General features: G+C 71.6%; 44 protein-coding genes. 14 read left to right on the forward strand and 30 right to left on the reverse strand.

The features are described 5' to 3' along the window. The 3 genes from CCL05_RS20450 to CCL05_RS20460 all read left to right on the forward strand — a co-directional run. On the forward strand, positions 1-1,178 hold a 1,178-nt coding region (locus CCL05_RS20450), incomplete at its 5' end, for an ADP-ribosylglycohydrolase family protein (RefSeq protein WP_107400489.1). Continuing rightward, on the forward strand, positions 1,175-2,362 hold the full coding sequence (locus tag CCL05_RS20455; RefSeq protein ID WP_086561935.1) for a CaiB/BaiF CoA transferase family protein: 1,188 nt from the start codon (positions 1,175-1,177) through the stop codon (positions 2,360-2,362). The genes CCL05_RS20450 and CCL05_RS20455, both read left to right, overlap by 4 nt. Then, positions 2,359-3,180, forward strand: coding sequence for an HpcH/HpaI aldolase/citrate lyase family protein (locus CCL05_RS20460; RefSeq protein WP_086561936.1), 822 nt, complete (start codon positions 2,359-2,361; stop codon positions 3,178-3,180). Before CCL05_RS20455 ends, CCL05_RS20460 begins: the two co-directional genes overlap by 4 nt. A gap of 56 nt (positions 3,181-3,236) precedes the next feature. On the opposite strand, the gene lgt is transcribed toward CCL05_RS20460, so the two are convergent. The 11 genes from lgt to hisI form a co-directional block, all read right to left on the reverse strand. Then, a complete protein-coding gene (lgt, locus tag CCL05_RS20465) occupies positions 3,237-4,175 on the reverse strand; it encodes a prolipoprotein diacylglyceryl transferase (RefSeq protein ID WP_086561937.1) in 939 nt (312 codons plus the stop codon). An 84-nt stretch (positions 4,176-4,259) separates the two neighbouring features. Next, complete coding sequence (locus CCL05_RS20470; protein ID WP_086561938.1) at positions 4,260-5,036, reverse strand: DsbA family protein; 777 nt, start codon at positions 5,034-5,036, stop codon at positions 4,260-4,262. An 86-nt stretch (positions 5,037-5,122) separates the two neighbouring features. Then, positions 5,123-5,941 (reverse strand): tryptophan synthase subunit alpha, encoded by an 819-nt coding sequence (gene trpA / locus CCL05_RS20475; RefSeq protein WP_086561939.1) that lies wholly within the window; start codon positions 5,939-5,941, stop codon positions 5,123-5,125. Further along, complete coding sequence (gene trpB / locus CCL05_RS20480) at positions 5,938-7,224, reverse strand: tryptophan synthase subunit beta (RefSeq protein ID WP_086561940.1); 1,287 nt, start codon at positions 7,222-7,224, stop codon at positions 5,938-5,940. The genes trpA and trpB overlap by 4 nt, the downstream gene beginning before the upstream one ends. A gap of 116 nt (positions 7,225-7,340) precedes the next feature. Further along, positions 7,341-7,529, reverse strand: coding sequence for a tryptophan biosynthesis modulator TrpM (trpM, locus tag CCL05_RS20485; RefSeq protein ID WP_086561941.1), 189 nt, complete (start codon positions 7,527-7,529; stop codon positions 7,341-7,343). A gap of 22 nt (positions 7,530-7,551) precedes the next feature. Beyond that, positions 7,552-8,361 (reverse strand): indole-3-glycerol phosphate synthase TrpC, encoded by an 810-nt coding sequence (gene trpC / locus CCL05_RS20490; RefSeq protein ID WP_086561942.1) that lies wholly within the window; start codon positions 8,359-8,361, stop codon positions 7,552-7,554. A 139-nt stretch (positions 8,362-8,500) separates the two neighbouring features. Then, positions 8,501-8,935: a DUF2752 domain-containing protein gene (locus tag CCL05_RS20495; protein WP_086561943.1), complete on the reverse strand. Its 435-nt coding sequence runs from the start codon at positions 8,933-8,935 to the stop codon at positions 8,501-8,503. A gap of 83 nt (positions 8,936-9,018) precedes the next feature. Then, positions 9,019-9,270, reverse strand: coding sequence for an HGxxPAAW family protein (locus CCL05_RS20500; RefSeq protein ID WP_086561944.1), 252 nt, complete (start codon positions 9,268-9,270; stop codon positions 9,019-9,021). Between the two features lie 119 nt (positions 9,271-9,389). Continuing rightward, complete coding sequence (locus tag CCL05_RS20505; protein ID WP_086561945.1) at positions 9,390-10,031, reverse strand: TIGR02234 family membrane protein; 642 nt, start codon at positions 10,029-10,031, stop codon at positions 9,390-9,392. Positions 10,032-10,072: 41 nt separating this feature from the next. Further along, a complete protein-coding gene (locus CCL05_RS20510; RefSeq protein ID WP_086561946.1) occupies positions 10,073-11,554 on the reverse strand; it encodes an anthranilate synthase component I in 1,482 nt (493 codons plus the stop codon). Between the two features lie 11 nt (positions 11,555-11,565). Continuing rightward, positions 11,566-11,961, reverse strand: a complete 396-nt coding sequence (gene hisI / locus CCL05_RS20515; RefSeq protein WP_086561971.1) for a phosphoribosyl-AMP cyclohydrolase — start codon at positions 11,959-11,961, stop codon at positions 11,566-11,568. A gap of 84 nt (positions 11,962-12,045) precedes the next feature. On the opposite strand from hisI, the gene CCL05_RS20520 reads away from it, so the two are divergent. Beyond that, positions 12,046-12,681 (forward strand): TIGR03085 family metal-binding protein, encoded by a 636-nt coding sequence (locus tag CCL05_RS20520; RefSeq protein ID WP_086561947.1) that lies wholly within the window; start codon positions 12,046-12,048, stop codon positions 12,679-12,681. Between the two features lie 25 nt (positions 12,682-12,706). Here CCL05_RS20520 and hisF read toward each other — a convergent pair whose 3' ends face one another. Genes hisF through hisD form a run of 8 tightly spaced genes read right to left on the reverse strand, consistent with a single transcriptional unit; the run spans position 12,707 to position 18,399 of the window. Continuing rightward, positions 12,707-13,462 carry an imidazole glycerol phosphate synthase subunit HisF gene (hisF, locus tag CCL05_RS20525; protein WP_086561948.1) on the reverse strand — a complete coding sequence of 252 codons (756 nt, stop codon included), beginning with the start codon at positions 13,460-13,462 and terminating at the stop codon, positions 12,707-12,709. After that, positions 13,459-13,860 (reverse strand): RidA family protein, encoded by a 402-nt coding sequence (locus CCL05_RS20530; RefSeq protein WP_086561949.1) that lies wholly within the window; start codon positions 13,858-13,860, stop codon positions 13,459-13,461. The genes hisF and CCL05_RS20530 overlap by 4 nt, the downstream gene beginning before the upstream one ends. Beyond that, positions 13,857-14,582 carry a bifunctional 1-(5-phosphoribosyl)-5-((5-phosphoribosylamino)methylideneamino)imidazole-4-carboxamide isomerase/phosphoribosylanthranilate isomerase PriA gene (gene priA / locus CCL05_RS20535; protein ID WP_086561950.1) on the reverse strand — a complete coding sequence of 242 codons (726 nt, stop codon included), beginning with the start codon at positions 14,580-14,582 and terminating at the stop codon, positions 13,857-13,859. Before priA ends, CCL05_RS20530 begins: the two co-directional genes overlap by 4 nt. Beyond that, the gene (hisH, locus tag CCL05_RS20540) at positions 14,579-15,223 is read right to left on the reverse strand and encodes an imidazole glycerol phosphate synthase subunit HisH (protein WP_425275931.1); all 645 of its coding nucleotides are present in this window, start codon (positions 15,221-15,223) and stop codon (positions 14,579-14,581) included. The genes priA and hisH overlap by 4 nt, the downstream gene beginning before the upstream one ends. Beyond that, on the reverse strand, positions 15,220-15,384 hold the full coding sequence (locus tag CCL05_RS45255; protein ID WP_010039417.1) for a hypothetical protein: 165 nt from the start codon (positions 15,382-15,384) through the stop codon (positions 15,220-15,222). Before CCL05_RS45255 ends, hisH begins: the two co-directional genes overlap by 4 nt. After that, positions 15,381-15,974, reverse strand: a complete 594-nt coding sequence (gene hisB / locus CCL05_RS20545) for an imidazoleglycerol-phosphate dehydratase HisB (protein WP_003989586.1) — start codon at positions 15,972-15,974, stop codon at positions 15,381-15,383. The genes CCL05_RS45255 and hisB overlap by 4 nt, the downstream gene beginning before the upstream one ends. After that, the gene (locus CCL05_RS20550; RefSeq protein ID WP_086561952.1) at positions 15,971-17,077 is read right to left on the reverse strand and encodes a histidinol-phosphate transaminase; all 1,107 of its coding nucleotides are present in this window, start codon (positions 17,075-17,077) and stop codon (positions 15,971-15,973) included. The genes hisB and CCL05_RS20550 overlap by 4 nt, the downstream gene beginning before the upstream one ends. Next, a complete protein-coding gene (gene hisD / locus CCL05_RS20555) occupies positions 17,074-18,399 on the reverse strand; it encodes a histidinol dehydrogenase (RefSeq protein WP_086561953.1) in 1,326 nt (441 codons plus the stop codon). The genes CCL05_RS20550 and hisD overlap by 4 nt, the downstream gene beginning before the upstream one ends. Positions 18,400-18,577: 178 nt before the next feature. Between hisD and CCL05_RS20560 the strand changes: the two genes are divergently transcribed. The 4 genes from CCL05_RS20560 to ybaK all read left to right on the forward strand — a co-directional run bounded on the left by CCL05_RS20560 (position 18,578) and on the right by ybaK (position 22,575). Beyond that, positions 18,578-20,155 (forward strand): oxidoreductase, encoded by a 1,578-nt coding sequence (locus tag CCL05_RS20560; RefSeq protein ID WP_086561954.1) that lies wholly within the window; start codon positions 18,578-18,580, stop codon positions 20,153-20,155. Between the two features lie 121 nt (positions 20,156-20,276). After that, on the forward strand, positions 20,277-21,308 hold the full coding sequence (locus CCL05_RS20565) for a hypothetical protein (RefSeq protein WP_208641577.1): 1,032 nt from the start codon (positions 20,277-20,279) through the stop codon (positions 21,306-21,308). An 11-nt stretch (positions 21,309-21,319) separates the two neighbouring features. Further along, positions 21,320-22,060, forward strand: a complete 741-nt coding sequence (locus CCL05_RS20570; protein ID WP_086561955.1) for an LON peptidase substrate-binding domain-containing protein — start codon at positions 21,320-21,322, stop codon at positions 22,058-22,060. 11 nt (positions 22,061-22,071) lie between these two features. Further along, complete coding sequence (gene ybaK, locus CCL05_RS20575; RefSeq protein ID WP_086561956.1) at positions 22,072-22,575, forward strand: Cys-tRNA(Pro) deacylase; 504 nt, start codon at positions 22,072-22,074, stop codon at positions 22,573-22,575. A gap of 176 nt (positions 22,576-22,751) precedes the next feature. Here ybaK and CCL05_RS20580 read toward each other — a convergent pair whose 3' ends face one another. The 4 genes from CCL05_RS20580 to CCL05_RS20595 all read right to left on the reverse strand — a co-directional run bounded on the left by CCL05_RS20580 (position 22,752) and on the right by CCL05_RS20595 (position 26,789). Next, a complete protein-coding gene (locus tag CCL05_RS20580; protein WP_086561957.1) occupies positions 22,752-23,465 on the reverse strand; it encodes an AAA family ATPase in 714 nt (237 codons plus the stop codon). A 56-nt stretch (positions 23,466-23,521) separates the two neighbouring features. Then, positions 23,522-24,343, reverse strand: coding sequence for an ABC transporter permease (locus CCL05_RS20585; protein WP_086561958.1), 822 nt, complete (start codon positions 24,341-24,343; stop codon positions 23,522-23,524). Between the two features lie 136 nt (positions 24,344-24,479). After that, entirely contained in the window at positions 24,480-25,454 is a 975-nt protein-coding gene (locus CCL05_RS20590; RefSeq protein ID WP_086561959.1) for an ABC transporter ATP-binding protein, read from the reverse strand. A 123-nt stretch (positions 25,455-25,577) separates the two neighbouring features. Next, positions 25,578-26,789, reverse strand: coding sequence for an NYN domain-containing protein (locus CCL05_RS20595; protein ID WP_086561960.1), 1,212 nt, complete (start codon positions 26,787-26,789; stop codon positions 25,578-25,580). A 222-nt stretch (positions 26,790-27,011) separates the two neighbouring features. Between CCL05_RS20595 and CCL05_RS45260 the strand changes: the two genes are divergently transcribed. Further along, on the forward strand, positions 27,012-27,176 hold the full coding sequence (locus tag CCL05_RS45260; RefSeq protein ID WP_020277572.1) for a hypothetical protein: 165 nt from the start codon (positions 27,012-27,014) through the stop codon (positions 27,174-27,176). 94 nt (positions 27,177-27,270) lie between these two features. On the opposite strand, the gene dnaE is transcribed toward CCL05_RS45260, so the two are convergent. Continuing rightward, a complete protein-coding gene (gene dnaE / locus CCL05_RS20600) occupies positions 27,271-30,810 on the reverse strand; it encodes a DNA polymerase III subunit alpha (RefSeq protein ID WP_086561961.1) in 3,540 nt (1,179 codons plus the stop codon). Positions 30,811-31,025: 215 nt separating this feature from the next. Here dnaE and CCL05_RS20605 point away from each other — a divergent pair, with 215 nt between their 5' ends. The 4 genes from CCL05_RS20605 to CCL05_RS20620 all read left to right on the forward strand — a co-directional run bounded on the left by CCL05_RS20605 (position 31,026) and on the right by CCL05_RS20620 (position 35,739). Continuing rightward, entirely contained in the window at positions 31,026-32,351 is a 1,326-nt protein-coding gene (locus CCL05_RS20605; protein WP_086561962.1) for a DUF2252 domain-containing protein, read from the forward strand. A gap of 14 nt (positions 32,352-32,365) precedes the next feature. Further along, a complete protein-coding gene (locus tag CCL05_RS20610) occupies positions 32,366-33,061 on the forward strand; it encodes a hypothetical protein (protein ID WP_086561963.1) in 696 nt (231 codons plus the stop codon). A gap of 77 nt (positions 33,062-33,138) precedes the next feature. Then, entirely contained in the window at positions 33,139-33,957 is an 819-nt protein-coding gene (locus CCL05_RS20615; protein ID WP_086561964.1) for a thioredoxin domain-containing protein, read from the forward strand. A gap of 111 nt (positions 33,958-34,068) precedes the next feature. Next, complete coding sequence (locus tag CCL05_RS20620) at positions 34,069-35,739, forward strand: alkaline phosphatase D family protein (RefSeq protein WP_086561965.1); 1,671 nt, start codon at positions 34,069-34,071, stop codon at positions 35,737-35,739. 18 nt (positions 35,740-35,757) lie between these two features. Here CCL05_RS20620 and CCL05_RS20625 read toward each other — a convergent pair whose 3' ends face one another. Next, complete coding sequence (locus CCL05_RS20625; protein WP_086561966.1) at positions 35,758-36,327, reverse strand: dienelactone hydrolase family protein; 570 nt, start codon at positions 36,325-36,327, stop codon at positions 35,758-35,760. A gap of 107 nt (positions 36,328-36,434) precedes the next feature. Between CCL05_RS20625 and CCL05_RS20630 the strand changes: the two genes are divergently transcribed. Beyond that, entirely contained in the window at positions 36,435-37,559 is a 1,125-nt protein-coding gene (locus CCL05_RS20630; protein ID WP_086561967.1) for a mechanosensitive ion channel family protein, read from the forward strand. Between the two features lie 40 nt (positions 37,560-37,599). Here CCL05_RS20630 and CCL05_RS20635 read toward each other — a convergent pair whose 3' ends face one another. The 5 genes from CCL05_RS20635 to CCL05_RS20655 form a co-directional block, all read right to left on the reverse strand. Further along, positions 37,600-39,186, reverse strand: a complete 1,587-nt coding sequence (locus CCL05_RS20635; RefSeq protein ID WP_086561968.1) for a Na+/H+ antiporter — start codon at positions 39,184-39,186, stop codon at positions 37,600-37,602. A gap of 95 nt (positions 39,187-39,281) precedes the next feature. Next, a complete protein-coding gene (locus tag CCL05_RS20640) occupies positions 39,282-39,752 on the reverse strand; it encodes a GNAT family N-acetyltransferase (protein WP_086561969.1) in 471 nt (156 codons plus the stop codon). Next, positions 39,749-40,693, reverse strand: a complete 945-nt coding sequence (locus tag CCL05_RS20645; protein ID WP_020277562.1) for an RluA family pseudouridine synthase — start codon at positions 40,691-40,693, stop codon at positions 39,749-39,751. The genes CCL05_RS20640 and CCL05_RS20645 overlap by 4 nt, the downstream gene beginning before the upstream one ends. 64 nt (positions 40,694-40,757) lie before the next feature. After that, positions 40,758-41,378: a signal peptidase II gene (lspA, locus tag CCL05_RS20650; protein WP_086561970.1), complete on the reverse strand. Its 621-nt coding sequence runs from the start codon at positions 41,376-41,378 to the stop codon at positions 40,758-40,760. A gap of 89 nt (positions 41,379-41,467) precedes the next feature. Next, positions 41,468-42,616, reverse strand: coding sequence for a TraR/DksA family transcriptional regulator (locus tag CCL05_RS20655; RefSeq protein WP_208641578.1), 1,149 nt, complete (start codon positions 42,614-42,616; stop codon positions 41,468-41,470). Positions 42,617-42,896: the final 280 nt, after the last annotated feature.

The following is a 42,896-nucleotide window of genomic DNA, read 5'->3' on the forward strand; positions in this document are numbered from 1 at the left end:
GCAGTCGTGCCGCTGGGGCGATGGGGGTCCCCCCGCTCGAGCGAAGCCGAGAGTGGGGGAGGGTGGGCGCGGACGGCACCCCGTCAGCGCCGGGTTGCGCGCCCCACCCGCATCCAGCCACCACACAGCCGCACCTGGAATCCGCCTGGCTGGGCCGAGCCGCCGGCTGCCTCCTGGGCAAACCAGTCGAGAAACTCCCCCTCGAAGCCATCCGCCAACTGGCCAAGTCCACCGGCAATTGGCCCCTCACCACCTACTTCACAGCCCGAGGCGTCCCGGAAGACCTCCTCCAGAAACACCCCTGGAACCGCCGCTCGGCATGCACCTCCCTCGCCGAGAACATCGACGGCATGCCCGAGGACGACGACCTCAACTACCCCCTCCTCAACCTCATCCTCCTGCAACGCCACGGCACGTCCTTCACCACCACGGACGTGGCCCGCACCTGGCTCGACGAACTCCCCGCCGGCCGCACCTTCACCGCCGAACGCATCGCCTACCGCAACCTCCTCACCGGCCTGGAACCCCCGCACACCGCCCGCCACCGCAACCCGTTCCGCGAATGGATCGGCGCCCTGATCCGCGCCGACATGCACGGCTGGACCAACCCCGGCGATCCGGCCACCGCCGCAGAACAGGCCCACCGCGACGCCACCCTCACCCACACCGCCAACGGCGTCTACGCGGCGATGTTCACGGCCGCCACCATCGCGCAGGCCGCGACGGGCGAACACGACGTCCACGCCTGCCTGCGCACCGGCCTCACCGTCGTCCCGCCCCGCTCCCGCCTCGCCCGAGCCGTCCACCACGCCATTGAACTCGCCGGGGAACACGACGACTTCGACACCGTCGTCGACCAACTGCACGCCACCCACGCCGCCACCCACCACTGGGTGCACGCCGTCCCCAACACCGCCCTCGTCGCCGCCGCCCTCACCCACGCCGACGGCGACTTCTCCGGCTCGATCTGCCGCGCCGTGAGCGGCGGCTGGGACACCGACTCGGGCGGCGCGACCGTCGGCAGCATCGCCGGACTGCTGGCAGGGGACCCCGCGGCGCTCCCCGACCGCTGGACGGCCCCGCTGAAGAACCGCTTGTCCACCTCCGTCGGCGACTTCAACGGCATCGGCTTCGACACCCTCGCCCATCTCACCCACCGGGAGACCCACCGCTCATGACCGCGCCCCTCTCCGGCCTCCGCGTCCTGGACCTCGCCACCCTCTTCGCCGGTCCGCTCGCCGCCACCCTGCTCGGCGACTTCGGCGCGGAGGTCGTCAAGATCGAGCACCCGGCGAAACCGGACCCGTCCCGCGGCCACGGCCCGTCGAAGGACGGCGTCGGCCTGTGGTGGAAGATGCTCGGCCGCAACAAGCGCACCATCACCCTCGACCTGTCCAAGCCCGGCGGCCGCACCACTCTCCTGCGCCTCGCCGCCACCACCGACGTGATCATCGAGAACTTCCGCCCCGGCACCCTGGAGAAGTGGGACCTGGGCTGGCCGGAGCTGTCGGCCGCCAACCCCGGCCTGGTCCTGGCCCGCGTCACCGGCTTCGGCCAGTTCGGCCCCTACGCCCACCGCCCCGGCTTCGGCACCCTCGCCGAGGCGATGAGCGGCTTCGCCGCGATCACCGGCGAACCGGACGCCCCGCCGACGCTCCCGCCGTTCGGCCTGGCCGACTCCATCGCCGGCCTGACGACGGCGTACGCGGTGATGACGGCGCTCGCCGCCCGGGACAGGACCGGCGAGGGCCAGGTCGTCGACATGGCCCTGATCGAGCCGATCCTGGCCGCCCTCGGCCCCCAGCCCCTCTGGTACGACCAGCTCGGCCACGTCCAGCCCCGCACCGGCAACCGCTCCCCCAACAACGCCCCGCGCGGCGTCTACCGCACCGCGGACGGCACCTGGGTCGCCGTCTCGACGTCGGCCCAGTCGGTCGCGGAGCGCGTGATGCACCTGGTGGGCCGCCCGGAACTGATCGACGAGCCGTGGTTCGCCACGGGCGCCGACCGCGCCCGCCACGCCGACGTCCTGGACGAGGCGGTCGGCTCCTGGATCGCCGCACGCACCCGCACGGACGTCCTGGCCGCCTTCGAGAAGGCCGAGGCGGCCGTGGCCCCGGTCCAGGACGTCCGGGACGTGATGGCGGACCCGCAGTACCAGGCCCTGAACACCATCACCACCGTCGACGACCCGGAGCTGGGCCCCCTGCGCATGCAGAACGTCCTCTTCCGGCTCTCCGCCACGCCCGGCGCGATCCGCTGGGCCGGCCGCCCCCACGGCGCGGACACGGACGAGGTCCTCACCGAACTGGGCCTGTCCCCGGCCGACCTCACGGCACTGCGCGCGGAGGGCGCGCTATGACGGCGTTCCCGCTCACCTGGCTCTACGCCCCGGGCGACCGCCCCCACGTGGTCGCCAAGGCCCTCACCTCCGGCGCCGACATCGTCGTCGTCGACCTGGAGGACGCCGTCGCCCCCGACCGGAAGGCGTACGCCCGTGCCGCCACCGCCGAGCTGCTCGCCGGGCTGCCGCCGGTCCCGGTCCACGTCCGCGTCAACGCCCTGGACAGCCCCTGGGCCGGGCCGGACCTCGCCGCCGTCGCCTCCGCTCCGGGCCTCTGCGCCCTGCGGCTCCCCAAGATCGGCTCCGCCGCCGAGGTCGTCCGGATCGCCCAGCACGCCGTCCCCGCCGGAATGCCCCTGTACGCCCTCCTGGAGACGGCCCTCGGCGTGGAACAGGCGTACGCCGTCGCCACGGCCCACCCGTCCCTGCGGGGCATCGCGCTCGGGGAGGCGGATCTCCGGGCCGACCTGGGCGGATGTGACGACGAGGGGCTCGACTGGTCCCGCTCCCGGGTGATCGTGGCCGCCCGGGCCGCGGGCCTGCCGCCGCCGGCCCAGTCGGTCCACCCGGACGTCCGCGACCTGGAAGGGCTGGCCGCCTCCTGCGCCCATGGCCGCGCTCTGGGCTTCCTGGGCCGGGCCGCGATCCACCCCCGCCAGCTCCCGGTCATCGAGCGGGCCTTCCTCCCCACCGAGGAGGAGATCGAGCAAGCGGAGACGATCGTCAAGGCGGCGACGGCGGAACAGGGCGCCCAGGCCCTCCCGGACGGCCGCTTCATCGACACGGCCGTGGTGACGGCGGCCCAGCGCACCCTGTCCCTGGCACGCCGCCGTTAGACGCACCGAGGGGGCCCGGACAGCTCCGGGCCCCCTCGATGTCGTGCGGCTGATCGTCAGGTTTTCTTCGCCGACCCGGCCTCGTCATTGGCCTCGTCGGCCTTGGCCTCGTCTTCCTTGTCCCCGTCTTCCTTGCCCTCACCGACGGATGTGTCGTCACCGTCGGCTTCACCGCCGGAGGCGCCGGGCTCCACCACGGCCTCACGGCCCGGCCGCTTCCTCGACGACAGCACGAGGTACGTGACCGCGAGCAGGAACACCAGGAACGCGGTCCAGACGTTCAGCCGGAGACCCAGGATGTGGTGGGCGTCGTCGACCCGCATGTACTCGATCCACGCCCGGCCCGTGCAGTACGCGGCGACGTAGAGCGCGAACGCCCGGCCGTGTCCCAGCCGGAAGCGGCGGTCGGCCCAGATCACCAGGACTGCGACGCCGATGCACCACAGCGACTCGTACAGGAACGTCGGGTGGTAGGTGCCCGGCACCCGGCCGTCCGCGGAGGACGTGATCTCCAGGGCCCACGGCAGGTCGGTGCGCTTGCCGTACAGCTCCTGGTTGAACCAGTTGCCCCAGCGGCCGATCGCCTGGGCGAGGGCGATGCCCGGCGCGACGGCGTCGGCGTACGCCGGCATCGGGATGCCACGGCGTCGGCAGCCGATCCAGGCACCCAGCCCGCCCAGCGCGATCGCGCCCCAGATGCCGAGGCCGCCCTCCCAGATCTTGAAGGCGTCCACCCAGTCACGGCCCTCGCTGAAGTACAGCTCGTAGTCCGTGATCACGTGGTAGAGCCGGCCGCCCACGAGGCCGAAGGGCACGGCCCAGACCGCGATGTCGGCCACCGTGCCGGCCCGCCCGCCCCGGGCGATCCAGCGCTTGTTGCCGAGCCAGACGGCAACGAAGACGCCGATGATGATGCAGAACGCGTAGCCGCGCAGCGGAATGGGGCCGAGGTACAGCACCCCGCGTGACGGGCTGGGAATGAAGGCAAGTTCCATGGCAAGGTCGACGCTACCGTGCCGGACCCGGGCCGCGGCAGGCAGCCCGGCTACGGGTCCATAACGGGCACGTGAGAAAAGCCTTCACCCCTTGTTCTTCTCCCGCACCATCTGCTTCAGCTTCGCCGGGGTCATCGTCCGGTCCTGGTAGATGTTCTTGCCGTCGAGCAGGACGGTCGGCGTGCCCGAGAAGCCGCCCTTGTTGAACGCCTGGTGGGACTTGGCGACCCAGGCGTTGTGCGTGCCGTCCTCGACGCACTTGCGGAAGGCGGGGGTGTCCAGACCGTCGACCTTGCCGGCCAGCTCGATCAGCTTGGCGTTCTTGGCGTAGGCGTCGTCGACCTCCGGGGGCTGGTTGTCGAAGAGCACGTCGTGGTACGCGGGGAACTTCCCGGCGTCCTGGGCGCAGGCCGCGGCGTTGGCCGCGTTGCCGGAGCCGGTGCCGCGCATGTTGCCGTCGATGAGGGTGACCAGGTGATACTCGGCCTTCAGCCGGCCGGCGTTCGTCAGCTCGTGGATCACTGGCCGGTACGTCGTCTCGAAGGATCTGCAGGCCGGGCAGCGGAAGTCCTCCCACACCGTGAGCGTGGACTTGGCGCTGTCCTTGCCGACCGGGATGGCCAGGCCGTCCTTGCCCTGGGCTCCCGAGGGCGCCACGACCGGGCCCGCTGCCTCGCTGTCGTCGTCCTTCCCGGCGTTGGCGGCGACGACGCCGATCACCGCCGCGAGTCCCAGGACGGCCACGACGGCACCGCCCACGATCAGCGCGCGCCTGCGCTTCTCCGAGGCCTTCTGCTTCTCGCGCTCCACCGCCAGCTTCTCCCGGGCGGTGCGCTTCCCCTCACGGTTCTTCTCGCTCACACCCCGGAAACGAACCGGGGAGGCGCACCGCGCCTCCCCGGCCCCAGGTCCACCCGTACGAGGGACCTGTATGACTACCCGGTTTCTTACGCCTGTCCGCGCACGCCCCGCGCCAGGCCGGCCGCCAGGCTGCGGACGGCTTCGACACCGGCCGCGTCGTCCGGCGCGTCCAGCATGGCCTTGACGAAGGCCGAGCCGACGATCACGCCGTCGGCGAAGCCGGCGACCTCGGCGGCCTGGGTGGCGTTGGAGACGCCGAGGCCGACGCAGACCGGCAGGTCCGTGCCGGTGGCCCGGGTGCGTGCCACCAGGTCCTCGGCCTGCGAGCTGACCGACGCGCGGGTGCCGGTGACGCCCATGAGGGAGGCGGCGTAGACGAAGCCGCTGCCCGCCGCGGTGATCTGCGCGAGCCGCTGGTCCTTGCTGCTGGGCGCGACGACGAAGACGGTGGCGAGGCCGTGCTTCTCCGCGTGCTCCCTCCACAGCGCCGACTCCTGGACGGGCAGGTCGGGCAGGATGCACCCGGCGCCGCCCGCCTCGGCGAGCTCGGCGGTGAACCGCTCGACGCCGTAGCGGTCGATGGGGTTCCAGTACGTCATGACGAGGACCGGCTTGCCGGTGGCCGCGTGGGCCTCGCGGACCGTGCGCATCACGTCGGCGATCTTCACGCCGCCGCGCAGGGCGATGTCGTCGGCGGTCTGGATGACGGGCCCGTCGAGGACGGGGTCGCTGTGCGGCAGACCGACCTCGACGACGTCGGCACCGCCGTCCAGGGCGGCCTTGATCGCCTCGATGCCGCCGTCCACGGTCGGGAACCCGGCCGGGAGATAGGCGATGAGCGCGGACCGCCCCTCGGACTTCGCCGCGGCGAGGGTGTCGCTCAACAGCTCGATGTTGCCGCTCACTTGGCGTCCCCCTCGATCTCGGCGGTGTCGGTGTCCGCGTCGGCGGCGACCTCGGCGTCGGTGTCGTACAGGCCGAAGTAGCGGGCGGCGGTGTCCATGTCCTTGTCGCCGCGGCCGGACAGGTTGACCACGATCAGCCCGTCCTTGCCCAGCTCCTTGCCGACCTCCAGGGCACCGGCCAGCGCGTGGGCGCTCTCGATGGCCGGGATGATGCCCTCGGTGCGGGACAGCAGGTGCAGGGCCTGCATGGCCGCGTCGTCCGTGACCGCGCGGTACTCACCGCGGCCGGAGTCCTTGAGGTAGGAGTGCTCGGGGCCGATGCCCGGGTAGTCCAGACCGGCCGAGATCGAGTACGGCTCGGTGATCTGGCCCTCGTCGTCCTGGAGGACGTAACTGCGGGAGCCGTGCAGGATGCCGGGTTCGCCGGCGGTCAGGGTCGCCGCGTGCTCGCCGGTGTCGACGCCGTGGCCGGCCGGCTCGCAGCCGATGAGGCGGACGGACTCGTCCGGGATGAAGGCGTGGAAGAGGCCGATGGCGTTGGAGCCGCCGCCGACGCAGGCGACGGCCGCGTCGGGGAGCCGGCCCGCGCGCTCCAGGAGCTGGCGGCGGGTCTCGACGCCGATGACGCGGTGGAAGTCGCGGACCATGGCCGGGAAGGGGTGGGGTCCGGCGACCGTGCCGAAGAGGTAATGCGTGTGGTCGACGTTGGCGACCCAGTCGCGGAACGCCTCGTTGATCGCGTCCTTCAGCGTGCGGCTGCCGGACTTCACGGCGATGACCTCGGCGCCGAGCATGCGCATGCGGGCGACGTTGAGGGCCTGGCGCTGGGTGTCGATCTCGCCCATGTAGATCGTGCACTCGAGGCCGAAGAGGGCACAGGCCGTGGCGGTGGCGACGCCGTGCTGGCCGGCGCCCGTCTCGGCGATGACCCGGGTCTTGCCCATGCGCTTGGTGAGCAGGGCCTGCCCGAGGACGTTGTTGATCTTGTGGGAGCCGGTGTGGTTGAGGTCCTCGCGCTTGAGGAAGACGCGGGCGCCTCCGGCGTGCTCGGCGAACCGGGGCACCTCCGTGAGCGCCGACGGGCGGCCGGTGTAGTTGACCAGGAGGTCGTCGAGTTCCTTGGCGAACTCGGGGTCGTGCTTGGCCTTGTCGTACTCGACGGCCACTTCGTCGACTGCCGCGACTAGGGCCTCGGGGATGAACTTGCCGCCGAATGTCCCGAAGTAGCCTTCGGTGTTGGGCGTTTGGCCCTCGGGGTCGGGGATGAAGAACTGGCTGGGCATGCGGAAACCTTCACGGTGAGTGTGTGTGGGATGCACTAATCGCCGTGGGGGCGGGGATTGTCAGTTGGCTGCGGGCCCGTTGGGGCTGGTCGCGCCCACGCGGCGGAGCCGCATATTCAGAACTGCCCCGCGCCCCTTACGGGGCGCTGTTGCCATCGCATGCCGTTCACCTGGCCCGGCTCGTCACCGATGACGTAGCGGACCCGGCGGCCGTGGACGCGGCGCGCGGGGGCTCGGCAGCCGCGGGGGCGGCAGCCGCGCGCGAGGCGGGCGTACCGGTCCACGGTCGTCATGGTGAGAGTCATCGGGGCCAAGCCTAGCGGGAGATCAGCCCCGGCCGTGCCGGAGTGCGGGATGTTCGCCCGCCGCCACCAGGTCGGAGACGGCCGTCTTGGGGTCCTTGCCGGTGACGAGGGACTCGCCCACCAGGACCGCGTCGGCGCCGGCGTTGGCGTAGGCGATGAGGTCGTGCGGGCCGCGGACGCCGGACTCGGCGATCTTGATGATGTGGTCGGGGATCTCCGGTGCCACGCGCTCGAAGGTGCCGCGGTCGACCTCGAGGGTCTTGAGGTTGCGCGCGTTGACGCCGATGACACGGGCGCCGGCGTCGACCGCGCGCTCGACCTCGTCCTCGTCGTGCACCTCGACGAGCGGCGTGAGCCCGATGGACTCGGCGCGCTCGATGAGGGACTCCAAGGCGGACTGGTCGAGGGCGGCGACGATCAGCAGGACGACGTCGGCGCCGTAGGCGCGGGCCTCCCACAGCTGGTACGACGTGACGATGAAGTCCTTGCGCAGGACCGGGATGTCCACGCGGGCGCGGACCGCTTCGAGGTCGGCGAGCGAGCCGCCGAAGCGCCGCTGTTCGGTGAGGACGGAGATGACGGCCGCGCCGCCCGCCTCGTAGTCCGCGGCGAGTCCGGCCGGGTCGGCGATCGCGGCCAGCGCGCCCTTGGAGGGGCTGGAGCGCTTGACCTCGCAGATGACCTTGACGCCGTCGCCGCGCAGTGCGGCCGCGCCGTCCTTGGCCGCGGGAGCCTTCGCCGCGCGCTCCTTGAGCTCGTCGAGGCTGACGCGCGCCTGCCGCTCCGCGAGGTCGGCACGGACTCCGTCGATGATCTCGTCGAGCACACTCACGCGAGCGGCCCCCTTCCAGACTCTTGACAGTTCCAGCGACCGATCGAAAACCGATGGTCACTGCGATGGTATCCGCAGCGGGGCGAAGGCCTCGCATCCGGTTGACGCCGGTCCCAGTACCTGGACATCCGCCGATTGATCAAGGATGGAGCCAGCCACCGAAGGGCAGGTTCCGGACAACGGAGAAGACCAGCAGCAACGCTCCGAGGCCCCACACCAGCCCCGGACGGGGGTCGAACCGCATCGGGCGCCCGCGCACCGCGTGGACCACCCATACGGTCCACAGCACGGCGAAGACCAGATAGCCGAGGACGGCGAGCGCGTTGGCGTGCAGTGCCGCCGGGAGGTCACCGTGGACGACGGCGTGCGCGCTGCGCAGTCCCCCGCAGCCGGGGCAGTACAGGCCGGTGTAGTGCAGCAGCGGGCAGGCGGGGTAGTGGCCGGGTTCGTTGGGGTCGACCGTGCCCACGTAGGCGAACGCGGCGGCGACGGCCGCGAGCACCCCGGCGGGGACGGCCAGGCGGCCCGGGACGCTGTGCGTCACCCTTCGGCTGTCGGCGTTCACGGTATGCATTGTGCCCCGCACACACCTGAGGAGCGGTCCCGGCACCCGAGTGCCGGCCGCCCCTCACGCGACAACGCGGTGTTCCGCCGGGGTCAGCCCTCGGCGCGCGCCGGCTCGCGGTCGCCGGTCATCTGGTGCGGCTGGTGCAGGTCCTTGGGCTGGCCGAGGCCCATCATCCGCATGATGCCGCCGGCGACACCGCCGAGGAGGATGACGACGATGCCCGCCCAGAAGCCCACGGGCTGGTCCATCACCATGAACGCGCCCGCGACGCAGAAACCGATGAAGGCGATGATGACACCGGTCCAGGCGGCCGGGGTGTGACCGTGGCTGCTGCCCGCCATTGCTTGCTCCTCGTTGCTGTGTGCGTGTCTGAGCAGGACGCTCAGGCCCATTGTCCCGCACGCACGCGTGGCCGGTGAGCGGGGGTGCTCCTGCGATATTCCCCGCTCCCCCGCGTGGCTCAGGCCCCCGTCGGGTCCTCGCCCCGGTCGAGTGCCTTCCACAGGTCCTCGGGACGGTCGGGATCGACGGCGGGGGCCTTGCGGCGCGGCTGGGGCGTGCCGCCGCGCTCGTAGCGGCCGGACATCGCGGGCCACAGCCGGCCGTAGCGCAGGGCGAGCAGCCCGGCCAGGAGGATCAGGACGCCGCCGACGGCCGCGACGTACGGCCAGGCGGTGTGGCTGAGGGTGTCCACGGAGGCGGAGGTGTCGCCGGAGGCCTGGGCGGCCTGCTCGTCGAGCGCGGCGCTGTCGGAGGCGCCGAGCAGGGCGGCGGCGACGATGCCCGCGCCGGAGAGCGCCAGCAGCCCGGCCACGACGAAGCGGCCGGCCCGGCGGACGGCGAAGACGGCGACGAGCGCGGCGAGGCCCACCACGGCGAGCGCCGCGGGTACGCCCGTGACGTCGCTGCCCTTGGCGGTCAGGGGGAAGGCGCCGCCGGCCACCGTCGCGGTGCCCTCCGCCCAGCGCTGCCGGGTGGCGAGCAGCGCCACGGCCGCGCCGAGCGCACCGCACAGCAGCGCGACGGCGAGGCTCCGGCGGCCGGCCCGGGCGGATCCGGCGGCTTCGGAACGGGGATGAGGTGCAGCAGTCACGTACCCCACTATCGCTTGAACCCCGGGCGAACCGTCACCCGGGGTTCATCTCAGGCCTTTCCCAGCCGGTTCGCCGTGTGCACGGCCCGCAGGACCGCCGCCGCCTTGTTGCGGCACTCCGTGTCCTCGGCGACCGGGTCGGAGTCGGCGACGATGCCCGCGCCGGCCTGGACGTAGGCCGTGCCGTCCCGGAGGAGGGCCGTGCGGATGGCGATGGCGGTGTCGGAGTCGCCCGCGAAGTCGAGGTAGCCGACGCAGCCGCCGTACAGGCCGCGCCGGGACGGTTCGAGTTCCTCGATGATCTGCAGGGCGCGGGGCTTCGGGGCGCCGGAGAGGGTGCCGGCCGGGAAGCAGGCGGTGAGGACGTCGAAGGCCGTGCGGCCCGGGGCGACGCGGCCCGTCACCGTCGAGACGATGTGCATCACGTGCGAGTACCGCTCGACGGACATGAAGTCGACGACCTCGACCGAGCCGGGCTCGCAGACCCGCCCCAGGTCGTTACGCCCCAGGTCGACGAGCATGAGGTGCTCGGCGCGCTCCTTGGGGTCGGCGAGCAGCTCGTCGGCGAGGGCCTGGTCCTCCTGCGGGGTGGCGCCGCGCCAGCGGGTGCCTGCGATGGGGTGGACCATGGCCCGGCCGTCCTCGACCTTGACCAGGGCCTCGGGGGACGAGCCGACGACGTCGAAGCCGTCGAAGCGGAACAGGTACATGTACGGGGACGGGTTGGTGGCCCGCAGGACCCGGTAGACGTCCAGCGCGCTCGCCGTGCACGGCGTCTCGAAGCGCTGGGAGGGGACCACCTGGAAGGCCTCGCCGGCCCGGATGCGCTCCTTGATGTCCTCGACGGCCTCCTGGAAGTCGGGGCCGCCCCACAGCGCCGTGTACTCGGGGAGCTCGGAGGGCGGGAGCGCGGCCGGGGGCTGGGCGACCGCGCGGGAGAGGTCGGTCTCCATGGCGTCGAGCCGGGCCATGGCGTCCGCGTGGGCCTCGTCGACGCCGGTGTCCAGGTCGTTGTGGTTGATCGCGTTGGCGATCAGCAGGACCGAGCCCTCCCAGTGGTCCATGACGGCCAGGTCGCTGGTGAGGAGCATGGTCAGCTCGGGCAGCTTCAGGTCGTCGCGCTCGCCGGGGCCGATCTTCTCCAGGCGGCGGACGATGTCGTAGCCGAGGTAGCCGACCATGCCGCCGGTGAAGGGGGGCATGCCGTCCTGGTGGGGCGTGTGCAGGGCCTCGATGGTGGCGCGCAGTGCGGCGAGGGGGTCGCCGCCTGTGGGGACGCCGACGGGCGGGGCGCCGAGCCAGTGGGCCTGCCCGTCGCGCTCGGTCAGCGTCGCCGCCGACCGCACGCCCACGAAGGAGTAACGGGACCACGAGCGGCCGTTCTCCGCGGACTCCAGCAGGAAGGTGCCCGGGCGCTCGGCGGCGAGCTTGCGGTAGAGCGCGACCGGGGTGTCGCCGTCGGCGAGGAGTTTGCGGGTGACGGGGATGACCCGCCGGTCGGTGGCGAGCTTGCGGAACGTCTCGAGGTCCATGGCCGCTGACCTTACTGATCCGAGGCGGGGGCGTCGGAGCCGCCGTCCTTGAGGAGCACGTCCTGGTCGAAGCAGGTGCGCGCGCCGGTGTGGCAGGCGGCGCCGACCTGGTCCACCTGTACGAGGACGGTGTCGGCGTCGCAGTCGAGGGCGACGGACTTCACCCACTGGAAGTGGCCGGAGGTGTCGCCCTTGACCCAGTACTCCCGGCGGCTGCGGGACCAGTACGTGCACCGGCCGGTGGTCAGGGTGCGGTGCAGCGCCTCGTCGTCCATCCAGCCGAGCATCAGCACCTCTCCGGTGTCGTACTGCTGGGCGATGGCGGGCAGGAGGCCGTCGGCGCTGCGCTTGAGGCGGGCGGCGATCGCCGGGTCGAGACGGCTGGGCCGGGGGGACGTGCTGGTCATGCCGACCATTGTGCCGCGCGCCACTGACAGGCCAGGTGGAGTGTCCACTGTGCGGACCTGATCGGCGGTCGTAGGCTGGGCCGCATGTCGACCCATGCCAAGCGTGAACGACTTCTCCTCGCCGATCTGTTGGAGACCGCGGGCCCGGACGCGCCCACCCTGTGCGAGGGCTGGACCACCCGGGACCTCGCGGCGCACGTGGTGGTGCGCGAGCGCCGCCCGGACGCCGCCGGCGGGATACTGATCAAGCAGCTCGCGCCGCGCCTGGACCGGGTGATGGCGGAGTACACCGACAAGCCGTACGAGGAGCTGATCCAGCTGATCCGTACGGGGCCGCCGCGGTTCTCGCCCTTCTCGCTCAAGCAGGTCGACGAGATGTCGAACATCATCGAGTTCTACGTCCACACGGAGGACGTCCGGCGCGCCCAGCCCGACTGGTCGCCGCGCGAGCTCGACACGGTCTTCCAGGACGCCCTGTGGTCCCGGCTGGAGCGCACCGCCCGGCTGATGGGGCGCAGCGTCCCGACGGGCCTGGTGCTGCGCCGCCCGGACGGCCAGACGGTCGTCGCCCAGCGGGGCGCGCCGGTGGTCACGGTGACGGGTGAGCCCTCGGAGCTGGTGCTGTTCTCCTACGGCCGGCAGAGCAAGGCCAAGGTCGAGCTGGACGGCGACGAGGACGCGATCGCGAAGCTGCACGAGAGCAAGCAGCTCGGGATCTGAAGCAGTCCGGGAGCTGAGGGGTGGGTCACCGCACCGGGTGGCCCGCCTCCCGCAGCGTCTGCTTGACCTCGCCGATGCGCAGGTCCCCGAAGTGGAACACCGACGCGGCCAGCACCGCGTCCGCGCCCGCCGCGATGGCCGGCGGGAAGTCCGCCAGCTTGCCCGCGCCGCCCGAGGCGATGACCGGTACGGTCACGTGTCCCCGGACGGCCTCGATCATCTCCAGGTCGTAGCCGTCCTTGGTGCCGTCCGCGTCCATGGAGTTGAGCAGGATCTCGCCGGCGCCCAGCTCCGCGGCCTGGTGCGCCCACTCGACGGCGTCGATGCCGGTGCCGCGACGGCCGCCGTGGGTGGTCACCTCGAAGGAGCCGGACTCGGTGCGGCGCGCGTCCACCGACAGGACCAGGACCTGGCGGCCGAAGCGTTCGGCGATCTCCCGGATCAGCTCCGGGCGGGCGATCGCGGCGGTGTTGACGCCGACCTTGTCCGCGCCGGCCCGCAGCAGCTTGTCCACGTCCTCTGCGGTGCGCACCCCGCCGCCGACCGTGAGCGGGATGAACACCTGCTCGGCCGTGCGGCGCACCACGTCGTACGTCGTCTCGCGGTTGCCCGACGAGGCGGTGATGTCCAGGAACGTCAGCTCGTCGGCGCCCTCGGCGTCGTACACCTTGGCCATCTCGACGGGGTCGCCCGCGTCGCGCAGGTTCTGGAAGTTGACGCCCTTGACGACCCGGCCGTTGTCCACGTCCAGGCAGGGGATGACTCGGACCGCCAGGGTCATGAATCCACCGTTCCTCTGAATGCCTCTAGTTCCACCGACACCAGGACGCGCGGGTCGACGAAGCCGTCCACCACGAGGAAGGACGCGACCGGGCGCACGGAGTCGAACAGCTCCTTGTGGGCCCGGCCCACCTCGTCGAGGTCGCGCGTGTGTGCCAGATACATCCGCGTCCGGACCACGGACTCGATACCGAGCCCGAACTCGCCGATCGCTTCGAGGGCGCTGGTGAAGGCCGCCTTGGCCTGCTCGTACGGGTCGCCCTCCCCGTACAGCACATCACCCTTGAAGGGTGTCGTGCCCGCCACCAGCACCCGATCGCCCGCCGCCACGGCGCGCGCGAAACCGAAATTCTCTTCCCAGGGACTTCCGCTCTGCACGCGCCGTACGGCATCGCTCATGACGACACAGTCTCCAATGCCTCTTCCAGGGTGAACGCCTTCGCGTACAGCGCCTTCCCTACGATCGCCCCCTCGACACCGAGCGGGACCAGCTCGGCGATGGCCCGGAGGTCGTCGAGCGACGAGACACCGCCGGAGGCCACGACCGGGCGGTCGGTGGCGGCGCAGACGTTCTTCAGCAGCTCCAGGTTCGGGCCCTGGAGCGTGCCGTCCTTCGCGATGTCCGTGACGACGTACCGCGCGCAGCCCTCCTTGTTCAGGCGCTCCAGCGTCTCGTAGAGGTCGCCGCCGTCGCGGGTCCAGCCGCGGCCGCGCAGGGTGGTGCCGCGGACGTCGAGACCGACCGCGATCTTGTCGCCGTGCTCGGCGATGACCTTGGCGACCCACTCGGGGGCCTCCAGGGCGGCCGTGCCGAGGTTCACGCGGGTGCAGCCGGTGGCCAGGGCGGCGGCGAGGGTGTCGTCGTCGCGGATGCCGCCGGACAGTTCCACCTTGATGTCCATCGCCCGGGCGACCTCGGCGATCAGCGCGCGGTTGTTCCCGGTGCCGAAAGCGGCGTCCAGGTCGACCAGGTGCAGCCACTCGGCGCCGGAGCGCTGCCAGGCGAGGGCGGCCTCCAGGGGCGAGCCGTAGGAGGTCTCCGTACCGGACTCGCCGTGCACCAGGCGGACCGCCTGGCCGTCGCGGACGTCGACGGCGGGGAGGAGTTCGAGCTTGCTCACAGTGTTCCGATCCAGTTGGTGAGGAGCTGGGCTCCGGCGTCGCCGGACTTCTCGGGGTGGAACTGCGTGGCCCACAGGGCGCCGTTCTCGACGGCCGCGACGAACGGCTTGCCGTGCGTGGACCAGGTGACCTTGGGGGCCTCCATCGCGGGGTTGTGGGTCTGGAGCGACCAGTCGTGGACGGCGTAGGAGTGCACGAAGTAGAAGCGGGCGTCCGCGTCCAGGCCGGCGAACAGGTGCGAGCCGGGCGCCGCCTCGACGGTGTTCCAGCCCATGTGGGGCACGATCTCGGCCTGGAGCGGTTCGACCGAGCCGGGCCATTCGTCGAGGCCCTCGGTCTCCACGCCGTGCTCGATGCCGCGCGCGAAGAGGATCTGCATGCCGACGCAGATGCCCATGACGGGCCGGCCTCCGGCCAGCCGGCGGTCGACGATCCAGTCGCCTCGCGCCTCGCGCAGGCCCTTCATGCAGGAGGCGAAGGCGCCGACGCCCGGCACGAGCAGGCCGTCGGCGTTCAGGGCCTTGTCGTAGTCACGCGTGATCTCGACGTCGGCTCCCGCGCGCGCGAGGGCCCGCTCGGCGGAGCGGACGTTGCCGAAGCCGTAGTCGAAGACGACCACTTTTTTCTGAGGGGCGCTCAATTCCACACCTCCAGCCTCACGACACCGGCCGCCAGGCACATCGCGGCGCCGATGGAGAGCAGCACGATCAGGCCCTTGGGCATCTTCTGCTTGACGAAGGAGTAGATGCCGCCGACGAGGAACAGGCCGACGACGATCAGCAGGGTCGAGATGCCGTTCACAGGGCGCCCTTCGTGGAGGGGAGGATGCCGGCCGCGCGCGGGTCGCGCTCGGAGGCGTACCGCAGGGCCCGGGCCAGCGCCTTGAACTGGCACTCCACGATGTGGTGGGCGTTGCGCCCGTAGGGCACGTGCACGTGCAGCGCGATCTGGGCCTGGGCGACGAAGGACTCCAGGATGTGCCGGGTCATCGTGGTGTCGTACTCGCCGATCATCGGCGCCATCTTCTCGGGCTCGGTGTGCACGAGGTAGGGGCGGCCGGACAGGTCGACGGTGACCTGGGCGAGGGACTCGTCCAGCGGGACCGTGCAGTTGCCGAAGCGGTAGATGCCGACCTTGTCGCCGAGGGCCTGCTTGAAGGCGGCGCCGAGGGCGAGGGCGGTGTCCTCGATGGTGTGGTGCGAGTCGATGTGCAGATCGCCCTCGGTCTTCACGGTCAGGTCGAACAGACCGTGCCGGCCGAGCTGGTCGAGCATGTGGTCGTAGAAGCCGACGCCGGTGGAGATCTCCGTCTTGCCGGTGCCGTCGAGGTCGATCTCGACGAGGACCGAGGTTTCCTTGGTCGTCCGCTCCACGCGTCCTGTGCGGCTCATGAACTCTGCTCCTTCTTCAGTGCACGTACCGCGTCGAGGAACGCGTCGTTCTCTTCGGGGGTGCCGGCCGACACCCGCAGCCACCCGGGGATGCCGTTGTCCCGGACCAGGACGCCCCGGTCGAGGATCTTCTGCCAGGCCGTGTGCGCGTCCTCGAACCGGCCGAACTGCACGAAGTTGGCATCGGACTCGACGACGTCGTAGCCGGTGGCGCGCAGTTCGGTGACCAGGCGGTCCCGCTCGGCCTTGAGCTGCTCGACGTAGCCCAGCAGCGTGCCGGTGTGTTCCAGGGCGGCCAGGGCGGTCGCCTGGGTGACGGCCGACAGGTGGTAGGGCAGCCGGACGAGCTGGACGGCGTCGACGACGGCCGGGTGCGCGGCGAGGTAGCCCAGGCGCAGGCCGGCGGCGCCGAACGCCTTCGACATCGTGCGCGAGACGACGAGGTTCGGGCGTCCGTCGAGCAGCGGCAGGAGCGAGTCGCCGTGGCTGAACTCGATGTACGCCTCGTCGACCACGACCATCGACGGCTTCGCCGCCTGCGCGGCCTGGTAGAGCGCGAGGACCGTCTCGGGCGGGACCGCGTTGCCCGTGGGGTTGTTGGGGGTGGTGATGAAGACGACGTCGGGCCGGTGCTCGGCGATCGCCTTCTCGGCGGCGGCGAGGTCGATCGTGAAGTCGTCGTTGCGGGGACCGGAGATCCATCCGGTGCCGGTGCCGCGCGCGATCAGCCCGTGCATCGAGTACGACGGTTCGAAGCCGATCGCGGTGCGGCCGGGCCCGCCGAAGGTCTGCAGCAGCTGCTGGATGACCTCGTTGGAGCCGTTGGCCGCCCAGACGTTGGCGAGGCCGACCGCGTGGCCGCAGGTGTCGGTCAGGTACTCGGCGAGCTTGGTGCGCAGCTCGACCGCGTCCCGGTCGGGGTAGCGGTTGAGGTTGCGGGCCGCCTCCCGGACCCGCTCGGCGATGCGCTCGACCAGCGGCTCGGGCAGCGGGTAGGGGTTCTCGTTGGTGTTCAGCCGAACGGGGACGTCCAGCTGGGGCGCGCCGTAGGGGGACTTGCCGCGCAGCTCGTCCCGTACGGGGAGATCGTCGATGCCTGTCACTTGCCCTGTGGAACCTTCCAGTCGAACCTCGCCTTGACCGCCGCGCCGTGCGCGGGCAGGTCCTCCGCCTCCGCCAGCGTGACCACGTGGTGCGCGACCTCGGCCAGCGCGTCCTGCGTGTAGTCGACGATGTGGATGCCGCGCAGGAAGGACTGGACGGACAGGCCCGAGGAGTGGCAGGCGCAGCCGCCGGTGGGCAGGACGTGGTTGGAGCCGGCCGCGTAGTCGCCGAGGGAGACCGGGGCCCAGGGGCCGATGAAGATCGCGCCGGCGTTCCTGACGCGGTCGGCCACGGCGGCGGCGTCGGCCGTCTGGATCTCGAGGTGCTCGGCGCCGTACGCGTCGACCACCCTCAGGCCCTCGTCGATGCCGTCGACCAGGACGATCGCGGACTGCTTGCCGGACAGCGCCGGGACGATCCGGTCGTCGACGTGCTTGGTGGCCGCGACCTGCGGCTCCAGCTCCTTCTCCACCGCGTCCGCGAGCTCGGCGGAGTCGGTGACCAGGACGGCGGCGGCCAGCGGGTCGTGCTCGGCCTGGCTGATCAGGTCGGAGGCGACGTGCACCGGGTCGGCCGTGTCGTCGGCGAGGACCGCGATCTCGGTCGGGCCGGCCTCGGCGTCGATGCCGATCTTGCCGGTGAAGTAGCGCTTGGCAGCGGCGACCCAGATGTTGCCGGGGCCGGTGACCATGGTGGCGGGCGGGCAGGACTCGGTGCCGTAGGCGAACATCGCGACGGCCGTGGCACCGCCGGCCGCGTAGACCTCGTCGACGCCGAGCAGCGCGCAGGCGGCGAGGATCGTCGGGTGCGGCAGCCCGTTGAACTCGGACTGGGCCGGGGAGGCGAGCGCGATGGACTCGACGCCGGCCTCCTGCGCGGGCACGACGTTCATGATCACGGAGGACGGATACACCGACCGACCGCCGGGCGCGTACAGCCCGACCCGGTCGACCGGAACCCACTTCTCGGTCACGGAGCCGCCGGGCACGACCTGGGTCGTGTGCGTCTCGCGGCGCTGCGCGCGGTGGACGGTCCGGGCGCGCCGGATGGACTCCTCCAGGGCCGCGCGCACGGCCGGGTCGAGCTCCTCCAGCGCGCGGGTGAGCGCTGCGGCCGGAACCCGTACCTGGTCGAGCCTGACCCCGTCGAACCGCTCGGCTGCGTCGATCAGCGCCGCGTCGCCCCGATGATGCACGTCCTCGCAGATCGGACGCACCTTCTCCAGGGCGGCCTGAACGTCGAACTCGGCTCGGGGCAGCAGGTCACGCAGGGCGGGGCCCTCGGGGAGGGCGTCGCCGCGCAGATCGATTCGGGAGATCACGTGCTCAATTCTCTCAGACCCGAATCACGCGCCGTCCGCTCGTATCAATGCTTGATACAGACCACCGCCGGAAGCCGGAAGATCCCCTTCACGTTTCGCGTTCGGAGCGTCACTCAGCGGGCATGAACAGCTGTACGAAGCACCTGACCCGCGAGTATCCGGGGAGGAAGGAAGAGACGTGACCGAGGGGGCCGGCGTGCGTGCCGGGGATGTGCCCGACGACCTGACGGCGGCCGAGGCCGGAATGTGGCAGGCGTTCCGCAACGGCAGCGAGTACGACCTGAGCAGCGGCGACCCGGTGGTGGACGATCCGCACGGCGGCCACCCCTGGGGCGAGGAGCGGACCGTGCGGGCCCGGATCGTCTGCTGGCTGCTCCTGGACGGCCCGCCCGCCCTGGCCGGCCGGGTGTCGTCGCTGAAGCTGGCCGGCGTGCGGATCAGCGGCTCGCTGGACCTCGCGGGCGGCACGGTGGTGCCGTACGTCGAGATGCGCCAGTGCCGCTTCGAGCAGGACGTGCTGCTGCCGGAGGCCCGCTTCACGACCGTGCGGATGGTGGACTGCTCGGTGCCCCGGCTGGAGGCGGCCCGGGTGCAGACGGAGGGCGATCTGCATCTGCCGCGCTGCCGGTTCCACCGCGGCATCCGGCTCACGGACGCGCAGATCGGCACGGACCTGATGCTCAACCAGGCGATCGCGCACCGGGACCGCAGCGGCAGGTCGATCGCCGCGGACGGCCTGACCGTCGGCCAGGACTTACAGGCGGAGCTGCTGGAGTCGCACGGCGAGCTGAGCCTGCGCGCCGCCACCATCGGCGTCTCCCTGAGCCTGCGCGGCGCCCGCCTGGCCAACCCGTACGAGCGGCTCGCCTTCAACGCCCCGCAGCTGACCGTCGAGCGCAGCCTGTATCTGACCCCGGCGGGTGTCGGCGCCCAGGCGATGAGCGGCATGACCCCGGCGCGCGGGACGCGGATCCAGCGGTTCTCGTGCGAGGGCGGGATCCGGCTGGACGACGGGCGGTTCGGTGACGCGGTCGACTTCGAGCAGGCCAGATTCACCTTCACCGAGGACCAGGAGCTGTCGCTGCGCCGGGTGCAGACGCCGGAGCTGCGGTTCCTCGGCGAACATCCCGCGCGCGGGCGTGTCGTGCTGTCGGGGGCGAAGATCGTCAACCTGATGGACCGGGCGGACGCCTGGCCCGGCCCGGGGCGGCTGCACATGGGCGGCTTCGCCTACGAGAACCTCGTGCCGCGCGGGCCGTTCCCGCTGGCCGAGCGGCTGGACTGGGTGGCGGCGGCGACCGCCGAGTACAACCCGGAGCCGTACGAGCGGCTCGCGGCCGTGCTGCGGGCCGGCGGGGAGGACGAGGACGCCCGCGAGGTGCTGCTCGCCAAGCAGCGCCGGCACCGGGAGAGCCTGCCGCCGGCCGCCAAGCTGTGGGGCTACGCGCAGGACTGGACGGTCGCCTACGGGTACCGGCCGGGCCGGGCCGCGGTGTGGATGGCGGTGCTGTGGGCGGCGGGCTCCCTCGCCTTCGCGCAGGCCGGGCATCCGCCGCTGAAGCAGGGCGAGCATCCGGAGTGGAACCCCACGCTGTTCACGCTCGATCTGCTGCTGCCGGTGATCGACCTGGGCCAGGTGGGCTTCTGGCAGTTGCGCGGCGGCTGGCAGTGGCTGGCGACGGCGATGATCCTGCTGGGCTGGATCCTGGCGACGACGGTGGCGGCGGGGGCGACGCGGCTGCTGCGGCGCAACTGATAATGCTGGTGTGACCAGTGTTGTTGAAGTGTCACACTTTTACGTTCTCTTGACCCTGGGGCGTACAACTTTCCGCGAGTTCACCGAACGATCTGGCGCCGTCATGACCAGCGGACTTTCAATGGTCGGCACCATGGCCATGCAGCTGCCGTTCATCCGCCCGGGCCGGATGACAAGGACCGCACCCCACCCCGTCAGCAGGCCGCGCGCCGACGACGAGGTGCTGCTCGACGCGCCCGACGCCCGGCTCAGTCCGGCGCTGGTCGCGGCTGCCCGCGGCGACCACGGACCGGCCTCCGGTCTGCTCCGCGCCACCCGGGCGGCGGCCGAGTGGGAGCGCCGGGACCGGTACGTGACCCGGCTGGCCGCCTTCGCCCGCTCGCGCCCCGACTGGCTGGACGCCTGGCTCGCCACGGCCCCGCACGACCCGGACGCGCTGCTGCTCGGGGCCCAGCTGGCGGTGGACCGCGCCTGGCAGTCACCGGCCCGGGCCGAGGCGCTGCGCGAGATCAGCCCGCTGATCACGGCCGCCGCCCGGGCCGACCACGCCGACCCGGTGCCCTGGCGGCTCGCGCTGGACCACGCGCGGGGCGCCCGGGCCGGGCACAGCTACTTCGAGCAACTGTGGGCGGCTGCCGTCCGCCGCGCCCCGCACCACTACGGCTGCCACGAGTCGGCCCTGCGCTATCTGGCCGCGTCCTGGCACGGTTCGCACCAGGAGTGCTTCGACTTCGCCGACCGGGCCGCACAGGACGCGCCCGCCGACGCGCTCGTCCAGGCGCTCCCGCTGCGGGCGGCCTTCGGCTACCTCACCGACGGCTGCGGACCCGAGCTGCCGCGCGAACGGCTGGACGCCGCCGCCGACCGGGCGATCGCGCTGTCCCCGCGACTGCCGGCGGCCGACCCCTGGCCGGCCCGGATGCGGAACCTGCTCGTCTTCGTCCTGGTGCACCTGGAGCGCCGGCAGGACGCCTGGGAACAACTGCGCCTGAACGGCCCGTACGCCACCTCGTTCCCCTGGGACCAGGTGTCGGACGACCCGCTCGGCCACTTCCTGCGGATACGCGACGACGTGCTGTCCGGAGCAGCCGGCCGGCCGGCCGGGCATCCACGGAGTGAACGGGGCGGACGAGTCAGCTCCGGCGACCATTAGGCTTTTGCGTCGTGACCACCGTCCGGCTCCCCCTCTTCCCCCTGAACTCGGTGCTGTTCCCGGGGCTCGTGCTCCCGCTCAACGTCTTCGAGGAGCGGTATCGCGCCATGATGCGCGAACTGCTGAAGACGCCGGAGGACGAGCCGCGCCGGTTCGCCGTCGTGGCGATCCGCGACGGCCACGAGGTGGCCCCGAGCGCGCCCGGCATGCCCGATCCCACGTCCCTGCCCGAGCGGGGGCCCGCCGCCGGCTTCGGCACGGACCCGGCCAAGGCGTTCCACAAGGTGGGCTGCATCGCGGACGCGGCGACGATCCGGGAGCGGACCGACGGCTCCTTCGAGGTGCTGGCGACCGGCACGACCCGGGTGCGGCTGCTGTCGGTGGAGGCGTCGGGTCCGTTCCTGACGGCCGAGTTGGAGACGCTGTCGGAGGAACCCGGTGACGAGGCGGCGCCGTTGGCCGAGGGGGTGCTGCGGTCCTTCCGCCAGTACCAGAAGCGGCTGGCGGGCGCACGGGAACGGTCCCTGACGACCGGCGCCGACCTGCCCGACGAGCCGGGCGTGGTGTCGTACCTGGTGGCCGCGGCGATGATGCTGGACACCCCCACCAAACAGCGCCTGCTCCAGGCACCCGACACGGCTTCCCGCCTGCGTGACGAGCTGAAACTCCTTCGCTCCGAGACGGCCATCATCCGTAATCTGCCGTCGTTGCCGGCGTCGGACCTGACGCGCGGCCCGACGAGTCTCAACTGAAGCGGACGCCAATGGCGAAGAAGTCGAAGAAGCAGCAGCAGCCGGGCGGCACCCCCGCGACGGTCGCCCTCACGGCGGCGGGCGTGGAGTTCACGGTCCACGCCTACGACCACGACCCCGCCCACCCCTCGTACGGCGAGGAGGCGGCCGAGGCGATGGGCGTCTCCCCGGACCGCGTCTTCAAGACCCTGGTGGCCGACATCGACGGCGCGCTGACGGTCGCGGTGGTCCCGGTGGCGGGCCAACTGGACCTGAAGGCCCTGGCAGCGGCGGTGGGCGGCAAACGCGCGACGATGGCCGACCCGACCCTGGCGGAACGCACGACGGGCTACGTCAGAGGCGGTATCTCACCCCTGGGCCAGCGCAAGAAGCTCCCGACGGTGCTGGACGCGTCGGCATCCGCGCACCCGACCATCTGCGTCTCGGCGGGCAGGAGGGGCCTGGAGGTGGAACTGTCCCCGGAGGACTTGGCGAAGCTGACGGAGGCGGTACTGGCCCCGATCGGACGCCCTTAGCCGCTTAGCTGCGGGCAGTCGTGCCTCCCCCAGTGCCTAAAGGGCCTGGGAGGTGCCCCCAGGGCGGCACGGGTGGNNGCGGGCAGTCGTGCCGCTGGGGCGGCACGGGTGGGCGCAGCGGCACCCCGCTCCGCCGGGCTGCGCACCCACCCGGCTCCAGCCCAAACGCCGGGCACCTATGCAGCAGGCGGTTCCTCATAAGGCCCATGCCCGAACTCCGGCTCCGGATCCCGAGGCCCGAACAACGCCATGAGCCCGAGATGCAACAGCAACGCGGCAAGCGGCCAGGCCAGCAACGCCCCCTTCGCCCCCAACTTCAACGGCGCGGAGAACGTCACCCCCCGCCCCACATCCCGCGCACGCGCGACGACATCCTCCGCGGGCCCGAGCCACACCCCGACCCGCCAGGCCAGCAACGACCCGAGCAGCCCCCCGACGGCCAGCCCCACCACCAGCGGCACACCCCCGCGCCGCCGCAGCAGGAACACGACCAGGGCGCTGACGACCCCGAAGGCCAGCCCGAGCAGGGCGAACGTGCCGTCGACCCCGACGGCCTGCTCCCCCTCGGTGTCCTTCAGGTAGACGATCCACTTGCCCTCGACCACGTCACCGACCAGCGGCACGTGCGGCGCGAGCCACCACCACAGCACACCCAGCAGCACCCCGCCGAGCGCCACCGCCACGGCGGCCACGCCGGCCTCCCGCACTTCCGTCTTCATGCCGGGCCCGTCCTGCCCGTACCAGCCGTGCCCGGAGTACGCGGCGTACTCGGCGTGCTGAGACCCGGGAGCCTGCGGTCCGTGCGCCCCGGACCCGGCGCCCGGCGGCGGCCACGCATCCTGTGCGGAACGTTCATGCGGCGGCGGTGGCGGATTCAGTGGTGCGGTCACCCTGCCATCGTGCCAGGCCCGCCTGTGTCCCGCGTCACCGGACGATCCCTCCCCGCTCACCGGACGGCCGCCCGGCGGTACGCCCAGGTCGCCACGGCCAGCGAGACGACGCCCACGAACCCGCACACGGCGAGGTCACCGAGCACGAAGGCCCAGTCGGGATGCGGTCCGAACGTCCGCGCGAAGGCCTCCACGCCGTACGTCGAGGGCAGCAGGTCCCGCGTGAAACGCACCGCCTCCGGCATCCGCTCGGCCGGCAGCACGCCCAGCAGCAGCGCCGCCGACATGCCCAGCTGCCCGAGCAGCGTGGCCAGCTCCGGCCGGGGCGCGAGCAGTCCGAGCGCCGCCCCCAGTCCGGCGAGCGCGGCGCCCGCCAGCGGGATCACGGCCACCAGGACCCACAGATGGGCCAGTGGCAGCCCGAACAGCACACAGCCGAACACCGCCGTCACGACGGTCCCCGGCACGGTGAACGACGCGTACGCGCCCGCCGCGCCCAGCACCACCGCCGCAGGCGGTACCGGCAGCGTCGCGTAGTGGTCGAGCCCGCCGCTGGCCCGCAGCTGCCCGAAGTACTGCGCGAGCAGGTTCAGCGCGACGAAGGCCACCACCAGGACGGACGACCCGGCGACGACGGCCTGCGCCTCCGCCCCGTCGTCCACGACCCCGCGCATCAGGATCATGATCCCGACCGACTGGAACGTCGCCACGAACAGCAGCGGGATCCGCGCGACCCGCGCCCGGGACAGCTGCGCCCGGTACACGGCCGCCAGCGACGGCCACAGCCGCGCCCGAGGCCCGAGCTCGGCCGCGCCCACGGCGGGCTCGTCCACGGCCAGGGCGCTGCCCGGCAGGACATCGGCGGGTACGACACTCACGTCGCGCTGCTCCCCTTCGTCGGGTCCACTGCGGCAGTCGCCCTGTTCGGTACGTACGTGTTCGGTACGTATGCGGCGGCCCGCGTACTCAAGGCCACCGTATTGCGGGCCGTCATGTTCCAGGCTTCCGTACTCCTCACGCCTTCACCAGCCCCTGCTGCGCGGCACCGCCCAGGGCCAGGTACACGTCCTCCAGGCTCGGCGTGGCCAGCGTGAAGTCGTCCAGCGCGGCGAAGGCGGCACCTCCGGTGACGGTGGCGACGACCGCCCGGGCCTCCTCGGGCCCGAGCCGGAGCGTCCACAGACGGCCCGACTCCACGGCCCGGTCCCGCAGCGCGGCCACCTCGGGGACGTGCACCGGCGCCGCGTCCCGCCACACCAGGTCGACCCGCACCTCACCGGCGACCTGCTCCTTGAGCCCGGCCGGGGTGTCGCAGGCGATCACCCGCCCCCGGTCGAGCACGGCCACCCGGTCCAGCACGGTCTCGGCCTCGATGACGTTGTGGGTGACGAGCAGCACGGTCGTCCCGCGCTCGGCCCGCCGCCGGTCGACGGCGGACCACACGGCCCGCCGCGCCACCGGGTCCATGCCGGTGGTCGGCTCGTCGAGCACGAGCAGCGGCCGCTCCCCCACCAGCGCCGCGGCGAAGCACGCCAGGCGCCGCTGGCCCCCGGAGAGCTTCTTCAGCGGCCGCCCGGCGAGCGGCGCGAGCCCCAGCTCGTCCAGGACGTCGTCCCGCTCGGTTCGCGCCCGCCGGATGTCCAGTCCGCGCAGCCGCCCGGTGGTCTCGGCGGCGAGCGACACGGTCAGCTCGTCGAGGGCGGTCGACTCCTGACCGAGGTAGGCGAGGATCCGCGCGGCCCGCTCCGGGTGGCGCACGATGTCGTGCCCGAGGATCTCCACACTGCCGCGGTCGGGCCGCATCAGCCCGGTGAGCTGCCGTACGAGGGTGGACTTGCCGGCGCCGTTCGGCCCGAGCAGGCCGAAGATCTCGCCGCGCCGGATGTCCAGCGTCACGTCGTCCGTGGCGCGGACCTCGGGTGTTCCGGGGGCGCCGCGCCGGCCGCGTACGGCCGGGTAGGTCTTGGTCAGCCCGCGCACCGCGCACACGACGTCACCCTCGTGCCGAAATGCCTGTGCCGCGCGCTTACTCACAAGCAACGAGACTACGGGGTCGACCGCCCCGGTCCGCTCTCGGGTCGGTCCACAACGGGAAATCCGCCGGCAAAGTTCTCATTCGCCCACGGGCGCGTGCTCGACTCCCGTGCGCACGCCGATCTCCTTCCAGAAGCCGGCCCGGATGGCGTACCGGTCCCGCTCGTCGATCTGGTCGTCCTTGTGGGCGAGCAGGCCGAAGCGGGCGGCGTAGCGCAGCAGCTCCCCGTCGACGCGGTGCGGGATGCGCGGGTACATCCCGGACAGTTTCTGCAGGTGGCCCTGGTCGCCGAGGCGCTCGACCCAGCGCCGGGCGAAAACCTGCCCGACCTCGTAGGGGTCGCCGCCGACGGTGGTGATGTCCTCCTCGCGGTCCGCCCACCGCTGCTCGGCCGTGGTCAGCTGGGCGAGCGTCGGCATCAAGGCGGCCTCGGGGGGCTCGGCCGTGGGCCGGTCGACCCAGCCCTTGTCTGAGGACCAGCGGAGGGTGGCGGAGGCGGGCTGCTGGGCGGACTGGGGGCCGGGAGCGCGCAGGGCGGCCAGGTCTTTGGGCGTGGGGACGCCTTTGGCGGCGGGCGCCCGTTCCTCCGTGCCGTTCTGCCCGGCGCCGGCCGCGGGGTGCTGCGGCTGCGGTGCGGGGCGCTCGGCCGCGGCGGCGAGCGCGGACTCGGGCAGCGGGGCGGAGAGGATCGCGGCGATCTCGGGCCGGGGCGCGGGCTGCGGGGCGCACACGCCGGTGTGCTCCTTGGCGCGGACGGCCTTGGTGATCCAGGTCCGGTCCAGGACGCGCCGCTCGTCGGCCTCGGCGACCAGGTCCTCGGACTGGTTGTAGTCGCCGTCGGCGGCCTGCACGGCCCACAGGTGGACGGCGACGCCGTGCTCCTTGGCGGCCATCATGCCGGGCAGCAGATCGCCGTCGCCGGTGACGAGGACGACGTCGGAGCAGGCGCGGTTGCGGGCCAGCTCGGTGAGCTCGGCGTGCATCGCGGCGTCCACGCCCTTCTGCGCCCAGCGGCCGTCGCTGCGGGTCAGCGCGCCCAGCCGGACGGTGACCCGGGGCATCACGCGCAGCCTGCGGTGCTCGGGCTGCGGGACGCGGTCGGGGGCGCCGTCGAACCAGTAGATCCGCAGCAGGGGCTGCTGCGTGTCCGACTCGGCGCGTTCGCGCAGCCCCTGGATGAGGGCGGTGTGGTCGACGGTGATCCGGGATCGTGAGGGCTCCCCGGCGAGGAGACTCGCCGCCGCCCCCAGCAGATACCCCGCGTCCACCAGGACGATGCAGCGGTCCACACGACTCACCCTCTTCCCGGGAGGTTTGCTTCGGGCTTGCTTCGAGTCTGCCCGACGGCGCGGAGGTTAACGGCCGGAACTCGATCTTCGGCGTGGCGTTTCGGGCGGTCCCGCTCCGACTGCCCCTGTCACGCAGGGTAATTGTCCGACATGCGATCGTTGTCGGCCTGTGTGAATCTGGTCCCGGCCCTGGCCCCTAGATCCCCCACAGGAGGCATCACCATGGCCAAGAACAAGAACCGTGACCGTAAGCAGCAGCGTCCGACCGAGCGCGGGCAGCGCGCGGACCGCAGCCCCGCGGCCGAGGCGGAGCCCCAGCCGGAGGTCGAGCTGACCCCCGGTGACGTGGCGTCCCGCAAGCGGAAGCGCAGCTTCGGCCACAACTGACATCTGTGTAACGGGTTGTTGAGACCCGCGCACATGCGCGAGGGGCGTACCAGGTACCGGGTACGCCCCTCACGCGCGTCAAGCGCCGTCCAGGTCATCCCGCCAGGCAGGACGGCCCGAGCAGCACCTTCAGGTCGCCGAAGAGCGCCGGGTCGGGCTTCACCCGGTGGCGGTCCAGCCGCAGCACGGTCGTCTTGGTCGGTCCCTGGAGCTTGATCCGGACCTCGCTGTCGCCCTTGTGGTGGCTGAGGACCTCGCCGAGGCGGCTGACCAGCGGCGGGGTGACCCGGGTGGCCGGGATGGTCAGCACGACGGGCGCGTTGGTGCCCGCGTTCGACAGGTCGGGGACCTGCAGCTCCATCGCGACCAGCCGCGGCACGTCCTCGCGCTTGTCGAGGCGGCCCTTGACGAACACCACGGCGTCCTCGACGAGTTGGGTCGAGACGAGCTGGTACGTCGCCGGGAAGAACATGCACTCGATCGAGCCCGCGAGGTCCTCGACGGTGGCGATGGCCCAGGCGTTGCCCTGCTTGGTCATCTTGCGCTGGAGGCCGGAGATGATGCCGCCGATGGTGACGACCGCGCCGTCGGAGTGCTCACCGCCGGTCAGCTGGGAGATGCCCGCGTCGGCCTTGTCGGACAGGATGTGCTCCAGGCCGAACAGCGGGTGGTCGGAGACGTACAGACCGAGCATCTCCCGCTCCTGGGCGAGCAGATAGGTCTTGTCCCACTCCTCGGTGGTGAACTCCACGTCGAGCCCGAAGCCCGGCTCGCTGCTCTCGGCCTCGCCCATGCCGCCGAAGAGGTCGAACTGTCCCTCGGCCTCCTTGCGCTTGACCGCGACCACGTTGTCGATCATCGGCTCGTACTGCGCGGTCAGGCCCTTGCGGGTGTGGCCCATGGCGTCGAAGGCGCCGGCCTTGATCAGCGATTCGGTGGTGCGCTTGTTGCAGACCACCGCCTCCACCTTGTCGAGGTAGTCCGGGAACGAGGTGTACTTCCCCTTGGCCTTGCGGCACCTGATGATCGACTCGACGACGTTGGTACCGACGTTGCGGACGGCGGAGAGGCCGAAGAGGATCACGTCGTCGCCCTGGGCCGCGAAGTTGGACATCGACTCGTTGACGTCCGGCGGGAGCACCTTGATGCCCATGCGGCGGCACTCGTTGAGGTAGACGGCCGACTTGTCCTTGTCGTCCTTCACGGACGTGAGCAGCGCGGCCATGTACTCGGCGGGGTGGTTCGCCTTGAGGTACGCCGTCCAGTACGAGACGAGTCCGTACGCGGCGGAGTGCGCCTTGTTGAACGCGTAGCCGGCGAAGGGGACCAGCACGTCCCACAGCGCCTGGATGGCCTCGTCGCTGTAGCCCTTCTTGCGGGCGCCCTCCTGGAAGAGCACGAAGTTCTTCGCCAGTTCCTCGGGCTTCTTCTTGCCCATCACGCGGCGGAGGATGTCGGCCTCGCCGAGCGAGTAGCCGGCGATGATCTGGGCGGCCTTCTGCACCTGCTCCTGGTAGACGATCAGGCCGTAGGTGACGTCCAGGACCTCCTTGAGCGGCTCCTCCAGCTCGGGGTGGATCGGCGTGATCTCCTGCTGGCCGTTCTTGCGCAGCGCGTAGTTCGTGTGGGAGTTCATGCCCATCGGGCCCGGGCGGTACAGGGCCGACACGGCGGAGATGTCTTCGAAGTTGTCCGGCTTCATCAGCCGGAGCAGGGAGCGCATGGGGCCGCCGTCGAACTGGAAGACGCCGAGGGTGTCGCCGCGCTGGAGCAGTTCGAAGGTCGTGGGGTCGTCGAGCGGGAGGCTCAGGAGATCGATGTCGATCCCCTTGTTGGACTTCACCATCTTGACGGCGTCGTCCATGATCGTCAGGTTGCGCAGGCCCAGGAAGTCCATCTTCAGCAGGCCGAGCGACTCACAGCTCGGGTAGTCCCACTGCGTGATGGTCACGCCGTCGGTGTGCCTGACCCAGACCGGGACGTGGTCGGTGATGGTCTCGCTGGACATGATCACGCCGGCGGCGTGCACGCCCATCTGCCGGACCAGGCCCTCGACGCCCTTGGCGGTGTCGATGACCTTCTTCACGTCCGGCTCGTTCTCGTACATCGCCCGGATCTCGCCCGCCTCCGAGTAGCGGGGGTGCTCGGGGTTGGTGATGCCGTCGAGGTTGATGCCCTTGCCGAGGACGTCGGCGGGCATGGCCTTGGTGAGGCGGTCGCCCATCGCGTACGGGTAGCCCAGCACGCGCGCGGAGTCCTTGATCGCGTTCTTGGCCTTGATCGTGCCGTACGTGCCGATCATGGCGACCTTGTCGGCGCCGTACTTCTCCGTCACGTACCGGATCACCTCGACGCGCCGGCGCTCGTCGAAGTCGATGTCGACATCGGGCATGGAGATGCGCTCGGGGTTGAGGAACCGCTCGAAGATCAGGCCGTGCGGGATGGGGTCGAGGTCGGTGATGCCGAGGGCGTAGGCGACGATCGAGCCGGCCGCGGAGCCTCGGCCGGGGCCGACCGCGATGCCCTGCTTCTTGGCCCACATGATGAAGTCGGCGACCACGAGGAAGTAGCCCGGGAAGCCCATCGAGATGATGGTGTCCATCTCGTACTCGACCTGCTTCATGCGGTCGTCCGGGATGCCGTCCGGGAAGCGGCGGTGCATGCCGCGGATGACTTCCTCACGGAACCAGCTGACCTCCGTGTACCCCTCCGGGATGTCGAACTTGGGCATGAGGTCACGCTTTTCGAACATGCCCGTGGTGTCGACCATCTCGGCGATCAGCCGGGTGTTGGCGCAGCCCTCCTGCCAGGCGTCCGAGGAGTCGATGGCGTACATCTCGTCCGTGGACTTCAGGTAGTAGCCGGTGCCGTCGAACCTGAAGCGGTCGGGGTCGGAGAGGTTCTTGCCGGTCTGGATGCACAGCAGGGCGTCGTGGGCGCTCGCCTCGTGCGAGTAGGTGTAGTGGGAGTCGTTCGTGACCAGCGGGGGGATGCCGAGCTTCTTGGCGATCTCCAGCAGGCCGTCGCGGACCCGGTGCTCGATCTCGATGCCGTGGTCCATCAGCTCCAGGAAGTAGCGGTCCTTGCCGAAGATGTCCTGGTAGTCGGCGGCGGCCTTGAGGGCCTCGTCGAAGTGGCCGAGGCGCAGCCGGGTCTGGACCTCGCCGGAGGGGCAGCCGGTGGAGGCGACGATCCCCTCGGACCACTGGGCGATGGTCTCCTTGTCCATCCGGGGCCACTTCTGGAGCCAGCCCTCGGCGTACGCGTCCGAGGAGAGCCGGAAGAGGTTGTGCAGGCCGGTCCTGTTCACCGCCCACATCGTCTTGTGGGTGTAACCACCGGAACCGGAGACGTCGTCCCGCTTCTGGTGCGGCTGGCCCCACTGGATCTTGCGCTTGTTGCGGCGCGACTCGGGCGCGACGTACGCCTCGATGCCGATGATCGGGGTGACCCCGGCCTTCTGCGCGGAGTGGAAGAAGTCGTACGCCCCGTGGAGGTTGCCGTGGTCGGACATGGCGATGTGCGACATGCCCATCTCGTTGCACGCGTTGAACATGTCCTTCAGCCGCGCGGCACCGTCCAGCAGCGAGTACTGGGTGTGGACGTGCAGGTGCGTGAACGGCGGCTTTGACACGGCTGCGGCCTCCAGAGAAAACATACGTCGAATGGGGCCCGACAGGCTGCGGACAGTCTGGGGGACAGCGTCGAAGTCTATGCCTCGGCACTGACACTCCGAGGCCTGACCCGCGTACCTTCGTGCGAGGGTCGCGGGCACTCCCGCGGACCGCCGCACGTTAGCCGGAGGGCGGACCTGCCGCCCGAGACGTACGCACCAGGAGGCACCCAGCGATGTCGTTCCCGCAGCTCGACGACGAGCACCGCGGCGAGGAGATCCTCGCCGTCTTCGACACCGCCTTCGGCGAGCTCCTGGCCGCCGACCCGGCCGCGTTCCGCGTGAAGTTCCGGAAGATGGCGGCCTCGGCCTTCGCGTTCTACCGGGGCACGGCAGCGCTCTTCTACCACGACCTGGACGAGGAAAAGCGGGGCGGGCCGTTCCTGGACGAGCGCACCTCGCGCGTGTGGATCCACGGCGACCTGCATGCGGAGAACTTCGGCACGTACATGGACGCCAACGGCCGCCTGATCTTCAACGTCAACGACTTCGACGAGGCCTACGTCGGCCCCTTCACCTGGGACCTGAAGCGCTTCGCCGCCTCCATCGCCCTCATCGGGTACGCGAAGGCGCTCAGCGACGAGCAGATCTCCGAGCTGGTGACGATCTACGCGGTCGCCTACCGCGAGCGGATCCACGCCCTGGCCACGGGCGCCAAGAGCGACGAGGTGCCGCCGTTCACGCTGGACACCGCGCAGGGCCCGCTGCTGGACGCGCTGCGTGACGCCCGGTCGCTGACCCGCTTCGGGCTGCTGGAGTCGATGACGGAGATCCGCGACTTCGAGCGCCGCTTCGCGGCCGGGGGCGGCTCCGTCGAGCTGGACGCGGCCACGCGCTACAAGGTCCTCGCCGCCTTCGACGGCTATCTGGAGACGCTCCCGGACAGCTCGCTGGCCCGCCCGGACTCCTACCGCGTGAAGGACGTCGTCGGCCGGCGCGGCATCGGCATCGGCTCGGCGGGGCTGCCGTCGTACAACATCCTGCTGGAGGGCCACAGCGACGCCCTGGAGAACGATGTGGTGATCTACATCAAGCAGGCCCAGACCCCGGCCGTCTCCCGGCACATCACGGACCAGGCCATCCGCGACTACTTCCAGCACGAGGGGCACCGCACGGTCATCTCCCAGCGCGCCCTCCAGGCGCACGCCGACCCGTGGCTGGGCTGGACGGAGCTGGACGGCGCGGGCCAGCTGGTCGCCGAGGTCTCGCCGTACGCGGTGGATCTCGACTGGGGCGACATCGACGACGCGGAGGAGATCGCCCAGGTGGTGGCCGACCTCGGCCGGGCCACGGCCACGATGCACTCGGCGGCGGACGACCAGTCCGGTGAGTCCCTGGTGCCGTTCTCCACGGAGCGGGCCATCGACGCGGCGATCGCGGGGGACGAGGAGGGCTTCGCGCCGCTGCTGATCGACTTCGCGCACAGCTACGGCGCACGCGCGCGTGCCGACCACCAGACCTTCGTGGACCTGTTCCGCAACGGCCGGATCCCGGGTCTGTAAGGTCTCCTTTCGCTATGGACATATCCGGGATCCAGCTCAGAGCCGTACGCGCGGCGCTGTTCACGGCAGTGGTCGTGACGCTCAGCACCGCGTCGCACGTGCTGCTGTCCCAGGTCCCGCTCCCGGTGGGCACGGTGGCCGCGGTCGCCGCCGCCGTGTTCGTGATCGCCTACGCCCTGGCGGGCCGCGAGCGCTCCTTCGGACGGATCGCGGCCCTGCTGATCCCGCTGGAACTGGCCGCCGACACGGTGTTCACCACGGGACAGCACGCCTGTTACGGCCGGTCGGGCGGCCCGGTCGCCGGCCCGCTGCGGTCGGTCGGCCTGGACGTGCTGTGCGGGGGCGGCGAGATCGGCACCCCCCTGGCCCGGATGGCCGGGGCCACCGGCACCGACCGGCTCGCCGCCGCGGTCGCGCACGCCGACCCGGCCACCGCCTGGCTGCTGCTCGGCGCGCACATCGGCGTGGGACTGGCCGCCGCCGTCTGGCTGCGCCGGGGCGAGCGGGCCCTGGCCCAGCTGCTGCGAGCCGTGGGGGCGACCACGTTCCGGCCGCTGCTGCTGGCAGTCGCCGCGGTGACGGTAAGGCGCGCCCCGGCCGGGCGCCGGCTGCCGTCGCGGGCCGCCGACCGCACGCCCACCGCCCGCGAGCGGATCCTCGCCCACTGTCTGGGACGGCGTGGACCGCCGTGCTCGCCCGCCTTCGCGTGAGGCACCTTTCGAGCACCGGCAGTCCCCCTTACGTATCCCGCACACGACCTGTGCGCGTCCCCGACGGAGACATCACCATGAGCAAGCGGAACACCCAAGCGGCGAAGACGGCGGCCCGTGAGCGGCTGCGCATCGAGCGCGAGCGCGAGGCCAAGCGGGCGAAGGCCAAGCGGCAGATCATCGTCGCCGCCTCCATCGTCGGCGTCCTGGCGATAGCCGGCGGCATCGGCTACGCGGTCGTCCAGGCCAACAAGCCCACCTACTGGGAGGCCCAGAAGGACGCCAAGGTCGTCACCCCGGCCAACACCACGGGCACCAAGGGCACCACGGTCGTCATCGGCAAGGACTCGGCCAAGAAGACCCTGAAGGTCTACGAGGACCCGCGCTGCCCCGTGTGCGCCCAGTTCGAGCAGACCGTCGGTTCGACCGTGAAGAAGGACATCGACGACGGCAAGTTCAAGATGCAGTTCATCGGCGCCACCTTCATCGACAACAAGGACAACGGCGAGGGCTCCAAGAACGCGCTGAGCGCCCTGGGTGCCGCGCTGAACGTCAGCCCCGAGGCGTTCCTCGACTACAAGGCCGCGCTGTACTCGTCGAAGTACCACCCGGACGAGACGACCGACAAGTTCAAGGACGACAGCTACCTCATCAAGGTCGCGGACACCGTCCCGGAGCTGAAGGGCAACAAGAAGTTCCAGGACGCGGTCGAGAAGGGCACCTACGACGCCTGGGCGATGGCCATGTCGAAGACCTTCGACGACAACAAGGACGGCGTGCAGGGCACCCCGGGCTTCGTCATGGACGGCAAGCAGCTCACCGCCGACAACCAGGGCACGCCGCTGATGACGGTGGCCGACTTCAACAGGGTGGTGGGCGAGGCCCTCAAGAAGTGACGGCGAGTCCGGGACCGGCCACCGTGCCGTAACCGGCCTCCACGTAAAGAGCGGGCGAACTTCCTTCGGTTCGCCCGCTCTGGCGCATACCGATCAGTAACCTGATCGTCCGTGACCAGTCGATACAGATCGTCGAAGCCGTCAGAGGACCTCAACTCCCGCACCCCGCGCCGCCGTACGGTCGTCAAGGCCGCGGCGGCGACCGCTGTCCTGGCCGGACCGCTGGCAGCGACCCTGCCCGCGCGCGCCGTCGACCAGGCCCCCGCCTTCCTGCACGGCGTGGCCTCCGGTGACCCGCTGCCGGACGGCATCCTGCTGTGGACCCGCGTGACGCCCGTCCCGGAGGCCATACCCGGCTCCGGACTCGGCCCGGACACCGAGGTGAGCTGGACCGTCGCCAAGGACCGGGCGTTCGGCACCGTCGTCGCCAAGGGCTCCACCACCGCGACGGCCGCCTCCGACCACACCGTGAAGGCCGACATCCGCGGCCTGGAGCCGGGCACCGACTACTGGTTCCGCTTCTCCGCCGGCGGCACCGACTCCCCGGCCGCCCGCACCCGCACCGCCCCGGCACCCGACGCGGCCGTCACGGGCCTCCGCTTCGGCGTGGTCTCCTGCGCCAACTGGGAAGCCGGCCACTTCTCCCCGTACCGCCATCTCGCGGCCCGCGGCGACCTGGACGCCTGGCTGCACCTCGGCGACTACATCTACGAGTACGGCACCGGCGAGTACGGCACCCGCGGCACGGTCGTCCGCCCGCACGCCCCGGCCCACGAGATCGTCACCCTCGCCGACTACCGCATCCGGCACGGACGTTACAAGACGGACCCCGACCTCCAGGCGCTGCACGCGGCGGCCCCGGTCGTGGCGATCTGGGACGACCACGAATTCGCCAACGACGCCTGGTCGGGCGGCGCCGAGAACCACACCGAGGGCGCCGAGGGCACCTGGTCCGCCCGCCAGGCCGCCGCCAAGCAGGCCTACTTCGAGTGGATGCCGGTGCGCCCGGCGATCGCGGGCACCACCTACCGCCGGCTGCGCTTCGGCAAGCTGGCCGACCTCTCGCTGCTGGACCTGCGCTCGTTCCGTTCGCAGCAGGTCAAGGTCGGCAACGGCCAGGTCGACGACCCGGACCGCACCCTCACCGGCCGCGCCCAGCTCGACTGGCTCAAGGCGGGCCTGAAGGCGTCCGACACCACCTGGCGGCTGGTCGGCAACTCGGTGATGATCTCGCCGTTCGCCATCGGCTCGCTCTCCGCCGACCTGCTGAAGCCGCTGGCCAAGCTGCTGGGCCTGCCGCAGGAGGGCCTCGCCCTCAACACCGACCAGTGGGACGGCTACACCGACGACCGGCGCGAACTCCTCGCCCATCTGCGCGCGCACGCGATCCGCAACACGGTCTTCCTCACCGGCGACATCCACATGGCCTGGGCCAACGACGTGCCGGTGGACGCCGGTACGTACCCGCTGTCCCCGTCGGCCGCCACGGAGTTCGTCGTCACCTCGGTCACCTCCGACAACCTCGACGACATGGTCAAGGTCCCGGAGGGCACGCTCTCCGCGGTCGCGGCACCCGTCATCCGCGCCGCCAACCGGCACGTCCACTGGGTCGACACCGACCGCCACGGCTTCGGCGTCCTGGACATCACGGCCGAGCGCGCGCAGATGGACTACTACGTGGTCTCCGACCGGACGCGGCGCGACGCGACCGCCACGTGGTCCCGCTCGTACCGCACGCGCAGCGGCACGCAGAGGATCGAGCGCGTCCACGACGCCGTGTGAGCCCCGGGTAACCGCCGGCTACAGGCTGTCGAGGAAGCCGAGCGCCACCCGCCAGGTGGCCTCGGCGGCCTCCTCGTCGTAGTCCGGCAGGTCGGGGTCGGTGTAGAGGTGACCCGCCCCCGCGTACCGGTACACCTCGACGTCCGCGCCGGTCCGGCCCATCTGGAGGTACCAGGCGCTGAGCCAGTCGTCCGTCTCGAACGGGTCGGGCTCCGCCACGTGCAGCTGGACCGGCAGGTCGTCCGCCGTGACGCCCGGCGCGATGTCCGACGTGCCGTGCAGGAGCAGCAGCCCGCGCGCCTTGTCGTCGCCGAGGGCGAGGGTCTGGGCGATGGACGCGCCGAGCGAGAACCCGGCGTACACCAGCCCGCGCTCCGAGTAGGGCGCGGCGGCCAGCACGGCCCGCTTCAGCAGCTCGTCCTTGCCGATCTTCTCCTTGTGCTCCATGCCCTCCTCGACCGAGTCGAAGGTGCGTCCCTCGAAGAGGTCGGGCGTCCACACCTCGTGTCCGGCCGCGCGCAGCCGGTCGGCGGCCTGGAGCACCGCGGGCCGCAGCCCATGGGTCGAGTGAAAGAGCATGATGTTCATGAGCCCATGGTGCCAGCCGGGTGTGACAGGCCCGCATCACGGCACTACCCAGGCCGCCGCCGAAGTCACATGTTCATGCGCCCCGCGAGCCGGTTAGGTTCGGGGGCATGGAAAATCTGCTGCGACCGCTGATCGTGGTCGGTGGCTCGGTCGTGCTCACGCTGGTGATCGGCTGGGCCACCGACTTCCTGCTGCGCAAGGCCGACGAACAGCACCACGAGACACCGCTGTGGGGGCTGCTCCGCCGCGGCCGCATCCCCTACCAGCTCGTGCTCCTCGCGGCCCTGCTGAGAGGGTCGTACGACGAGGCACAGCTGCTGGAGAGCCGCCGGGAGGGCATCGGTCAGACGCTGACCCTGGTGCTGATCGGGTCGACCGCCTGGCTGGTGATCCGGATCGCGTCGGCGGTCGTCGAGACGTCGTACAGCCGGTACGCCCATTCCCGGGCCCAGCGGGACCCGGCCAGGGTCCGCCGGGTGCGCACCCAGGTGACGCTGATCATGCGGGTGGTGTCGGCGATCGTCGGCGTGGTGGCCGCGGCGAGCATGCTGCTGACGTTCCCGGCGTTCCGCGCCGCGGGCGCCTCGCTGCTGGCCTCGGCAGGCATCCTCGGCATCGTCGCCGGTGTCGCCGCGCAGTCCACGCTGAGCAACATGTTCGCGGGGTTCCAGATCGCCTTCGGCGACATGGTGCGCATCGGGGACACCGTCGTCGTGGACGGCGAGTGGGGCACGGTCGAGGAGATCACCCTGACGTTCCTGACCGTGCGCACCTGGGACGAGCGGCGGATCACCATGCCGGTGTCGTACTTCACGTCCAAGCCGTTCGAGAACTGGTCGCGCGGTACCCCGCAGATGACCGGCACCGTCTTCTTCCACGTCGACCACACGGCCCCCGTGGACGCGATGCGCGAGAAGCTCCGTGACATCCTGCGCCAGTGCCCGGCCTGGGACGGCCGCGCCTACGACCTGTCCGTCACGGACACCACCCCGAACACCATGCAGGTGCGGGCCCTGGTGACCGCCAAGGACTCGGACGACATCTGGACGGTACGGGTCGCGGTCCGCGAGCAGATGATCCGCTGGCTGACCGCGGAGCACCCCTACGCCCTGCCCCGGGTCAACACGGCGGACGCGACCCCGCCCCCGTCCCACAACGGCCACCGCCCGTCCCAGGACGGCGTCCCCCACCAGCAACGCCGCTACCACGGCTCCACGAGGCCGGACCGCTGACGGAAGGCGAGCAGCCAGGGGCGGGCCCGCGGACCGGGACTCACCGCATCGACCGCACATCAAGATGCCGCAGCACCCGGTCCACCACCTCCGGATCCGCCCCCGGCTCGCTCCGCGCCGCCAGCACCTCGTGCCGCGCGGCGCTCAGCATCTCCTGCTGGATCCGCCGCACCCGCTTCAGCCGCCGGGCCCGCTCCCGATAGGCCTCCCGCCGCTCGTCCTCGGCCACCGCGGGACTGATCCGCACCGCGATGTCGAACGCCCGCCGCAGCATCTGCTCGGACAGCTCCTCCGGCAGCTCCTCGACCTCCTCGATCTCCCGGAGCCTGTGCTTGGCCGCCTTGGCCGCCCGGACCGCCAGCGCCTTCGCGAACTCCTTCTCGACGTCCGTGTCGGCCCGCACCCCCAGCCGCCGCACCAGCCAGGGCAACGTCAGCCCCTGCACCACCAGCGTCACCACGATCACCCCGAACGCGATGAAGATGATCTCGTCCCGGCTGGGGAACGGCGCCCCCGCGTCGGTCTCCAGCGGAATGGCCAGCACCAGCGCGACCGAGGCCACCCCCCGCATCCCCGACCACCACATCACCACGGTCTCGCGCCAGCTCACCGGGATGTCCTCGTCGTAGTCCCGCCGCGCGTGCAGCCGCTTCGTCAGCCAGGTCGCCGGCAGCAGCCACAACAGCCGTACGAACACGACCACGCCGACGACCACCGCCGCCCAGCCGAGCAGCTCGCCCCACCGGCCGGACGCGGTGTGGATCGCGTTGTGCAGCTCCAGCCCGACCAGCCCGAACGCCACGCCGGTGACGAGCGTGTCGACGATGTTCCAGAACGTGTGCCCGGCCAGCCGCGTCATGACGTCGTCGGCGTCGGAGCCGTACTCCGCGAGGAACAGCGCGGTGGTCAGCACGGCGAGCACTCCGGACCCGTGCATCTCCTCGGCCAGGACGTACGAGGCGTACGGCACCAGCAGGGTCAGCCCGATCTGGAGGGTCGCGTCCCCGAGTAGTTCCATCAGCTTGTTCGCGCCCCAGCCCAGTGCGAGCCCCACGGCCACCGCCACCACGGCCGACAGCACGAGGTCGAGCCCGGCCTTCCAGGGCGAGAACGTCCCGCTGACGGCGGCGGCGATCGCCACGTGGTACAGGACGATGGCCGTCACGTCGTTGAACAGCCCCTCGCCCTCCAGGATCGACACCAGTCGGCGCGGCAGCCCGAGTTGCCCGGCGACGGCGGTCGCGGCGACCGGGTCCGGCGGCGCGACCAGCGCGCCGAGCGCGAACGCCGCGGCCAGTGGCAGCCCCGGCACGATCGCGTTGGCCGTGGCGGCCACACAGGCCATGGTGACGAACACCAGCGCCACGGCCAGCAGGAAGATCGGCCTCTTGTTCGCCGCGAACTGCCGCCAGGAGGTGCGCCGCACCGCGGCGTACAGCAGCGGCGGCAACAGCAGCGGCAGGATCAGGTCCGGCGGGATCTCGACGTTCGGTACGAAGTCGAGCAGCGCGAGGACTATGCCCAGCAGCGTCATCAGCACCGGCGCGGGCACGCTGAACCGGTCCCCCACCGGGACGCTGATCACGGCCCCGAGCAGCAGCACGAACAGCAGGGCCAACTGATCCACGGTCAGCGCTCCGGAAGGTCAAACGTTCACACGACTGCCCTCAAGCCTGCCACGCAACTCCCGGGACAAACCGTTTCGGCACCCTTCAGGACGGGCTAAAGCGAACGCCGCATCCCCTGGTGCGGAATCCCCGCCTCCACGTACTCCGGTCCGTACGGCTCGTAGCCGAGCCGCTCGTAGAAGCCCAGCGCGTGCGTCTGCGCGTGCAGGTCCACGGCCGCGAGACCACGCGCGCGTGCCGCGTCCTCGACGGCCTGCACGAGGGCGACGCCGACACCGAGTCCGCGCGCGTGGGCGGCCACGGCGAGCCGGCCGAGGGAGCCCACGGACGGGTCGGCTCCGGTCTTTGCCACGGCCGCCTCCCCGAGCAGCAGCCGCCCCGTCCCGAGCGGCACGCCGTCCTCCCGGACCGCCAGCACATGGACGGCACCCGGGTCGTACGCGTCGTACTCGATGTCCTCCGGCACGCCTTGCTCGCCGACGAACACCTCCTTGCGCACCGCGAAGCACGCCTCACGGTCGGCCGGGTCCTCGGCGACACGCACCACGTACGACGGGACGCTCATGCGTAGGTCTCCTCCCGGACCTGGTCCAGGGCCTTCTGCAGGTCCTCCGGGTAGTCGCAGGCGAACTCCGCCCACTGCCCGTCCCCGGGGTGCTCGAAGCCGAGCCGCACCGCGTGCAGCCACTGGCGGGTCAGATGGAGCCGCTTGGCGAGCGTCGGGTCGGCGCCGTACGTCAGGTCGCCGACGCAGGGGTGCCGGTGGGCGGCCATGTGGACGCGGATCTGGTGCGTGCGGCCTGTCTCCAGCTTCACGTCGAGCAGGGACGCCGCGCGGAAGGCCTCGATCAGGTCGTAGTGCGTGACGGACGGCTTGCCCTCGGCGGTGACCGCCCACTTGTAGTCGTGCTGCGGGTGGCGGCCGATGGGCGCGTCGATGGTGCCGCTGGTCGGGTCCGGGTGGCCCTGGACGAGCGTGTGGTACCGCTTGTCGACCGTGCGCTCCTTGAACTGGCGCTTCAGGGACGTGTACGCGTATTCCGACTTGGCGACCACCATCAGCCCGGACGTTCCGACGTCGAGCCGGTGCACGATGCCCTGGCGCTCCGCGGCGCCGGAGGTGGAGATGCGGTACCCGGCGGCGGCGAGGCCGCCGATGACGGTCGGGCCGGTCCAGCCCGGCGACGGGTGCGCGGCCACGCCCACCGGCTTGACGATCACGACCACGTCATCGTCGTCATGCACGATCTCCATGCCCTCGACCGGCTCGGCCACCACCTGCACCGGCGCGGGCGCCTGCGGCATCTCGACCTCCAGCCAGGCGCCGCCGTGCACCCGCTCCGACTTGCCGACCACCGATCCGTCGACCGTGACCTTCCCCGCGGCGGCGAGCTCGGCCGCCTTGGTCCGGGAGAAGCCGAACATGCGGGAGATGGCGGCGTCGACGCGCTCGCCCTCCAGTCCGTCGGGCACGGGCAGGGTACGGATCTCGGGAATCGTGCTCACCCGTCGAGTATGCCGGACGGCCCCGACAGCCCCGTACCGAGCCTGTGGACAACCCCTCGCGGGCTCAGTCCTTGTGGACGGTCCCGTCGGGGTCGAGCCCCCTGAACGACAGCAGCACGATCAGGACGCCGCCGCACACGATCGCAGAGTCGGCCAGGTTGAAGACGGCGAAGTGCTTGGGCGCGATGAAGTCCACGACCGCGCCCTCGAAGACCCCCGGCGCCCGGAAGATCCGGTCGGTGAGGTTGCCCAGCGCACCACCGAGCAGCAGGCCGAGCGCGATCGCCCAGGGCAGGCTGTAGAGCTTGCGGGCGAGCCGGGCGATCACCACGATCACCGCCGCCGCGATCATGGTGAAGATCACCGTGAAGGCCTCGCCGAAGCCGAAGGCCGCGCCCGCGTTGCGGATCGCCTCGAACTTCAGCCAGTCCCCGATGATCTCGATGGGCGGGTGGTGCTCCAGCTTGGCCACCACGAGCATCTTGCTGATCAGGTCGAGGGCGTACGCGAACGCGGCGACCGCGAACAGGACCGCGATCCGGCGCTTGCCCCGGGGCCGCCCGGCCGCCGTCGGCTCATCCGTGCCGGACGCCCCGGCGGCCGCCGCCTCGTCGGGCCGCTCCCGCCCGTTGCCGGTCGCGTCCGGTGTGTCCGGCGTACCGATGATGCGCTCCGCCTCTGCCACGTGAGTCCCTCAACCTAGGTGCCTGACTGAGGACGAGGGTACGGCACACCCCGGGCGCCCCACGTGCTCAGGAGGCATTCGGCGGCCGGTCAGTACCGGCGCTCCTGCTTCTGCTTGCACTCCACGCACAGAGTCGCCCGCGGGAAGGCCTGCATGCGGGCCTTGCCGATGGGATTGCCGCAGTTCTCGCAGAGGCCGTAGGTGCCCGCGTGCAGGCGTTCCAGGGCGCGCTCGGTCTGGACGAGCATCTCGCGCGCGTTGGCGGCCAGGGCCAGCTCGTGCTCGCGGGTGATGTTCTTGGTGCCGGTGTCCGCCTGGTCGTCGCCCGCGCCGTCCCCGGAGTCCCGCATCAGACCGGCGAGCGACCGCTCCGACGACGTGATCTCCTCACGCAGCCGGATCTCCTCGGACGTCAGCTCGGCACGCGCCTCCTCGACCTCCGCCTCCGTCCAGGGGTCCTCGCCCGGGCGAACCGCGAGCTCACCGGGCTCCGCCGCTGCCGCCCGTGCCTTCGGAACAGCGGTCTTGGCCGCCGTCGCCGTGCCAGGAGTCTTCTTCGCACCCACGGTCGTCGCTCCCGTCTGCTGCGCGGCCCTTGCCGCGCCCGCCTTCTTGGCCGTGCTGCTCCCGGCCGTGTCCTGTGTGACCGCGCCGGTCCGGGCAGCGCCCTTCCCGACAGCGCCCTTCGTGGTGGTGCTCTCGCCAACGCCCTCGGCCTCGACGCCCTGCTTCGCGACGCCGGCCTTCTTCACGACACCGGCCTTGGCGGCCTTCGCCCGTTTGACAGCGGCTTTCTTCGCCGCCGCCTCCTTGGCCGGGGCCTTCTTCTCCGCCGCCTCCTCGGCCGCCGCGCTCTTGGCCGGGGCCTTCTTCGCCGCGACCTTGGCCGCGGCCTCCTTGGCCGGGGCTTTCTCGGCTGCGGCTTTGGCTGCCGTCTTCCGAGCTGCCGCTTTCCTGGCCGGGGCCTTCTCGGCCGCAGCCTTGGCCCCCGTTCTCTTGGCCGTCGTCTCCTTGGCCGATGCCCTCTCGGCCGCAGCCTTGCCCGCCGTCTTCTTGACGGCCGTCTTCCGGGCAGCCGCCTCCTTGCCGGCCGCCTTCTTCGCCGGGGCCTTCTCGGCCGCAGTTCTCTTGTCCGCCGTCTCCTTGGCCGATGCCCTCTCGGCCGCAGCCTTGCCCGCCGTCTTCTTGACGGCCGTCTTCCGAGCAGCCGCCTCCTTGCCGGCCGCCTTCTTCGCCAGGGCCTTCTCGCCCACGACCTCGGCCGCCGACTTCCTGACCGCCGCCTCCTTGCCAGCCGCCTTCTTCGCCGGGGCCCTCTCGCCCGCGACCTCAGCCGCCGACCCCCTGGCCGCCGCCTCCTTGCCAGCCGCCTCCTTGCCAGCCGCCTCCTTGCCAGCCGCCTCCTTGCCAGCCGCCTTCTTCGCCGGGGCCCTCTCGGCCGCGACCTCAGCCGCCGACCCCCCGGCCGCCGGCTTCCGGGCCACCGTCTCCCCGGCCGCCGCCTCCTTGCCGGCCGCC

The organism is Streptomyces africanus (assembly GCF_002150735.1).
GTDB lineage: Bacteria > Actinomycetota > Actinomycetes > Streptomycetales > Streptomycetaceae > Streptomyces > Streptomyces africanus.

Bases quoted from the DNA above. Each gene is read 5' to 3' on its own strand.
- hisF (WP_086561948.1), bottom strand. From the start codon at position 13,462: ATGACCCTGGCGGTCCGAGTCATCCCCTGCCTGGACGTGGACAACGGC.
- ybaK (WP_086561956.1), top strand. From the start codon at position 22,072: ATGGCGAAGAAGTCGAAGAAGCAGCAGCAGCCGGGCGGCACCCCCGCG.
- CCL05_RS20565 (WP_208641577.1), top strand. From the start codon at position 20,277: ATGGTCGGCACCATGGCCATGCAGCTGCCGTTCATCCGCCCGGGCCGG.
- CCL05_RS20495 (WP_086561943.1), bottom strand. From the start codon at position 8,935: ATGCATACCGTGAACGCCGACAGCCGAAGGGTGACGCACAGCGTCCCG.
- trpB (WP_086561940.1), bottom strand. From the start codon at position 7,224: ATGCCCAGCCAGTTCTTCATCCCCGACCCCGAGGGCCAAACGCCCAAC.
- CCL05_RS20610 (WP_086561963.1), top strand. From the start codon at position 32,366: ATGGACATATCCGGGATCCAGCTCAGAGCCGTACGCGCGGCGCTGTTC.
- CCL05_RS20460 (WP_086561936.1), top strand. From the start codon at position 2,359: ATGACGGCGTTCCCGCTCACCTGGCTCTACGCCCCGGGCGACCGCCCC.
- trpM (WP_086561941.1), bottom strand. From the start codon at position 7,529: ATGACTCTCACCATGACGACCGTGGACCGGTACGCCCGCCTCGCGCGC.
- CCL05_RS20520 (WP_086561947.1), top strand. From the start codon at position 12,046: ATGTCGACCCATGCCAAGCGTGAACGACTTCTCCTCGCCGATCTGTTG.
- CCL05_RS20510 (WP_086561946.1), bottom strand. From the start codon at position 11,554: ATGGACCTCGAGACGTTCCGCAAGCTCGCCACCGACCGGCGGGTCATC.
- CCL05_RS20500 (WP_086561944.1), bottom strand. From the start codon at position 9,270: ATGGCGGGCAGCAGCCACGGTCACACCCCGGCCGCCTGGACCGGTGTC.
- CCL05_RS20530 (WP_086561949.1), bottom strand. From the start codon at position 13,860: ATGAGCGATGCCGTACGGCGCGTGCAGAGCGGAAGTCCCTGGGAAGAG.
- lgt (WP_086561937.1), bottom strand. From the start codon at position 4,175: ATGGAACTTGCCTTCATTCCCAGCCCGTCACGCGGGGTGCTGTACCTC.
- CCL05_RS20625 (WP_086561966.1), bottom strand. From the start codon at position 36,327: ATGAACATCATGCTCTTTCACTCGACCCATGGGCTGCGGCCCGCGGTG.
- CCL05_RS20615 (WP_086561964.1), top strand. From the start codon at position 33,139: ATGAGCAAGCGGAACACCCAAGCGGCGAAGACGGCGGCCCGTGAGCGG.
- CCL05_RS20605 (WP_086561962.1), top strand. From the start codon at position 31,026: ATGTCGTTCCCGCAGCTCGACGACGAGCACCGCGGCGAGGAGATCCTC.
- CCL05_RS20455 (WP_086561935.1), top strand. From the start codon at position 1,175: ATGACCGCGCCCCTCTCCGGCCTCCGCGTCCTGGACCTCGCCACCCTC.
- CCL05_RS45260 (WP_020277572.1), top strand. From the start codon at position 27,012: ATGGCCAAGAACAAGAACCGTGACCGTAAGCAGCAGCGTCCGACCGAG.
- hisI (WP_086561971.1), bottom strand. From the start codon at position 11,961: ATGACCAGCACGTCCCCCCGGCCCAGCCGTCTCGACCCGGCGATCGCC.
- CCL05_RS20630 (WP_086561967.1), top strand. From the start codon at position 36,435: ATGGAAAATCTGCTGCGACCGCTGATCGTGGTCGGTGGCTCGGTCGTG.
- CCL05_RS20640 (WP_086561969.1), bottom strand. From the start codon at position 39,752: ATGAGCGTCCCGTCGTACGTGGTGCGTGTCGCCGAGGACCCGGCCGAC.
- hisB (WP_003989586.1), bottom strand. From the start codon at position 15,974: ATGAGCCGCACAGGACGCGTGGAGCGGACGACCAAGGAAACCTCGGTC.